54 protein-coding genes (2 of these 54 cut by a window edge) are annotated in these 57,671 nt (G+C 47.3%); 26 read left to right on the top strand and 28 right to left on the bottom strand.

The annotated features are described in order from the left end of the window. The 4 genes from ACQ4M5_RS16115 to ACQ4M5_RS16100 form a co-directional block, all read right to left on the bottom strand. Positions 1-201, bottom strand: the beginning of a protein-coding gene (locus ACQ4M5_RS16115) for a Uma2 family endonuclease (RefSeq protein WP_430676660.1). The gene continues 435 nt to the left of window position 1, outside the view; only the first 201 of its 636 coding nucleotides appear in the window; the start codon lies at positions 199-201; the stop codon falls past the left edge of the window. 2 nt (positions 202-203) lie between these two features. Then, positions 204-1,514 (bottom strand): aminopeptidase P N-terminal domain-containing protein, encoded by a 1,311-nt coding sequence (locus ACQ4M5_RS16110; RefSeq protein ID WP_430676659.1) that lies wholly within the window; start codon positions 1,512-1,514, stop codon positions 204-206. Positions 1,515-2,166: 652 nt separating this feature from the next. Next, a complete protein-coding gene (locus ACQ4M5_RS16105; protein ID WP_430676658.1) occupies positions 2,167-2,328 on the bottom strand; it encodes an HNH endonuclease in 162 nt (53 codons plus the stop codon). Further along, entirely contained in the window at positions 2,315-2,452 is a 138-nt protein-coding gene (locus ACQ4M5_RS16100; RefSeq protein WP_430676657.1) for a hypothetical protein, read from the bottom strand. The genes ACQ4M5_RS16105 and ACQ4M5_RS16100 overlap by 14 nt, the downstream gene beginning before the upstream one ends. Positions 2,453-2,681: 229 nt before the next feature. Between ACQ4M5_RS16100 and ACQ4M5_RS16095 the strand changes: the two genes are divergently transcribed. Continuing rightward, a complete protein-coding gene (locus tag ACQ4M5_RS16095) occupies positions 2,682-4,379 on the top strand; it encodes a helicase HerA domain-containing protein (protein ID WP_430676656.1) in 1,698 nt (565 codons plus the stop codon). Positions 4,380-4,579: 200 nt separating this feature from the next. Here the strand turns inward: ACQ4M5_RS16095 and ACQ4M5_RS16090 are convergent, their stop codons facing one another. The 6 genes from ACQ4M5_RS16090 to ACQ4M5_RS16065 all read right to left on the bottom strand — a co-directional run bounded on the left by ACQ4M5_RS16090 (position 4,580) and on the right by ACQ4M5_RS16065 (position 9,128). Next, positions 4,580-4,948, bottom strand: coding sequence for a hypothetical protein (locus ACQ4M5_RS16090; protein WP_430676655.1), 369 nt, complete (start codon positions 4,946-4,948; stop codon positions 4,580-4,582). Beyond that, positions 4,949-6,052 (bottom strand): aldo/keto reductase, encoded by a 1,104-nt coding sequence (locus ACQ4M5_RS16085; RefSeq protein WP_430676654.1) that lies wholly within the window; start codon positions 6,050-6,052, stop codon positions 4,949-4,951. It lies immediately after the preceding gene. A gap of 100 nt (positions 6,053-6,152) precedes the next feature. Continuing rightward, positions 6,153-7,727 carry an ATP-binding protein gene (locus tag ACQ4M5_RS16080; protein ID WP_430676653.1) on the bottom strand — a complete coding sequence of 525 codons (1,575 nt, stop codon included), beginning with the start codon at positions 7,725-7,727 and terminating at the stop codon, positions 6,153-6,155. Between the two features lie 20 nt (positions 7,728-7,747). Continuing rightward, entirely contained in the window at positions 7,748-8,368 is a 621-nt protein-coding gene (locus ACQ4M5_RS16075; RefSeq protein ID WP_430676652.1) for a chemotaxis protein CheC, read from the bottom strand. Beyond that, the gene (locus tag ACQ4M5_RS16070) at positions 8,368-8,757 is read right to left on the bottom strand and encodes a response regulator (protein ID WP_430676651.1); all 390 of its coding nucleotides are present in this window, start codon (positions 8,755-8,757) and stop codon (positions 8,368-8,370) included. The genes ACQ4M5_RS16075 and ACQ4M5_RS16070 overlap by 1 nt, the downstream gene beginning before the upstream one ends. A gap of 8 nt (positions 8,758-8,765) precedes the next feature. Next, entirely contained in the window at positions 8,766-9,128 is a 363-nt protein-coding gene (locus tag ACQ4M5_RS16065; RefSeq protein ID WP_430676650.1) for an IS1/IS1595 family N-terminal zinc-binding domain-containing protein, read from the bottom strand. Between the two features lie 244 nt (positions 9,129-9,372). Here ACQ4M5_RS16065 and ACQ4M5_RS16060 point away from each other — a divergent pair, with 244 nt between their 5' ends. The 5 genes from ACQ4M5_RS16060 to ACQ4M5_RS16040 all read left to right on the top strand — a co-directional run bounded on the left by ACQ4M5_RS16060 (position 9,373) and on the right by ACQ4M5_RS16040 (position 15,469). Further along, on the top strand, positions 9,373-11,478 hold the full coding sequence (locus ACQ4M5_RS16060; RefSeq protein ID WP_430676649.1) for a chemotaxis protein CheA: 2,106 nt from the start codon (positions 9,373-9,375) through the stop codon (positions 11,476-11,478). Positions 11,479-11,482: 4 nt separating this feature from the next. Then, the gene (locus tag ACQ4M5_RS16055) at positions 11,483-11,944 is read left to right on the top strand and encodes a chemotaxis protein CheW (protein ID WP_430676648.1); all 462 of its coding nucleotides are present in this window, start codon (positions 11,483-11,485) and stop codon (positions 11,942-11,944) included. Beyond that, on the top strand, positions 11,934-13,319 hold the full coding sequence (locus tag ACQ4M5_RS16050; RefSeq protein ID WP_430676647.1) for a methyl-accepting chemotaxis protein: 1,386 nt from the start codon (positions 11,934-11,936) through the stop codon (positions 13,317-13,319). The genes ACQ4M5_RS16055 and ACQ4M5_RS16050 overlap by 11 nt, the downstream gene beginning before the upstream one ends. 264 nt (positions 13,320-13,583) lie before the next feature. Continuing rightward, complete coding sequence (locus ACQ4M5_RS16045) at positions 13,584-14,648, top strand: protein-glutamate methylesterase/protein-glutamine glutaminase (RefSeq protein WP_430676646.1); 1,065 nt, start codon at positions 13,584-13,586, stop codon at positions 14,646-14,648. Beyond that, positions 14,645-15,469: a CheR family methyltransferase gene (locus ACQ4M5_RS16040; RefSeq protein ID WP_430676645.1), complete on the top strand. Its 825-nt coding sequence runs from the start codon at positions 14,645-14,647 to the stop codon at positions 15,467-15,469. The genes ACQ4M5_RS16045 and ACQ4M5_RS16040 overlap by 4 nt, the downstream gene beginning before the upstream one ends. Positions 15,470-15,905: 436 nt before the next feature. On the opposite strand, the gene ACQ4M5_RS16035 is transcribed toward ACQ4M5_RS16040, so the two are convergent. Together ACQ4M5_RS16035 and ACQ4M5_RS16030 are read right to left on the bottom strand one after the other, a co-directional pair. Beyond that, positions 15,906-16,730, bottom strand: coding sequence for a Ycf66 family protein (locus ACQ4M5_RS16035; protein WP_430676644.1), 825 nt, complete (start codon positions 16,728-16,730; stop codon positions 15,906-15,908). A gap of 268 nt (positions 16,731-16,998) precedes the next feature. Then, entirely contained in the window at positions 16,999-17,916 is a 918-nt protein-coding gene (locus ACQ4M5_RS16030) for an NAD-dependent epimerase/dehydratase family protein (protein ID WP_430676643.1), read from the bottom strand. 134 nt (positions 17,917-18,050) lie between these two features. Between ACQ4M5_RS16030 and ACQ4M5_RS16025 the strand changes: the two genes are divergently transcribed. After that, complete coding sequence (locus tag ACQ4M5_RS16025) at positions 18,051-18,419, top strand: nuclear transport factor 2 family protein (protein WP_430676642.1); 369 nt, start codon at positions 18,051-18,053, stop codon at positions 18,417-18,419. Positions 18,420-18,506: 87 nt separating this feature from the next. Here the strand turns inward: ACQ4M5_RS16025 and ACQ4M5_RS16020 are convergent, their stop codons facing one another. From ACQ4M5_RS16020 to acpP, 6 genes are all read right to left on the bottom strand, one after another. Further along, positions 18,507-18,740 (bottom strand): hypothetical protein, encoded by a 234-nt coding sequence (locus ACQ4M5_RS16020; protein WP_068380776.1) that lies wholly within the window; start codon positions 18,738-18,740, stop codon positions 18,507-18,509. Positions 18,741-18,768: 28 nt separating this feature from the next. Then, positions 18,769-19,896, bottom strand: coding sequence for an EamA family transporter (locus ACQ4M5_RS16015; RefSeq protein WP_430676641.1), 1,128 nt, complete (start codon positions 19,894-19,896; stop codon positions 18,769-18,771). A gap of 122 nt (positions 19,897-20,018) precedes the next feature. Next, positions 20,019-20,225 (bottom strand): type II toxin-antitoxin system HicB family antitoxin, encoded by a 207-nt coding sequence (locus ACQ4M5_RS16010; RefSeq protein ID WP_430676640.1) that lies wholly within the window; start codon positions 20,223-20,225, stop codon positions 20,019-20,021. Positions 20,226-20,519: 294 nt separating this feature from the next. Beyond that, entirely contained in the window at positions 20,520-22,529 is a 2,010-nt protein-coding gene (gene tkt / locus ACQ4M5_RS16005; RefSeq protein WP_430676639.1) for a transketolase, read from the bottom strand. Between the two features lie 168 nt (positions 22,530-22,697). Then, positions 22,698-23,951, bottom strand: a complete 1,254-nt coding sequence (gene fabF / locus ACQ4M5_RS16000) for a beta-ketoacyl-ACP synthase II (RefSeq protein WP_430676638.1) — start codon at positions 23,949-23,951, stop codon at positions 22,698-22,700. Between the two features lie 89 nt (positions 23,952-24,040). After that, positions 24,041-24,292, bottom strand: a complete 252-nt coding sequence (gene acpP, locus ACQ4M5_RS15995; protein ID WP_430676637.1) for an acyl carrier protein — start codon at positions 24,290-24,292, stop codon at positions 24,041-24,043. A gap of 282 nt (positions 24,293-24,574) precedes the next feature. On the opposite strand from acpP, the gene ACQ4M5_RS15990 reads away from it, so the two are divergent. From ACQ4M5_RS15990 to ACQ4M5_RS15930, 13 genes are all read left to right on the top strand, one after another. After that, the gene (locus ACQ4M5_RS15990; RefSeq protein WP_430676636.1) at positions 24,575-25,459 is read left to right on the top strand and encodes a CoB--CoM heterodisulfide reductase iron-sulfur subunit B family protein; all 885 of its coding nucleotides are present in this window, start codon (positions 24,575-24,577) and stop codon (positions 25,457-25,459) included. Positions 25,460-25,535: 76 nt separating this feature from the next. Continuing rightward, a complete protein-coding gene (locus ACQ4M5_RS15985; RefSeq protein ID WP_430676635.1) occupies positions 25,536-26,921 on the top strand; it encodes a protein kinase domain-containing protein in 1,386 nt (461 codons plus the stop codon). Then, on the top strand, positions 26,918-27,928 hold the full coding sequence (locus ACQ4M5_RS15980; RefSeq protein WP_430676634.1) for a PstS family phosphate ABC transporter substrate-binding protein: 1,011 nt from the start codon (positions 26,918-26,920) through the stop codon (positions 27,926-27,928). The genes ACQ4M5_RS15985 and ACQ4M5_RS15980 overlap by 4 nt, the downstream gene beginning before the upstream one ends. A 179-nt stretch (positions 27,929-28,107) precedes the next feature. Continuing rightward, complete coding sequence (locus ACQ4M5_RS15975; protein ID WP_430676633.1) at positions 28,108-29,532, top strand: glycosyltransferase; 1,425 nt, start codon at positions 28,108-28,110, stop codon at positions 29,530-29,532. Between the two features lie 57 nt (positions 29,533-29,589). Then, complete coding sequence (gene mltA / locus ACQ4M5_RS15970) at positions 29,590-30,750, top strand: murein transglycosylase A (RefSeq protein ID WP_430676632.1); 1,161 nt, start codon at positions 29,590-29,592, stop codon at positions 30,748-30,750. A gap of 187 nt (positions 30,751-30,937) precedes the next feature. After that, positions 30,938-31,318: a hypothetical protein gene (locus ACQ4M5_RS15965; RefSeq protein WP_430676631.1), complete on the top strand. Its 381-nt coding sequence runs from the start codon at positions 30,938-30,940 to the stop codon at positions 31,316-31,318. Positions 31,319-31,880: 562 nt separating this feature from the next. Then, positions 31,881-32,825 (top strand): response regulator, encoded by a 945-nt coding sequence (locus ACQ4M5_RS15960; RefSeq protein WP_430676630.1) that lies wholly within the window; start codon positions 31,881-31,883, stop codon positions 32,823-32,825. Between the two features lie 35 nt (positions 32,826-32,860). Continuing rightward, complete coding sequence (locus ACQ4M5_RS15955; RefSeq protein WP_430676629.1) at positions 32,861-33,229, top strand: response regulator transcription factor; 369 nt, start codon at positions 32,861-32,863, stop codon at positions 33,227-33,229. A 4-nt stretch (positions 33,230-33,233) separates the two neighbouring features. After that, the gene (locus tag ACQ4M5_RS15950; RefSeq protein WP_430676628.1) at positions 33,234-33,734 is read left to right on the top strand and encodes a chemotaxis protein CheW; all 501 of its coding nucleotides are present in this window, start codon (positions 33,234-33,236) and stop codon (positions 33,732-33,734) included. Positions 33,735-33,768: 34 nt separating this feature from the next. Beyond that, a complete protein-coding gene (locus tag ACQ4M5_RS15945; protein ID WP_430676627.1) occupies positions 33,769-36,531 on the top strand; it encodes a methyl-accepting chemotaxis protein in 2,763 nt (920 codons plus the stop codon). A 44-nt stretch (positions 36,532-36,575) separates the two neighbouring features. Then, complete coding sequence (locus ACQ4M5_RS15940; RefSeq protein WP_430676626.1) at positions 36,576-39,278, top strand: hybrid sensor histidine kinase/response regulator; 2,703 nt, start codon at positions 36,576-36,578, stop codon at positions 39,276-39,278. Between the two features lie 403 nt (positions 39,279-39,681). Next, complete coding sequence (locus ACQ4M5_RS15935; protein ID WP_430676625.1) at positions 39,682-40,587, top strand: MbnP family copper-binding protein; 906 nt, start codon at positions 39,682-39,684, stop codon at positions 40,585-40,587. Between the two features lie 2 nt (positions 40,588-40,589). Then, positions 40,590-41,795, top strand: a complete 1,206-nt coding sequence (locus ACQ4M5_RS15930; protein ID WP_430676624.1) for an MbnH family di-heme enzyme — start codon at positions 40,590-40,592, stop codon at positions 41,793-41,795. Here the strand turns inward: ACQ4M5_RS15930 and ACQ4M5_RS15925 are convergent. The 7 genes from ACQ4M5_RS15925 to ACQ4M5_RS15895 all read right to left on the bottom strand — a co-directional run bounded on the left by ACQ4M5_RS15925 (position 41,726) and on the right by ACQ4M5_RS15895 (position 45,282). Beyond that, positions 41,726-41,980 carry a DUF2442 domain-containing protein gene (locus tag ACQ4M5_RS15925; RefSeq protein ID WP_430676623.1) on the bottom strand — a complete coding sequence of 85 codons (255 nt, stop codon included), beginning with the start codon at positions 41,978-41,980 and terminating at the stop codon, positions 41,726-41,728. The two genes, ACQ4M5_RS15930 and ACQ4M5_RS15925, sit on opposite strands and share 70 nt — an antisense overlap. Further along, positions 41,952-42,197 carry a DUF4160 domain-containing protein gene (locus ACQ4M5_RS15920; protein ID WP_430676622.1) on the bottom strand — a complete coding sequence of 82 codons (246 nt, stop codon included), beginning with the start codon at positions 42,195-42,197 and terminating at the stop codon, positions 41,952-41,954. Before ACQ4M5_RS15920 ends, ACQ4M5_RS15925 begins: the two co-directional genes overlap by 29 nt. A 5-nt stretch (positions 42,198-42,202) precedes the next feature. Continuing rightward, positions 42,203-42,448, bottom strand: coding sequence for a hypothetical protein (locus ACQ4M5_RS15915; RefSeq protein WP_430676621.1), 246 nt, complete (start codon positions 42,446-42,448; stop codon positions 42,203-42,205). A 104-nt stretch (positions 42,449-42,552) separates the two neighbouring features. Then, a complete protein-coding gene (locus tag ACQ4M5_RS15910) occupies positions 42,553-42,759 on the bottom strand; it encodes a hypothetical protein (RefSeq protein ID WP_017289476.1) in 207 nt (68 codons plus the stop codon). 614 nt (positions 42,760-43,373) lie between these two features. Next, positions 43,374-43,796, bottom strand: a complete 423-nt coding sequence (locus ACQ4M5_RS15905) for a tetratricopeptide repeat protein (protein ID WP_430676620.1) — start codon at positions 43,794-43,796, stop codon at positions 43,374-43,376. A gap of 28 nt (positions 43,797-43,824) precedes the next feature. Beyond that, complete coding sequence (locus tag ACQ4M5_RS15900; protein WP_430676619.1) at positions 43,825-44,202, bottom strand: hypothetical protein; 378 nt, start codon at positions 44,200-44,202, stop codon at positions 43,825-43,827. 3 nt (positions 44,203-44,205) lie between these two features. Continuing rightward, complete coding sequence (locus tag ACQ4M5_RS15895) at positions 44,206-45,282, bottom strand: protein kinase domain-containing protein (RefSeq protein ID WP_430676618.1); 1,077 nt, start codon at positions 45,280-45,282, stop codon at positions 44,206-44,208. Positions 45,283-45,434: 152 nt separating this feature from the next. Between ACQ4M5_RS15895 and ACQ4M5_RS15890 the strand changes: the two genes are divergently transcribed. From ACQ4M5_RS15890 to ACQ4M5_RS15865, 6 genes are all read left to right on the top strand, one after another. Then, a complete protein-coding gene (locus tag ACQ4M5_RS15890) occupies positions 45,435-47,912 on the top strand; it encodes a phosphoketolase family protein (RefSeq protein ID WP_430676617.1) in 2,478 nt (825 codons plus the stop codon). 518 nt (positions 47,913-48,430) lie between these two features. Further along, a complete protein-coding gene (locus tag ACQ4M5_RS15885; protein WP_430676616.1) occupies positions 48,431-49,960 on the top strand; it encodes an ATP-binding protein in 1,530 nt (509 codons plus the stop codon). A gap of 60 nt (positions 49,961-50,020) precedes the next feature. Then, positions 50,021-50,194: a Sec-independent protein translocase subunit TatA/TatB gene (locus ACQ4M5_RS15880; RefSeq protein ID WP_430676615.1), complete on the top strand. Its 174-nt coding sequence runs from the start codon at positions 50,021-50,023 to the stop codon at positions 50,192-50,194. Between the two features lie 274 nt (positions 50,195-50,468). Continuing rightward, positions 50,469-52,910, top strand: a complete 2,442-nt coding sequence (locus ACQ4M5_RS15875) for an ATP-dependent Clp protease ATP-binding subunit (RefSeq protein WP_430676614.1) — start codon at positions 50,469-50,471, stop codon at positions 52,908-52,910. Positions 52,911-53,076: 166 nt separating this feature from the next. Continuing rightward, complete coding sequence (locus tag ACQ4M5_RS15870; RefSeq protein ID WP_430676613.1) at positions 53,077-54,117, top strand: glycosyltransferase family 2 protein; 1,041 nt, start codon at positions 53,077-53,079, stop codon at positions 54,115-54,117. 168 nt (positions 54,118-54,285) lie between these two features. Next, entirely contained in the window at positions 54,286-54,429 is a 144-nt protein-coding gene (locus ACQ4M5_RS15865) for a hypothetical protein (RefSeq protein WP_430676612.1), read from the top strand. Between the two features lie 53 nt (positions 54,430-54,482). Here ACQ4M5_RS15865 and ACQ4M5_RS15860 read toward each other — a convergent pair whose 3' ends face one another. The 3 genes from ACQ4M5_RS15860 to ldpA form a co-directional block, all read right to left on the bottom strand. Continuing rightward, entirely contained in the window at positions 54,483-55,571 is a 1,089-nt protein-coding gene (locus tag ACQ4M5_RS15860; RefSeq protein ID WP_430676611.1) for a histidinol-phosphate transaminase, read from the bottom strand. 111 nt (positions 55,572-55,682) lie between these two features. Next, the gene (locus tag ACQ4M5_RS15855; protein WP_430676752.1) at positions 55,683-57,419 is read right to left on the bottom strand and encodes a R3H domain-containing nucleic acid-binding protein; all 1,737 of its coding nucleotides are present in this window, start codon (positions 57,417-57,419) and stop codon (positions 55,683-55,685) included. A gap of 168 nt (positions 57,420-57,587) precedes the next feature. Further along, a protein-coding gene (ldpA, locus tag ACQ4M5_RS15850) for a circadian clock protein LdpA (RefSeq protein ID WP_430676610.1) crosses the window boundary here: on the bottom strand, positions 57,588-57,671 show its 3' end. It continues 1,011 nt past the right edge of the window; only the last 84 of its 1,095 coding nucleotides appear in the window; the start codon falls outside the window, past its right edge — the gene reads right to left on this strand; it ends in the stop codon at positions 57,588-57,590.

Below are 57,671 nucleotides of genomic sequence, written 5' to 3'. Positions count from 1 at the left end.
GTCGCCTAGTAGATTTGCGCCATAGCCATGAACGGGTAAGGGTGACATTAGTAGAATCTCTCCGTCTCGATATTTCATTCGAGGGATCGATCCGTCTCCTCGTTGTTCACTCAAAGTGATGTAGTCTTGCCAAGTTCCTGGAAGTTTTAGAAATGAGCCGGGTGGTAGCTCGATACGATCGCGTGATACTAATGCAAACATCTTTATCGCTCCATTGCTTCAACTGATTTTGGAACTGCTGCGGTCAGAACTTCATTCCCGGTATCAGTGACTAGCACATCATCTTCGATCCGAATGCCAATTCCGCGCCAGCGTTCAGGCACTTCAGGCTGTCCTTCTAAGGGTTCAAAGTCCGATCGAATATAAATTCCTGGTTCTACTGTGATCACCTGTCCCGCTTGGAAGTTCAGCCAGTTTTCACCAATTTTCCGCGCTCCTGCATCATGCACATCTAAGCCCAACCAATGCCCGGTTCCGTGCATAAAGAAGGCTTTGTACTTCTCTTCTTTGATGATTTCTTCGATGTCTCCTTGCAATAAACCAAGCTCCATTAAACCCTCAGTAATCACTCTCACCGCTGTATCGTGAAATTGATTCCAGGGATTTCCGGGTTTGATTTGCTCGATCGCTGAAAGTTGTGCTTTCAACACCAATTCATACAAAATTCGCTGTTCCTCAGTAAACTTATCGCCTACTGGATAAGTCCGAGTGATGTCTGAGTTGTAATAGTTGTAAGAACAGCCCGCATCAATCAGCAATAGTTCACCATCTTGCATTTGTCGATCGTTTTCGGTGTAGTGCAGAATGCAAGAATTATTTCCCGAAGCGACGATCGACGGATAAGCAATTCCTTGCCCGCCTCGAAGCCTGAATAGATGCTCCATCTGCGCCTGAATTTCGTACTCATACAGTCCAGGCTTCCGAATGTCGATCGCTAAATTGTGAGCTTCTGCGGCAATTTCGACTGCTCGTCGCATCTCAGAGAGTTCGTAGTCACTCTTTACAACCCGCATTGGATGAAGCGTGAAAGCAGGATCTTCGATCGCGGTTGGACTAATTCCATTGCGATCGTACAAAGCAATACAACGCTGCCATAGTCTGAGAACTCGCTGATTAAATGTTTGATCGCGTCCGAAATGATAGTAAATCCGTTCTGCCTTGGTGACATACTGCGCTAACTTCTCATCCAATTCGGTGATCGGATAAGCTTCATCAGCTCCATACTTTTCTTTCGCCGCCTCGACTCCAATCCGGTAGCCTGTCCAAGTTTCCTTCAACCGATCTTTGGGCTGTACGAACAGAATAAATTTATGCTCTTCATGCCAAGGAGCAAAGACCGCAACCGCATCCGCCTCGTTAAATCCTGTAAGGTAGAAAAAATCGCTGTCTTGGCGATAGTTGTATTCCACATCGTTGTGCATCACAGCCATCGGCGCACTGCGGAAAATTGCGGTTCCGTTGCCGATTTTGGACATAAAGAGATCGCGGCGTTGCTTGAATTCGGAATGGAGCATGAATCTAAACTTTGGAAGGACTTCAGCCTTCATTTTAGAGAGAAGAACGACGATCGCACAAACCGAAGTCAAGCGTAAGTAGCTGCTGACCGATTCCTCGACCTAATCAAGCATCGTGTTGTCGCATTTGCTACGATTTCTCTTAGAGGGTGTTTGAGAAGGATAAAAAGCGGCTTTACTTCGTTGCCAGTCCGCCCGGAAATGAATCTCCGGGCTAATGGAGGAAACCCCGCTGAAGCGGGCTAAGAGAGTAATTCGGGGTTCTTAGCCCAGTTTAGTGGGCTTCCCGCGATTAGCCCGGAGATTCATTTCCGGGCGGGTGAATGCGATAAACGATTACTTCCCAAACGCCCTCTTAGTTCTTAGCTTCAGCTAAGGTCATCTGATGGAGGATGTAAACCAATTTGAATCCAGAAGCGTCGTGTTGCCCGAATTGAATCATCCTCCGGATAGCGCAAATCATTGAGATCTAGACGGATACAAGTAGCCCTGCCCGTTGGTGTTTTTCCCTGGATGAGAACCCCGTCTTCTACCCAAGTGAAATGCACCTTCCAAGGTTGTTGACGAGGATTGAAGATAGAAACAATTTCTTGCGTTTCTGGGTCGATTCCTGCAACAAAGTTATATCGCCGTTCATTGCATCGCCGACAAGCTAATGCAGATTATCGAGTTCATCTGAGCCACCAAGTGACTTTGGAATGATATGGTCAACTGTAAACCGAGTAGCGCTTAAACGCTCTGGAGAATGACAGTACTCACAAAGATAGCTGGCTCGTTCTCGAATGGTTTGTCGATCGAGATTATTGATTGACATCTTGAGCAGCAATCATCGCGTTAACATGAGTAAAGATTCGATCGAGTTCTGAAATGGCTTCTAGCTCTGCTATTTCCTCTAATGTCAATTGGTCTGCTTTCTTCTTTTCCAGAAGACTTTCCATCCGAATTTGTAGAGTCTCGCTAAACCTGAACAAATTCCACCCTTCAACTTTTTCGATGCAGATTTCGTGTATTAGCGAGGATGGTTTTCCAAGGGTTGTGATCATAATACGTGAGATTGGGCAAGCCCTAAATTAAAGGATGAAACGCAACTCGATTATATAACTTTGACAACTTTAGTACGCTTGCTCCAAGCTGCACTAAGATAGAACAATTGCTTTGGGCTGGGTTATGGATCTAGAGAAGCCATTAGGGTCAGTGATTCAAGGATCTCTGAGCCAAGGATTAGAAGTTCGACTGCACCCGGATGTATCAGTCGAGGAGATGCGAGTCGGAAAGTTCTTGGTCGTGCAGGGAACGCGATCGCGGTTTTTCTGTATGCTGACCGATGTTTCTCTCGGAACTTCAAGCCAGCGCATTATCGCCAATCCTCCAGAGCCGACGAATTTGTTTCTTCAAGAAGTCATTGCAGGGAGCGGGACTTACGGCACAATCGAGCTTTCCCCGATGCTGATGTTCACGCCAACTGAACAGCCTGCGAAGAAGAAAACATCTTCAAAATTGGCATCGTTTGAGGCGAATTCGAGTGAAGCGATCGAGCTTTTACCTGTGAAGACGATTCCGAGCCACTTTAGTCAGGTGTATGACGCGAGTGAGCGAGATTTTCGGGCGGTCTTTGGCTGGGAAGATGACCCGCATCGACGCAATTTTGCGATCGGGCAGCCGATCGATATGGATGTGGCGATTTGTTTGGATCTCGATCGCTTTGTTGAACGCAGTAACGGTGTATTCGGCAAATCTGGAACTGGGAAATCTTTTCTCACTCGATTGTTGCTGGCTGGTATTGTTCGTAAACAAGCTGCGGTCAATCTCATCTTTGATATGCACTCAGAATATGGATGGGAAGCAACTAGAGAAGGCAAGCAGTTTAGTACTGTAAAAGGCTTGCGACAGTTGTTTCCGGGACAAGTGCAGATTTTTACGCTTGATCCCGATTCTACTAAACGTCGAGGTGTGCGTGATGCTCAAGAACTTTATGTGAGCTATGACCAAATCGACGTTGAAGATCTGATGCTCGTTCGGGGCGAGTTGAATCTTTCTGAAGCTGCATTAGAAAACGCGATCATTCTACGCAATGAATTTGGTAAGGCTTGGATCAATCGCTTACTGACAATGAGCAATGGTGAAATCCAAGAGTTCTGCGAAACTAAGATGGGCAGTAAGTCCTCGATCATGGCACTCCAGCGGAAATTGAATCGCTTAGATGAACTGAAGTACATTCGGAATAGTTGCCCGCATAACTATGTGAGTCAGATTTTGGAATGTATTGAAAGTGGAAAGCACGTTGTGATCGAGTTTGGATCACAGTCGAATCTACTGTCTTATATGCTGGCGACGAACATTATTGCGCGACGAATTCACCAAGCTTATGTGCGGAAAGCTGAGAAGTTCTTGCAGACGAAAGACGTGAGCGATCGACCCACACAATTGGTAATTACGATCGAAGAAGCTCACCGATTTCTCGATCCGTCTACTGTGGGACAAACGATTTTTGGTACGATCGCCCGTGAAATGCGGAAATATTTTGTCACGTTGCTAGTTGTGGATCAGCGTCCATCGGGAATCGATAACGAAGTCATGTCACAGATCGGAACCCGAATCACAGCACTGTTAAACGATGAAAAGGACATTGATGCGATTTTTACCGGGGTTTCGGGTGGTCAAAGTTTACGATCGGTACTTGCCAAACTCGATTCCAAACAACAAGCATTGATTCTGGGTCATGCCGTTCCGATGCCTGTCGTCGTGCGGACTCGTCCTTATGATGAAACGTTCTACAGCGAGATTGGTGATACGGCTTGGGAAGAGTTACCGGATGTGGAAGTGTTTCGAGCGGCTGAGGCAGCGAAAGCAGATTTAGGATTTTAGGAGAGTGTTTGAAAAGTCATCTCTCATCGCCTCAATCGCCCCTCGAATAAATTCGGGGCTATCGGAACAAAGTCTGTTGAAACAGACTGAAGAGACTGCCACGATTGACTTTCAGTCCCCTTTAGTGGACTTTTTCCGATAGACCGTGATTTCCAATCACGGGCGAACTGCAATCGCAGCGAAGAACCCTCCTATACTTCTCAAACATCCTCTAACTGCCATTGCTGTAGTAGATGAGTTACCAGAACAAGCACGATCGATGAAACAAACATCTGACTCATTGGTTTCGGAGCTTGCATTTCGATTTGCAATAGTTCCACAAGATGCAGAATCGACGCATCTTTCACCTCGCAATAATAGTTCAGCGGAACAGGAATAGACTGAATTTGCTGAGCAAGATTTGGATCAAGTAAGGTCGGTTTCAACAGTAGATGTAGATGACTAGGAATGATTGGGGATTGTTTGGTTTCTGCGATCGCTAAACTGACAAACAATCCCGCAGAACAATCAAATCGCGAGTATTCCAACACAATCCCATCCCAAGCAACCTTTCGTTTTCGAGTCGCCATCTAAGCGACTCCCGCACCAGCCGATCGAATCAATACATCCGGTTGATATCCCGCAGGCTTAAGACCCACAGAAGCACCCCCATGAATCATGCCTTGAATTTCATTATCAAAGAAGCTGTAGGGAAACTGAGATTCAGGGCGGCTGACTTGTTCTAATCGATCGCTCAATTCTTTAGGAATCTCGAAATCTAAAGCTTCTAAATTGTCCTTTAATTGTGATAGCTTCGTCGCACCTACAATCACAGAAGCAATTCCTGGACGATTCACTGTCCAATTGACTGCAACTTGCGCCATAGGTCGATCGAGTTCTTTCGCCACTTTTTCTAGTTCAGCAACAATCTTCCAATTCCGATCGCTAAACTTCTGAAACGCTGGATTCGAGATACCTTTCACGGTTTCCAGTCGCCCTTCTCCGACTGTTCCACCTTCACTCGGCTTGTACTTTCCACTCAGCAATCCACTTGCTAATGGACTCCAAACCATGACACCCATTCCCAGTTCTTGCCCCAGTGGAACAAACTCTCGCTCAATGTTGCGCTCGACCAAAGAATACTCTAGTTGCAAAGTAGAGAGAGGCTCATACCCGCGCCATTCTGCTAAAGTTTGCGATCGCGCTGCATACCAAGCAGGCACATCACTCAGTCCAACATGGCGAACTTTCCCAGAGCGCACCAAATCATCCAAGGTTCGCATCACTTCTTCGGCGGGTGTCATCTTGTCCCAGGTGTGCAGAATGTACAAATCAATGTAATCAGTTCCTAAGCGCTTCAGCGACCCTTCCACGGCTCTGAGAATGTTCTTGCGCCCGTTGCCGCCAGCGTTAGGATTTCCGGGTTCAGCATTGTACGAGAACTTGGTGGCAATGATTGTTCGATCGCGCAAATTGCGTTCTTGAATGAACTTGCCTAACCAAGTTTCGCTCGTTCCACCTGTGTACAAGTCAGCCGTATCAATGAAGTTGCCACCTGCGTCTATGTAAGTATTGAATAATTGCCGCGCTGTTTCTTCATCTGCACCCCAGCCCCATTCCGTTCCAAAGGTCATGGTTCCAAGGGCTAACCGACTCACACGCAATCCAGATTTTCCTAATGTGTAGTAATTCATTGTTCTAATCCTTCTAAACCACTGCGATGTTCATACTTTAAGAAATGAACCAGGGTCAGTGATATCGGATTCTTGCGCCGAATTGTTGAATTCTTGCTGTCTATGATGCGATCGCTAATTGGCAAACGGCTCGAATCAGCGCATCTGGATCGATCGGTTTGACTAGATGCCGCTGAAATCCTGCCGAAATTGTCTGCTGCTGTGTCACTTCAGACGCAAATGCAGTTAACGCGATCGCAGGAATTTTCTCCAAACCGCAAGATTGCGATCGTACCCACTGGATTAATTCAAATCCATCTGCATCAGGCATTCCTAAATCGCTGACTAATAGATCGGGCATCGTTTGATTTAGATGCGCGATCGCAGTTGCAACAGATTCAGCGACGGTTACGATCGCGCCACTATCTTCTAGGACAAACTGAATCAAATCGCGTGTGTCAGGTTGATCATCAACAATTAAAACTCGTAGTCCTAGTAAGCTCCCAGTGGGTCTTGAATCTGTTGGGTGAGTAACTCTCTGATTCTGAGATTGAGCGATCGGTAATCGAATCGTAAAGATTGAACCTTGATCAATCCCTGTGCTCTGAACCTCGACCGAGCCGCCGTGAAGTTCGACTAAGTTGCGAGTAATCGCTAACCCCAATCCTAAACCGCCGACTTTACGAGTGGTTGAAGCATCTGCTTGCCGAAATGCCTCGAACACATAAGGCAGAAACTCTGGCTCAATTCCTACACCCGTATCTTGAACAGATAAAACAATTTGGTTGGCTTCACGTTGTAAGTTGATTGTGATTTTCCCCGCTTCTGGTGTGAACTTGATCGCATTGGTTAGCAGATTCCAGATTACCTGTTGCAGTCGGGTTGCATCTCCTAATACAGGCGAAGTTGAAACGGCTTGTATCTCGATCGAGACTGCTTTGTTCTCTGCCATCAAGCGAACGGTATCGAGAGCCGCATGAACCACAAGCAATAGATCAACGACCTGACGATTTAATGTCAAAGTTCCACGCAAGATTCGAGAGACATCGAGCAAATCATCAATCAATTGAGCTTGTAAGGTTGCATTTCTAGCGATCGTTTCTAAAGCCCGTTGAGCCGCCGCGCCCGATAGTTTGCCGTCACAGAGTAGTCTTGACCAGCCCAGAATTGGATTGAGTGGTGTCCGTAGTTCATGAGAGACGATCGCAAGAAATTCATCTTTAACCCGATTTGCCGTTTCCGCTCGTTCTTGAAGTTGTTTGCGCTCTTGAGCTTCAGCAACCGCTTGATCGCGCATTTGGCGGTATTCCTGCACTCGGAAGGTAAGATCCGTAACATCCTGAATCGAGAGCATGGCATAGTAGCCTTCATCCTCCGAGGCAATTGCAGTCACGGTTGTATGTTGAATCCGATAACTCTGATCGGTTAGTGGAACAGGAACCACATAGCGATGAAGCTGTGAGGAAAAGATCGTAGGAGGACCCCCTGCAAAAATTAGATCGAGACGATTCGTGTATCGAGTTTCAGTAAATCGAGGAAAAAAATCACCGATCGAGTGTCCCAAAATGCGATCGCGGGGAATCTTCGTCCAGTCTTCGAGAAGACGATTCCAGAATACGACTGAATAATCTGACTTTAGAACGCAGATACCAAGCGGGATTTGATCCAAGACACTGAATTGATCGGAGTTGTTCATCGGTTTAAGGCTCCCACGACTTACGAAGAAATAACATTGATCTCTTGGTCAATGCAACTCAATAGCTCATCGAAAGAAGCTAGTTCAAAAATCAGAATAATATCCCCGACAATTTCAAGCTGTGCTATCTCAAATCTGGCTTGTGCGAGTAAAAAAACAGTCTCGTAAGCAAAAGATTGATTCGCGGCTAAAAGCTGATAAACCGTATCTTCAGAGTAAGTCGGTAACGTATAAGTCATCTGCCGCTTGAGCAAATTACTAATCGATCCCAACACTCCATTAATCACAATATTCCCAACTTCAGTCAAGGTTCCGATTTTCACGGCATCCAGGTCAGGAGAATTAGAATCTTCACCTGTGAGCAATGCGACAAGTGCCGAAGCGCTTTCAGTTGGAAAGACTAATTCAGCACTGCCACTAAAGCTACCTGAAAAGTTTAATCTCACCGCTGCTAACCGATGACCGTTAAACTGTCCGATTAGTTCTCGCTGCAAAGCTTCGCCTTTAAAGACTTGTAACGTAGGAACCGAAAGCGCGATCGGAGATTCGACCATTTCGTTCAACATCGCTGCCGATCGACCGATTCCAATGTTAATAAATTCTTGCAGCGCATCTAACTGTTCATCGGTGATGAGAGACATTAAGGATTCGCTCCTTCTCGCTGCAACAGTTGTCGAATTGTTTGGCGAACTTGATCTTCTTTAGCAGGTTTATTGATAAAGCTCGTCGCTCCAAGTTCGATTCCCCGTTGATGAGAAGTGTCTTGAATGTCTGCACTAATAATGGCGATCGGGATCATTTGGTCTTGCTCTCGTAAGGCTTGCAAGAGTTGAAATCCGTCGATATCGGGCATCAGTAGATCAGTCAGAATGCAATCGGGTTGATGCTGCTGCACCATTTCTAAAGCTTGCTGTCCGTTTGCGGCTTCGATGACTTGACATCCTTCTGCCTCAACATATTTCCGCAACATTCGCCGGGAGAATGCTGCATCATCCACAACCAGTACCAGCGTTTTACCTGCATCGTTCACGTTGTTTTCTAACCTTTTTTTAAGTCGCGATTTTCATTGTGATTGATCGTCTCAAATTCTTCCATGTCGAACCAGTCGGAACTGTTGAGATCCACCGTTTGAATCCACGAGAGGATCGTGGTGTGGTGAATCTTTGTGAGTTTCTCGATCGTTCGAGCACTCATGCCACTAAAATACATCCGGAGACACCGCTGTTTGGTGTGTTCAGGGTATCGCAACTGCTTGTAAGAAGCCAAAAATTGCCGCCCACAGTGTTTGCATTTGTAGCATTGAACTTGATTGCGATGTCCATTCCGCTGAAGTTCCGTCGAACCACATTCTGGACATTCCATCTCAATTTCCACTTTCAAATGATCATTAGTGTTCAGCATCTCCCTCTGTCCACACGTCTACCTTGAGATAGATTCTGAATAAGACGCGCCCTTCGTAGGATAGCAATAGCAAACTTACTATAGCAATCCAATTTGAGTTGTAAGATTCGGGAAAGCCCCCAAACCCCCAATTCTGGGGGCTAAGACTCTTGTCCCCCCAAACTTGGGGGCTAGGGGGCGAGATCAACCGTGCAACTTACAACTAATTTAGGATTGCCATAAATCTAGTATTTGGAGAGAATGTTTGAGCGCGATCGATGCTGAAGATTTACAAGTCTTTCTGCTGGAGAGCTATGAAATTCTCGCTGAATTCGAGCAGACTGTACTGAACTTAGAGAAAAGTACGCTGGATGCTGAACGGCTAAATCAACTGTACCGCGCCTTACATACGATTAAAGGAAATTCTGGGTTTATTCCGTTTCCGAAGCTTGAAGCGATCGCTCATGCAGGAGAAACTTTATTAGAGAAAATTCGCTCGACTCATGCTCAAATTTCACCGGATATTTCATCGGTTTTACTACAACTGATCGACGCAATTCGCCAGATTCTAGATTCGATTCAAGCCACGCAAGCGGAAGGCGATCGAGATTATTCGAGATTGATTGCAAGTCTAACTTCACTGTGTCCTGAAGATGCACCGAATCGATCGGAGCGCGTTGAAGAGATTGAATCGACTGCGACTGCGCTTGATCCAACGATTCGAGTCCAGGTGAATGTGCTGGATCATCTAATGAATCTAGTCGGAGAACTGGTGCTTGTTCGGAATCGTGTATTGCAACTGACCACCCAGAATCAACATTCCGAACTACTCTCTGCTTGCCAACAAATTAATCTCATCACGAGTGAGCTACAAGAAAGTGTGATGCGAACTCGAATGCAGCCCATTAGTACACTTTGGCGCACTTTACCTCGATTTGTGCGAAATGTTGCTGTGACATCGGGTAAAGAAGTAGAGCTTACTTTTGAAGGCGGAGAGACAGAACTCGATCGAGCAATTATCGCAGCAATCAAAGATCCGCTCACGCATCTGATTCGGAACTGTATTGATCATGGAATTGAGCCACCGAATGTCAGGCAACGAGCGGGAAAAGCTCCTCAAGGTCATTTAGTTCTGAAGGCTTCACAACAAAACGGAACCGTGATCATCGAAGTTCGAGACGATGGTGCTGGAATTGATATCGAGCAACTTAAATCGCGATCGCAGCAACTCGGATCAATCACTGCGACTCAATCTGCCTCAATGAGCGATCGAGAAGCAATGCGATTAATCTTTCAGCCCGGATTTTCCACTGCAACCGAAGTTACTTCTCTATCCGGTCGAGGCTTCGGGATGGATGTAGTGCGCCAAAATCTTGAAACGATTAGTGGAACAGTCGAAGTTGATAGTCAGCTTAGACAAGGAACACTCTTTCGGCTGAGATTTCCGCTGACTCTAGCAATTATTCCTACTTTACTGATTACTAGCGGCGGTGAACAGTTTGCGATTCCTCAATCGAGTGTTCAAGAACTGATCCGAATCGAGGGCGAACTCGATCGATTGCTTGATGTCTCGGTCTATCGACTGCGCGGCGAAATTTTACCGATCGTGAATCTGGCTTCGGTACTGCAATTGTCGATCGTTCAATTTGAAGTACTTTACTGTGTGGTCATCGAGATCGATCACTATCGATTTGGATTGATTGTGGATGCAATTGAAGATACTCAAGACATTGTGGTAAAACCACTCAGCAAGCAACTGAGAGCGCTTGAAATGTTCGCAGGTGCAACGATTTTAGGAGATGGAAAAGTTGCTTTAATCTTAGATGCGGCTGGACTCGCTCGATTGGCGAACATTCAACCTCAACCGCCGCAACTAGCAGCAACAACGAACACAGAAGCAAGCGATCGACCTTTGATTCTGATCATTCGCGGTGTTCAAAATGCTCGAATGGGAATTGTGCTGAATCACGCAACTCGATTAGAAACGGTGCAAAGTTCTACGATCGAGCAAGTCGGAGAACAATATCTCATGCAATACCGCGTGTCTTTTGGAGAAGCAGAAAGCAACGATCGTGTGATTGTTCTAGTCGATTTACAAGCGGTGTTTACTGGAGTGCGCCGTACATTAGATCAGTTTGATGAAACTATCTCGATCGTTGTGGTTGAACTGAGCCGCGATCGCACAATCGGAATCATTGTGGATGAAATTCTCGACATTGTTGAGGAACCACTCACAGCAACCGGAGCCGCCATTCGTCCGGGTTCTCAATGTTACGCCACAGTACAAGGACAGATCACAGAGATTTTAGATGTGAATGCGATCGTGGATCTGGCGAATCCCTATCGCGCTCCAGAACTTTCAAGGAGGTAACTTTGTGAAACAGTTCTGCACTTTTTACCTCAATCAATTTTATTTCGGAATTGCGATCGAAGATGTGCAAGAGATCATTCGACAACCGCCCCTTACCCGCATTCCATTCGCGCCCCCGGATGTGTGTGGCTTGATTAACCTACGCGGACAAGTGTTACCCGTGGTCGATTTGCCCGGTCGAATTGGACTACGATCGACCCTCTGTAGCTTAGAAACAACCTACAACATCATTGTGAATACGATCGATGATACCGTTAGCTTCACTGTAGATGAGCTTGGAGATGTGCTGGAATGTTCCAGTGAAACATTTAATCCACCTCCAGCGAATTTAGATGCTCATCTACGATCGTTCCTAAAGGGTGCATACCAACTTGAGCAAGATTTTCTCCTCGTTTTGAACACCCCCAAAATTCTAGAATCCCCGCTCACCCATTCTTTGGAAAAAGGACAGTCCGATGGTTTCTAACTCCACCTCAAAATCAGCCCAACAGTCTGATTCAGCCCTTAAAGCCCAGATGCAGCTTCTTCTTGAAGCAATCAAAGCTGCTAATTCTGGCGATCTCACCGTTCGACTCGATGAAGACAGTGAAATCGCACAAGAATTTAATCAATTGATGACTCGCAATCAAACGATCGCAGAAGGCATCGACGAAACCAAACAAGTCTTAGGCGCGATCGCTCAAGGAACTTTGTCACAACGAATGACGAATGAGCAATTTGCTCTGAGTTCGACTGTGAACGACTTGATCGATCAACTTCGCGCCTACATTCGTGAACTCAAGCGAGTGATCGGTGAAATCGGCACACATGGAAACTTAGGCGCGATCGCAACCATTGAGGGCGCATCTGGAGTTTGGGAAGAGCTGATCGCAGACATTAACGATATGTCTGGCGAAATCACGCAGCAAATTCGCAGCATTGCCGATATTGCTCGTGCGATCGCAGACGGCAATTTATCAACTCAAATCGAAGCGGAAAACGTGGGTGAATTTCAAACCCTCACCAGCAGTGTGAATCAAATGATTCAGAACTTGCAAAACTCAATGGCACAAGTCACAGAGATTGCCACCACAGTCGCGACCGCCTCTGAAGAACTCACCGCAGTCAGCCGCGAAATGACCGGAAACGCAAGTCAAACCGCAGAACAGGCTACAACTGCCTCAGCCTCAGCGGAACAAGTCAGTCAAAACGCGCTCACCGTTGCAACCGCGATCGAACAAATGAACGCCAGCATCCGAGAAATCGCCAAGAGTGCGGCTTCCGCTGCGATCGTTGCGACTGATGCAGTGAAAACCTCCGATCAAACCAATGCCACGATTACCAAACTCGGTCAAAGCAGCATCGAAATCGGCAAAGTAATCAAAGTGATTACCTCGATCGCACAGCAAACGAATCTTCTCGCGCTCAATGCCACGATCGAAGCGGCTCGTGCGGGAGATGCTGGACGTGGATTTGCGGTGGTTGCCAGTGAGGTCAAAGCACTTGCCAAAGAAACCGCTGCTGCAACCGAAGACATTAGCCAACGAATTGAAGCGATTCAAACCGATACCACTCAAGCCGTTGATGCGATCGCTCAAATCTCAACCGTGATCAATCAAATCAACGATATTCAAACCACGATCGCATCCGCCGTAGAAGAACAAACCGCGACTGCGAACGAAATTGCTCGAAATGTGGCAGAAGCCGCGAAAGGAACTTCAGAGATTGCCAAGAGCATCGGAATTGTGGCGCAGAATGCTCAAACTACAACCACAGGCGCGAATAATACGGCTCAAGCTGCTACAGAACTCGCACAAATGGCAGTTAATTTACAAATGATCGTCGGTCAATTCCGAGTTTAGATGCGCCTTACGGTGTACGTCTATCATAGGTTCACTATGCTACAGTACACTCTAAATTTCTTCGATCGAGGTGATGTGCTACTCGCCAATAGACTTGCTTTGAAAATAGAGTTTCATGCCTGAGTGTGACCGTAATCTCGGTCAAGTCGTCTCTTGCGTGAATCCGAAATGCCCACCGAATTCTATTCGCCCAAGCATTCACTTCGAGCGACATCAATCACGGGAATCTCACTTAATAAGTAGCAATTATTCAGCTTTAAAATCATGAAACCGATTCGCGTTTTGATTGTGGATGATGCCGTGATGGTACGCAGTCGGTTGAGTAAAATTCTTAGCATGGATGCCGATATCGAAGTAGCAGGAGTCGCTTCATCTGGACGAATTGCCCTCGCAAGATTACCTCAACTGATGCCCGATGTGGTGATTCTGGATGTCGAAATGCCAGACATGGACGGGCTGCAAACTCTAGCCCGAATTCGTCAGAGCGCTCCACATCTCCCAGTGATTATGTTCAGCGTCATGACCACACGAGGCGCGATCGCAACTTTGGATGCTCTCTCTCTAGGTGCTTCAGACTATGTGCCAAAACCGAATCGGTTAAATGATATCGAGGAAGTCACTGAATATCTCCAAGAGACACTCATTCCTAAAATCAAAGCGTTCAGCCAAAAAGTTCCACGCCCTTCAAAGCTCATTTCTGCAATTCCTGTTCATCAGCCTCGATCGCTGGCTGAAATTGTCGCGATCGGCGTTTCGACTGGGGGACCCAATGCGCTCTCAGCTTTATTATCAGAACTACCGATTGATTTCCCAGTCCCGATCGTGATTGTGCAGCATTTACCTTCTACGTTTACAAAACTGCTGGCTGAACGACTTACCACAAAATCGCCTTTGCCTGTTCATGAAGCGATCACAGGTGCAGCCCTTTCACCGGGTACGATCTGGATTGCTCCAGGCGACTTCCATCTGCGAATAGAACAAACTCCATTTAGTGAAAAACTGGTTCTAGACCAGTCACCGCCGCAAAATTCTTGCCGTCCTTCAGTCGATGTATTATTTGAATCAGTCGCAGAAGTGTATGGCGATCGCACTTTAGGAATTATTCTGACCGGAATGGGACAAGATGGGCTACGAGGATGTCAACTGATTCGCGATCGTAACGGTCAGATTCTTGCACAGGATGAAGCGAGTAGTGTGGTTTGGGGAATGCCGGGATATGTTGCGAATGCAGGGTTAGCAGATGCAGTTTTGCCCCTGGATCAAATCATGTCTGAGATGCTTCAGCGAGTGAGCTATCCCGCAGATTCGATTCGGAGGACAAACCAATGAGCATTCCTCCGTTTGATTTTGAATATTTGCGTCGATTAGTGCAGGAACAGTCTGGAGTCGTTCTAGAACCACACAAGGATTATCTGGCTGTGCTTCACCTAGAGCGCGTTTCTGAGAGGGCAGGCTATGACTCTATGAACAGTTTTATTGAACACTTAAAGAGGAGTTCTTTTAGTGATTTGCACCTTCAAGCGATCGAGGCGTTAGTGATTAATGAAACTTCTTTTTTCCGCGATCGCGATCCGTTTGAAATTCTAAGATCCTCAGTTTTTCCCACTTTAATTCAATCGCGCTCTAGCAGTCGTGCGATTCATATTTGGTGTGCAGCCTGTTCGACCGGACAAGAACCGTACAGTATTGCAATGCTGATTCGAGAAGCGTTTCCAGAACTTGCAACCTGGACGATTCGATTAATTGCGACTGATTTTTCTAAACAAGCTCTCGATCGTGCTCAACAAGGAATTTATACAAATCTGGAAATCAGCCGAGGATTGCCGTCGAATTTTCGCGATCGTTATTTTCGGCAAGTTGGTCGATCGTGGCAAATCAGTTCTGAGATTCGCAAAATGGTGGAGTTTCAAGAACTCAACTTGATTCAGCCTTGGAATTCGCTGCCTCCGATGGATATTATTTTTCTTAGAAATGTTCTGATTTACTTTGATTTAGAAACAAAGCGCTCCGTCTTCGATCGAGTTCAGCAAACCCTACAGCCGGATGGTTATCTGTTTCTCGGTGGCGGTGAAACAACGCTGTATTTGAATTCGCGATTTGAGACCATTCAAACCACGATGGGACTGTATCACCGTTTACGGAGCGCTTAAGGGAGTGTTTAAGAAGTAATCGTTTATCACATTCACCCGCCCGGAAATGAATCTCCGGGCTAATCGGGGGAAGCCCACTAAACTGGGCTAAGAACTCCGTATTACTCTCTTAAAAGATGTTTGAAAAGGAATCGTTCATCGCCTCAATCGCCCCTCGAATGGAATTCGGGGCTATCGGAACAAAGTCTGTTGAAACAGACTGAAGAGGATCTGACGACTGGCTTTCAGTCCCCTTTAGTGGACTTTCTCCGATAGACCGTGATTTCCAATCACGGGCGGAACGCGATCGCAGTGAAGCATCTTTCTATACTTTTCAAACATCCTCTTAGCCCGCTTCAGCGGGGTTTCCTCCATTAGCCCGGAGATTCATTTCCGGGCGGACTGGCAACGCAGCAAAGCCGCTTTTTATACCTTTTCAAACGTGCTCTAAAGTCAGCTACGCAGGTTCAGGCGGATCAGAAGGCAAATTTTTCTCTTCCGCATCTGCGATCGCAGTTTCTACTTCTTCAACAGTCGGTGGATGTGGCGGAACCGCCTGCGGTTGACTCGCTTCAAATTCGACTTCTTCCAAGACAATCTCATCCGCTGTACAAGTCGATTCCGAAGCGCCATCTTGATCGATCGCAACCGTATTCGACTCGATCGCTTCCTCAGCCGCTACAATGTCCTCTTCAAAGTTAAAGGCATCGTCGGTTTCTTCACGAAACTCTTTCCGAACATAAACTTCAGTGTTCTTTTCAGGCTTTTTGAACATACTGCCGATCGCAGTTCCAACCGCGCCAATTTTGCCCATCACATCCGGTTTTGCAGCCTCCGGAGTCGGATTGCCAAAGTCTTCCCGCTTTAAAGGCTGATACGGTTCAGCAGGCGGAGTTGCAGGCTGTTTATTCAACAGAGCTTGAGCACGATCTTTCACCGTGGCAAATGTTTTCTTCCCTTGCTCCACTACTTTCGCCGTATTTTCCGAGGTCACAACCTCATCAAACTTCGATCGCAGTTCGGCTGTCGATGGGGTGTAACCGAGTCGAGAAGTCAGCGATTGATAGCCAAACCAACCGATCAGTGAAACACTGGCAATCTGTCCTAATAACACTGCGCCTGTAATGCGATCGGCACAAATCCACAGCACTAACGCATAGAACAATCCCACACCGGAAAGTACGAGATCGCCTTTACGATAGATTTCTGGGTAAAAAAAGGCGGACATATACAGCCCAAAGCTGCCTAATGCGATCGCCAATGCTAAAAGATATGTCAGCATCTTCGCTGCTCCCAACTCGGAAAAACTACTCTAAATGTACTCTGAACCGCTAACCCGCGAAGGTAGGGTTAACAGAACACAATCAAGCCGAGATTATGATTTCGCTGCGGTTGAATCGGCTAATGCCCCCTAAATCCCCCAAATTTGGGGGACTTTGAAGGTTGAAAGTGCCTTGGAATTCGATAAATTTTTCTTGCTCAAAGTCCCCCAGAATGGGGGATTTAGGGGGCACAACTCCCCATCAACGAAGCGAAAAATTCCCAAAATATCAAGCCAAGATCTGATCATCCAATGTGAAATCGATCGCAGCTTGATCCCGTCCACTCTTCAAGTAGTCGTTCTGGTAAGAATCTTTCAGCCCCGGAACCAGATCAAATTCTGGCTCCCAATTGAGTTCGGTTTTCGCCTTGTGAACATCCGCAAAGAAATGTTGAGTCCGCATCGGGAACGCTTTCTTTTTCCCAAAGTCAAATTGTTTCGGATCGTAATGCACGATCTTCACTTCTTTGCCAACCGCTTCCCCACAAGCACGAGCAAGCCCATCAAAGGTGACTTCCCGATCGCCCGAAACGTTATAAATTTGCCCGATCGCGCTTTGATTTCCCAACACGCTCGCCATCGCTGCCGCTAGATCTTGAACGTGTCCAAATTGTGTAAAATGCTGTCCATGTCCAGGAATCGGAACAGGTCGATCGCGCACAACTCGATCGAAGAACCACGCCTCTAAATCGTTATAGTTCTGCGGTCCATAAATATAAGTCGGACGAATCGACGTAAACGGAATTCCCGTCTCAGCTAAATAAGATTCCGTGTCATGCTTACCTTTGTGCCGACTTTTCGGATCAACTGCATCGCCTTCGACGTGCGGCATTTGATCGGATTTAAGATACACACCCGCCGAACTCATATACACAAAGTGTTGAATCCGATTGTTGAACAATTCCGCTAACGGTTGCGTATCACTCAATTCGCGTCCATTGTTATCAAAAATCGCATCGAACTCGATCGACTTCAACTGCTCTAAATCGGTTGCACTGGTACGATCGCCTTTAATTTGCTTTACGCCTTCCGTGGGAGCAGGTTTATTACCTCGATTGAACAGTGTCACCTCATGCCCTTGAGCCACCAAAAGCCGAGTGAGATAGACCCCAATGAATCGAGTCCCGCCCATAATCAGAATTCGCATACGGAAAGCGCTCTTTACGCAACAATTTCTAATCTTAGAGTGAACCCGTCCCCGCACGAGAAGATATATCTTGAGGTCACTAGCAGTCTGGGTATTAGGTTTAGTACCGTAAATTCAGATTTGCTAGAAGCACTATGATCTCGATCGACGGAATTTCACACCCCACGATTCTGCAATACTTTGAAACGCTGAATGCTGGTGATTTTGATGCAACTAGCGAACTCTTCGCGATCGACGGTGCAATGCAACCTCCATTTGAGCAACCGATCACAGGACGAGATGCGATCGTGACCTATCTCCAAAAAGAAGCACCTGGTTTAACTGCAATCCCGCAATCTGGAATCTTTACTGAGCAGGATTACCAAATCACAGGCAAAGTACAAATGCCAATGTTCGGAGTGAATGTGACTTGGTATTTCGTACTTGATCAGAACCATGAAATTACTTTTACGCGAATCAAGCTGAATGCTTCACCGCAGGAACTCGTGAAGTTACGCCAATAGATTTAGGGACAAGCAAATCTTGATTGATTCCCCAACTTTTGATCGATCAGAACGTGGGTTGATCGCCACGTTCTTTCCTTTTGGAATTTATGCGATCGAGGTCATGGTAATTCCCATTACGCCCCAAGCCCGGAAGAATTCCCGATACAGTTCTTTTGCAGCTTCACTCAAATCTCCATCAGGAGCAATTTCGCCACCTGTGATAAAAGTTCCGCGATCGCTTTCAAAACACAATCGCTGCACTCCCGATTCATCCGTTTGAATCACTAATCTGCCGTTTGCTAACACTTGCCCCGATCCACTCGACACCGAAAATCGCATCGTTTACGCCCGATTAACACCTTTATTATTATGCCGACTTTGCTTTCCTCATTCGTTCCAAACTCAGAGCAGTAACGCCGATCGTCACGAGTAAAATTCCTGCAATCTGAATCCAATCGAGTTTTGTCCGAATGATCAATGCAGCTAAAACGGCAGTCAGAACGGGTCCACTCGAAGCCACGATCGAAGCCTGCGCTGCTCCCATGTATCGCACTCCGAAGTTATTCGCCAAATAGCCCACTAAAGTGAATGCCCCCAAAACCAATCCACCGCCAAAGAATCCAATTCGCGCTTCAGGCAAAATCGAAACACCCAGCGAAATCGGTAAACACAAACTAAAACTCGACAGCACCAGAACTGTAAGAAATTGCACCACACTCACGGGAACCGGATGTACTTTCCGAAATCCAATTTGCATCAAGATCAGATACAACGCAAACGCAATTCCTGAGAAAACTGCTGTAACCACGCCTCCACCAATTTTCGCGGCTCCCAAACTCGGAAGGGCAGTCAGCACAACACCAATCAGAATCAAAGACATGACTGCGATTCTTAACCGAGTGGGTCGATCGTGAAACAGCCACCAAGCCAGTGGAACCGTGATCAGCGGATACATAAAGAGAATCGTAACCGCCGCACCGGGACCAATTTGGGCGATCGCAATATAAATCAAAACCTGCGACAAAAACAGAAATGCTCCACTGCCCATAATGCTGAATAATGGACGACGATCGCGCAAGATCAATCGCTGCAAGTCTCGCCACGCTGGAGGATAGAGAAATCCCGCAATCCCAATCATCAGCGGGACAACGACGAGCATTCGTAACCAGAGAATTAGCAAAGAATTACCGATCGTGGGTTGAATCAATCCGCCGATCGAGAAGAGTCCGAAGAGATTGACCCGTTGCCCGATCGTAATCCGCACAATCACGTTATGAATCGACAGTGCCAGGGTCGAAATCAAAATTAGCCACAATCCTAATTTGGCTTTTGAGAGTTTTGGTTCTCGTGATTTGAGGATCGTGTATTGCGATCGCAGTTCCTCCACCTCTTTTTGGAGTTGTGCCTTCGTCGCTTGCAGGTCTTGAATTTCCTGCAATTCGGCATTTTGGTCAGATTGGCTTGGTAGAGGGTCACACGAGTGCGATCGATCCATGAGAGTTCACCCTTTGTTCAGCGGTCACAAACTTCATAAAGTAGTGTTCCCTATAAAGAAGTGATGAACCCATTTTTTAGAACTTAAAACGAAAAAGCCTCAAAACCTTTTCAGAGATCAATTTATGCTTCCACGTATTTGCACAGTGTCGTTAGTTCAGGAATAGGCAATCCTTCTTCTCGCATTCCTTCGAGATGAAACTCGATCGCTTCTTGGATTTGCTGTTCGACTTCTTCAAGTGTCAATCCTGTTGCTACACAACCAGGAAGATCCGGCACGTATGCTGAGTAATTTCCAGGTGCTTTTTCAATGACGACTGCGTAGCGCATTGTTCTTCCTCTTCAGAGTCTTCCGTGAATTGAGCTTGCCTCAGAATATAGCAGTAGAAGTTTAGATGAGGACAGGCTCGGAATTGCCCCCAAACCCCCAATTCTGGGGGCTTAAGACTCTTGCTCCCCCAAACTTGGGGGTCGGGGGGCTTGCTCGAAGTGTTCTGACTGAAATAAGTACGGTTATATCAGTTTAATCACTTCACGAACTTTCATGGCTTACCACATCCCACAAAAAAGCCCCCAGAATTTTCTGAGGGCTTGCAATTTATCACTCAAAGCAAAATTTGCGAACTATTTGCCCATCACAGCTTTCGCACGATCGACAACATTTTCAACGGTGTAGCCGAATTTCTTCATCGCTTCACCACCCGGAGCCGAAATACCAAAGCGCTCGATGCTGATCATGTCGCCTTCGCTGCCCATGTATTTCTGCCAACCAAAGCTCGAAGCCGCTTCAACCACGAGGCGTTTTTGGTCTGCTTTCGGGAAAATCGTATTCTTGTAAGCTTCGTCTTGCTCCTCGAACAGTTCCCAGCAAGGCATCGATACGACGCGGACTTTGTGACCTTCTGCACGAAGTTTTTCAGCAGCGGTGACACAAAGACTGACTTCGCTTCCGGTTCCAACCAGGATGATATCGGGCAGATCATCGCTACCAGAAAGGATGTAAGCACCACGCGAAACAGCATCGATCGAGCTTCCATCCAAGTTCGGTAATGCTTGACGAGTCATTGCCAACAGTGAGGGCTGATGACGACGCTCCATTGCGATCTTGTACGCGCCAGAGGTTTCGTTACCATCAGCGGGACGGAAGACTAAGAGATTCGGAATAGCTCTTAATGATGCGATCGTTTCAACAGGCTGGTGGGTTGGTCCATCTTCACCCAATGCAACCGAATCATGAGTCATCACATAGATAACTCCAGCTTGCGACAGTGCCGAGAGGCGAATCGCTGCTCTCATGTAGTCAGCAAACACCAAGAAGGTCGCACAGTAAGGAATCAAACCGGAATTGTGTAAAGCAATCCCGTTACAGATTGCACCCATCCCGTGTTCCCGCACACCAAAGCGGAGGTTACGGTTTTGGTACGAACCTTTCTGGAAATCACCGAAACCTTTGAGCAAGGTCAAGTTCGAGTGAGTCAAGTCAGCCGAACCGCCGATCAGTTCGGGAACAACTTGCGCGATCGCATTCAAAGTCTTCTCAGAAGTTTGACGAGTCGCCAACGCTTTGTCTTCCGGCGTGTAAGTCGGTAAAGCCTTCTCCCAACCTTTGGGAAGTTTGCCGCTCAACATCCGCTCGAATACCGCTGCATCTTCGGCATACTTCGATTTGTATTCCGCGAAAGTTGCGTTCCATTCTTCTTCGAGTTTTGCACCGCGCTCGATCGCTTTACGCCAGTGGTTCAGCGCATCTTCGGGAACTTCAAACGGTTCGTAATCCCATCCGAGGTTTTTCCGAGTTGCCGCAACTTCATCGCCGCCCAGTGCAGCCCCGTGAACACCTGCGGTATTCGCTTTATTTGGTGAGCCAAACCCGATCGTGGTTCTCACTTTGATCAAGGTTGGTTTGCTGGTTTCTTTTTTCGCAGTTTCGATCGCTTCTTGAATCGCTTGGAGGTTCGTATCGCCATCAGGCACGACTAAGACTTGCCAGCCATACGCTTCGTAGCGTTTGCCGACATCTTCGGTAAAGGAAACTTCGGTGTCGCCATCGATCGAGATGTGATTATCGTCGTACAGCGCGATTAGTTTGCCGAGTCCTAAGTGTCCAGCCAGCGAACACGCTTCACCAGAAACGCCTTCCATGTTGCAGCCATCGCCCATGATCACATAAGTGTAGTGATCGACGATCGTAGAGTCAGGCTTGTTGAATTTTGCCGCAAGGTGCGCTTCCGCCATTGCCAAACCGACACCGTTACAAATCCCTTGACCCAAAGGACCTGTCGTGACTTCAATTCCAGCGGTTTCAAAGTTTTCCGGGTGTCCGGGAGTGCGCGATCCGAGTTGGCGAAACTGTTTGAGGTCTTCGAGCGTGACGCTATCAAATCCAGCGAGATACATCAATGCGTATTGCAGCATCGAACCGTGACCAGCGGACAGAACAAAGCGATCGCGATTGAACCATTTCGGGTTCTTCGGATTGACCCGCATGAACTTGTCCCACAGAACAAAGGACATCGGAGCCGCACCCATTGGCAAGCCTGGGTGTCCGGATTTTGCTTTTTCAACACCGTCGATCGCTAAAAAACGAATCGAATTAATGCAAAGTTCTTCGAGTGACTGGGCTGCAACGACCATGATTTCTGTAAAGAATGAACGACGATTGGACAATAACGGAACGAACGTGAATACCTGGTTCCATTATGAAGACAAATAGGTAAAGATACCTAATCAGAAAAAACTATCGAGGATCGGGAATTCGATAACGGCTTCCTAATAATCCTCGATAACGGTAGACAGTTCAAGCTAGGGAACAAACTTTTTGAATGCTAAAGTCACGTTATGTCCACCAAACCCGAACGAGTTCGAGAGCGCCACATTGACAATACGATCGCGGGCTTCATTCGCCACGTAATCTAAGTCACACTCTGGATCGGCTTCGACGAGATTGATTGTCGGAGGAACGCGATCGTGTTTCATCGCCATCACGGTCGCGACCGCTTCAATTCCACCCGAACCGCCAAGCAAGTGTCCTGTCATGGATTTCGTGGAACTAACGAGAATTTGATGAGCGCGATCGCCCAGTGCAGTCTTAATTGCCATCGTCTCATTCGGATCGTTCACAGGCGTACTCGTACCGTGAGCGTTCACATAGTCCACCTGATCCGGGGTCAAATCGGCATCTTTCAAGCAGAACTGCATTGCTCTGGCTGCATCCTTTCCGCCCGGAGTCTGACTTGTAATGTGGTAGGCATCGCAAGTGACACCATAGCCGACAATTTCTGCGTAAATCTTCGCGCCACGAGCGAGAGCGTGTTCCATTTCTTCGAGCAGCAGAATGCCTGAACCTTCACCCAGAACGAAACCATCGCGATCTTTGTCAAATGGGCGACTCGCATGAGTTGGATCGTCATTTCTGAGCGAAAGCGCTTTACATGCAGCAAATCCAGCGACTGCCAGCGGAGTGACAGCGGCTTCCGTTCCACCGCAGATCATCGCTTGAGCATATCCACGTCGAACCCATTGGAAGGCATCACCGATCGCATTTGATCCTGCCGCGCAAGCCGTCACAGAACAAGAATTTGGACCTTTCGCACCAATATGAATCGCGGTTAAACCTGCCGCCATGTTCGCGATCATCATCGGAATCATAAACGGACTACAGCGATCGGGTCCTTTGGTCAGATTCACTTCTTGCTGATCTTCGAGGACTTTCAAGCCACCGATGCCCGTTCCGATCAAGACTCCAACCTGTTCTGCGTTTAGATCCGTGATTTTGAAATTCGCATCTTCGAGCGCTTGTTTGGTCGCCGCGATCGCGAATTGACAAAAGCGATCCATCCGTTTCGCTTCCTTGCGATCCATATACTGATGCGGATCAAAACCTTTCACTTCCGCTGCAAAACGGCAATCATGCCGAGACGCATCAAACAGCGTAATCGGACCAATTCCGTTCCGTCCCGACATTAAGCCGTCCCAATATTCAGACAGCGTATTGCCGATCGGTGTAACGGCACCCAGACCTGTAACAACGACGCGCTTATTTACCGAATTTGTCATGATGTCCAAAAAAGAAAGGGAGTAGGGAGTAGGGAATTAGGGAGTAGGGGAGGGTTTCGCGCTGGCTCCTGACTCCCAACTCCCGCTCATTATGCGGATGCTGCAACTTTTCCGCTGATGTAGTCCACTGCCGATTGTACGGTGGCAATTTCTTCTGCCGCTTCGTCGGGGATTTCGATGTCGAATTCTTCTTCAAGTGCCATGACTAACTCGACGGTATCGAGTGAATCTGCACCTAAATCATTGGCAAAACTCGCAGCAGGGACGACTTTCTCGGTATCTACGCCGAGTTGTTCTGCGACGATTTTCTGGACTTTATCAAAAATTTCAGTCTCGCTCATATTTCCTCTTGGGTTGCAGCAGCAACAAATCTCACTAAACGAAAGAACTCAGCCGATATCTTGGTGTTTGTCACGATACGGTTTTGAGCATTTTTTCATCTTAATCCGAATTGTGAATACACTCATCAGATTGAAGGATGCGGAAAATATTTTGCCACGATTCTGTAATGAATCTCGATTTTGAAATTTTTGGTATCTGAATAATTAAAGTCAACGACAAAACTCGCCAGGGGTAATGATTCGGCAGTACCATCAAAGGCGAACGCTTCTCTACAGAATGTTATGGCACTGAAGTACGCTTATTTTCCCGGTTGTGTGGCGCAAGGAGCCTGCCGCGAGTTGGATCAATCGACCAAAGCGGTAACGCGATCGCTGGGGATCGAGTTGATTGAACTGAAAAAAGCTTCTTGTTGCGGATCGGGAACGTTCAAAGAAGATTCGCAACTGCTCGAAGATACGGTCAATGCTAGAAATATCGCGCTGGCTGAGGAATTGAACTTGCCACTTTTAACGCATTGCAGCACTTGTCAGGGCGTGATCGGGCATGTGGATGAACGTTTAAAGTCAGCGGATTCTGATTATTTGAATCAGGTGAATGGATTTTTGAAAAAAGAAGGCTGTTCTCCCTACAAAGGAACGAGCGAAGTTAAACATTTACTTTGGGCATTAGTCGCAGATTACGGATTAGAAGCGATCGCCGAAAAAGTCACAAACAAACTCTCTGGTTTGAAGTGCGCTGCATTCTACGGTTGTTATCTATTGCGCGGTCAAGATCGCCCCTACGATGATCCGTTCAATCCGAAATCGATGGAGAATTTGTTTGAAGCGATCGGAGCAACTCCGATTTATTATCGCGGTCGAACTCAGTGCTGCGGATGGCCTCTTTCCAGTTACGCGACTGAGCAATCCTTTAAAATGGCGGGAACGCATATCGAAGAAGCGATCGCGGCTGGAGCGGATTGTATTGTTACACCTTGTCCGCTGTGTCACTTGAATTTAGATTCTCGTCAGCCCGAAGTCGAGCAAGTCATTGGAAAATCGCTCGGTTTACCTGTGCTGCATTTGTCGCAACTCGTAGCACTCGCGATCGGCGTTTCTCCGAAAGAATTGGGACTCGATCGACATATTGTTTCGACTCAACCTGTTCTCGCAAAACTGGCACGATAGAGAATTCTTGATACATAATGCCACTGCTCGACAGACTGAGTTAATTTAGACCTAAACGCCCCGAAATCAGGAATTTATGCAGCTACACTGCACTCGTCCGAGTTGTGCCCGTCCGCTAAATCATCAACCGGATCTAGATGATCCGAGTGTGTTGAAATCGGTTTCACAAAAATTCTGTACGTGCTGTGGAATGCCGCTGATTTTGGCAGGGCGATATTTGCCGATGAGACTGTTAGGAAAAGGCGGATTCGGGGCGGCATTTCTGGGACGCGATCGCTATACTCCAGGATTCAGACAGTGCGTCGTAAAACAGTTTCAGCCTTCGGGCAATCTGAGTCCAACTCAACTCAAAATCGCACAGGATTTATTTGAACGAGAAGCCGAAGTTTTAGAACAACTAGGACGTGAACATCCACAAATCCCGGATTTATTTGCATTTTTCGAGTTAACAGTTCCAAACTCTCAAAGTGGAAAAGACGAAAAATTTTTCTACCTGGTTCAAGAATATATCGACGGACAAACGCTCGAAGAAGAACTCGCACAAACCGGAAGATTTCCAGAAACAGAAATCCTAAAAGTGCTGGAACAAGTTCTAAGAATCCTAGATTTTGTTCACGAAAACGGTTCAATTCATCGGGATATCAAACCCTCGAATATTATTCGTCACAAAAACGGACGATTCTATCTACTCGACTTTGGTGCGGTGAAATTTGTCACAAAAGCCGTTGGACAGGCACAAAGTTCGACCGGAATCTATTCTGCCGGGTTTGCCCCTCCAGAACAAATGTCAGGTGGTCAAGTTCTGCCCTGTAGCGATCTGTATGCGCTGGCAGTCACTTGCTTAATGTTATTCACGAACAAAGCCCCACAAGAATTGTTCGATAGCTACAACAACGTTTGGAAATGGCGCAACTACGCTCAAGTCAGTTCACATTTGGCAGATGTGCTCGATCGAATGTTGCTTCATGCTCCCGCAGATCGCTATCAATCCGCCACTGAAGTTCTAGAAGCGCTTTCCCCCAAACCCGTTGCGCCGCCGATCGCTCCACCTCCGCAAAAAGTCGCACCTCGTCGCCAAATCACGCTCCCCCAATTTTCAACGATCGAGCTTTTGAGCAGTGCCTTATTTACCGGATTCGAGAGCGGAATTATCGCGATCGCGCTTGTAAGTTTACTTGGGACGACGTTGATTAGTGCTGGATTCTGGGTCGTGTTAGTTGCAATTCTGATTGCTGCACAACTGGCGCGATTCATCGAAAAAGTTGATTTCTTAATTCTGGCAATCATTTCTCTTGTCATCGTGGGAGTTGTCAGACAACTCAACTGGGCAGGGGCATTTATCATTCAGGCGGGACATCCGTTTTTGAATATCTTGGTGATTGCTGGATTTACAGGATTAATCACACTCTCGATCGCGATTCTCTTTCGTCTGATTTATAAACTCGTCTCTCGATTCTTATGACACAAAAAAATGAAACGCCCGCTTTACTCATTTCGTTGTTAGTGACAGGCAGTTTAATCGGTGCGGGAGCTTGGTGGCTGACTCAGAGATCAGGCGTGAATTTGTCGATCGCTCCATCTCCTCAAGCTTCAGTGACCGCAGATAGTCCAACCGTGGATTGGTCAAACGTGCAAAACGTTCCATCTGGAATTTTTAACTACGGTGGCAGTACCAGTTGGGCACCTTTGCGATTGAGTGTCGATTCGGCTCTACAAGCTGCCCGTCCTGAATTTCGGTTGCGCTATGTTGATCCCGCAAGCGGTGCACCCAGTTCAGCCTCTGGCATTCGGATGTTGCTCGATGGTCAGATTCAACTTGCTCAATCCTCACGTCCGGTCACACCCCAAGAACAGCAAGAAGCCCAGCAAAAAGGATTCAGCCTGAGAGAAATTCCGATCGCCATTGATGGACTTGCGATCGCGGTTCATCCTTCTCAAACCGTTTCGGGTCTGACGATCGATCAGCTTCGCCAGATTTACACAGGTCAAATCAAAAATTGGGACCAAGTCGGCGGCGCAAACTTACCGATCACAGCGTTTGCACGTGATAACATTTCCAGCGGGACATTTGCAGAACAAGTTCTGGAAGGACAAGCATTAGCTTCAACGACTCAGATCGTGGCAAATACAACCGAAGGACTCCGCAAGTTAAGCGCCACCCCAGGCGGAATCTATTTTGCTTCGGCTCCCGAAGTGGTTCCCCAATGTACAGTGAAAGCGATTCCGATCGCCAGAACGACTCAATTCGTTGCTCCCTATTTGGAACCGATCGCCACTTGTCCGACGCGCAATCAACTCAACACCAAAGCCTTTCAGAATGGAACTTACCCGCTAACTCGAAATCTCTCAGTGATTGTCAAACAGAACAATGGCACTGAGCAAAAAGCGGGTGAAGCCTACGCGAATTTGATGTTGAGTACACCCGCTCAAGAAGCGATCGCAAAAGCAGGCTTTGTCCGAATTCGCTGAAGTAAGAAACGGCACGTCTCAAACACCTTCTTAAGCTGAACTCGTACTCAGCCCAAAGAATTCGGCGAAAAACCGCGATCGCAAGGTAAGCTGTCAGAGTGTGAAAACTTTACGATTCGAGCTGAATCTTTAGCGACACACCATACAAGAAAACTTTTGGGTGTTAGACCTTGCAACCTATGTCCGAAAATTCCTGGCAAGAAAATGATTCGTTCCCTGAGCTTGAAGCGTTGGCAGCATTGGTAACAGAATTACCCGACCCGGAAGATCCAAAGGTGTTTCGGGGATTTGAAGGACGCAGGAAAAAGGCAGCGATCGTCTTTGCTTTGATTTGGACTTGTACGATCGTGTTGCATCTAGTCACCTGGGGTTATTGGTTGATTCTAGGTCTAACGACACTGATGAGTTTTCATGCGGCGCGGTTAGTTTTGGCGCGTCCGTGTGAGTTGCCGAAATCGATCGACGATGATGCGATCTTTCCGATGGTGTCGCTGATGGTGGCAGCCAAGAACGAAGAGGCTGTGATCGGGCGATTGGTCAAAATGCTGTGTAGCTTGGATTACCCTAGCGATCGCTACGAAGTTTGGGTGATTAACGATAACAGCAGCGATCTCACGGCTGAAATTTTGGATCAGCTTGCAGAACAGTATTCGCAATTAAATGTGTTTCATCGTCCCGCGAATGCAGGTGGCGGAAAATCTGGAGCGCTTAATCAAGTATTGCCGCTGACCCGTGGCGAATTTCTAGCAGTGTTCGATGCGGATGCTCAGGTGGAAAGAGATTTCTTGCGGCGCGTTTTGCCTGTGTTCGATCGAGGGGATGTTGGCGCAATTCAAGTGAGAAAGGCAATCATTCAATCTGAACCCGAAGTTGGCTCAAAAGATGCGAAGAACTTCTGGATTCAGGGACAAAGAGCAGAAATGGCGCTAGATGCGTTTATTCATCAACAAAGAGCCGCGATCGGGGGATTGGGTGAACTGCGCGGAAATGGTCAATTTGTTCGCCGTGAAGCTTTGATCGATTGTGGAGGCTGGAATGAAGAAACGATTACCGATGATTTGGATCTAACGTTCCGCCTGCATTTGCATCGTTGGGACATTGAAGTTGTGACTGAGCCTGCGGTTTACGAAGAAGGAGTGACGAGTGCGATCGCGCTTTGGCATCAAAGAAATCGCTGGGCAGAAGGCGGTTATCAACGCTATCTCGACTATTGGCGCTTGATTGTTCGCAATCGGATGGGAACTCGCAAAACGCTCGATCTAGCGATGTTCTGGATGCTTCAGTATGTAATGCCGACTGCTGCAATTCCTGATTTTCTGATGGCTGTGTTGAGACATCGAATGATGATCACCAGTCCGATTTCTGCGATGACACTGTTTCTGTTTTTGTTTAGTGCGATCGGCGGATTGCGACGAGTTCAACGACTCAAGAGTGCCGATCATCTGACCGTTCTAGAATGGGCGACGCTGATGGTACAAGGATTGCGTGGCGCGGTTTATATGCTGCACTGGTTCGCGATCGTTTCAACCGCAACGCTGAGAATGTCGATTCGTCCTAAACGATTGAAGTGGGTCAAAACGGTTCATCGCGGCGTAGACGATTAGCGGAACTTGCACCTGGTTTTTCGAGTCGATTGCGATTGCTTAGATCCGAAACAATACATGAAACGATCGATTATTCTCAGTTTGCTATTTCTCGGTGCTCCAACGGTTTCGATTGCCCAACCCAAACCGATTACGGCTCCTGCACCTTTGCCGCTCAAATCAACGACTGCTCCAAGCGTGATCGATGATCAGATTCTGCGCGATCGTCAATCGATGCTAAGCGCGATCGACCACAGCTTGAAGTATTTAGAAACTCCGAAAGCAATTCAAGCTTATGCGAAATATCCAGTTAAAACGATTACACGCGATCGGGTGATTCGCAGTCTCAGACGATTTCGGCAACTCCTCACAACTGCGCGATCGGGATCTGCTTTATCTAGGGCGATCGCACGAGAATTTGTGTTCTATCAATCGATCGGCAAAGACAATAGAGGAACGGTTGCTTTTACAGGGTACTTTGAGCCAGTTCATACTGCCAGCCGCACTCAAACGGCGGACTATCGCTATCCGCTTTACGCGCTTCCGAGTGGATTCTCTCAATGGAGCAAGCCTCATCCGACGCGATTGGAACTGGAAGGAGCCGACGGACTGCAAGCCAGCAAAGGAAAATTACGCGGCTCAGAACTGGTCTGGATGCGCGATCGCTTAGAAGCCTTTCTGATCCAAGTGCAAGGGTCAGCACGATTAAACCTCACCAATGGATCAACAATGACGATCGGAGTCGCAGGATTAACCGATCAGCCCTATACCGGAATCGGACGAGAATTAGTCAAAGACGGCAAGCTAAAGCTCGAAGATCTGAACTTACCGAATGTGTTGAAGCATTTCAAGAACAATCCTCAAGACTTAAATGTTTACCTCCCTCGCAATCGACGGTTCGTATTCTTTAGAAATACCTTCGGTGCGCCTGCTTTGGGAAGTTTAGGAGTTCCAGTCACCGCAGATCGATCGATCGCGACTGATAAATCTTTGATGCCGCCGGGTGCTCTAGCACTGATTCAAACTCAACTTCCAATCTTGAATCGTCAGAAACAATACGAACAACGATCGGTTAGCCGCTTTGTCCTAGATCAAGATACAGGCGGTGCAATTATTGGTGCAGGTCGCGTCGATATCTTTACTGGAACTGGAACGCAAGCAGGCAGCGAAGCTGGATTAATCAACGCAACCGGACAGCTTTATTATCCGCTTTTAAAGAAATATAGCGATCCTATTTGAGTCGTAAACATTGGAAAGAGTGGGGGGTAGGGAGTAGGGAGTCAGGAATCAAAACGGGAGCAACACCCCACTCCCCACTCCCCACTTCTTCACAACTCTCCCTACTTCACAACTCACTTATGATTGCTATAGATCTGGTTCGGTCGCCTGTGCCAAAATTTCGGAATCCCTCTCTCAAGTCTTCATCATGCAGCCCAACACAGAATTTCTCACTCCAGAAGAATGTATCGAAGTCGATAAAGCGCTCCTGACTTCAAAAGATAAGTTCTCAGCACGGGTCGCAATCTATGCACTCCGATCGCTCAAACAAATTGCTCAAAGTTCAGGACAAGCGATCGACGAATTGCAGCCTACTCAAATCGAGAATTGGATTTATGAGGATGAAAGCTTACAAGGCGGCATCGATCGTGAGTTCAAAAAGTTCTTTTCTCAGCTTGTTCTCGCTTCGATCAATCCACTCACCCAGATTGCACAAGCGAATGGAACGAATATCGAATCGCTCACGGTTCCACAAGTCGTCGCTTGGTTTGAGACAAGAGCAAAAGAAGCTCTGCGATCGCAACAATAATGAGTGATTAATTAGTGCTTGTTCTAGCTCAGTTAGCGACACGATTGATTAAAAACGCCGATTTTGGAGCGATCGAGAAAAGTCGATCGCTCCAAAATCAGCGTTTTATGAAGTTACAGTGATTTAATAACCGTGATTATACGGATACTACACTCTGAGTAAATACTGAGGGTAATATCCAGTATTCTGGTATCAAAAGTAATTTCGCAATCTCTAAAAACGCTTAAAAACACGCAAAATACTGATGATATCTCAGTTGTAGAAGATACAAAATTAGGAAAAATGATTTTATTACTGCTAAGTAGGATTTTCAAGATTCTCTTAAGAAGCTTGTCTTTCTCCGTAAATACCAGTAAGCTACTGAATATCACAGACCGTATGAATCAGCATCTATCGACTGTCTTATCGTTCAGAATCAGCACGATCAATAGTGGCTGGTAACATTTCAGGGGATTTTAGCGGGCTGCACTACCACTAGCCCAGCGATAAATTGAGCGCAGTTCCCAAACTTGGGCGTTTTGTCGTATCAGGGCGAAATCGATCCACCTTCCCACGGAGCGCTATGGTGAAATCTTATCCGAGCCTGCATCCGCATCGGTTACTGCTGCGATTGGTGCACCAACGGTTCACGGGATGCCTACAGGTTGAAACCAACCTAGCAGACTGGTCGATCTACTTCAGCGAGGGAGAGCTAACCTTTGCCACCAGTTCGCTATCTCCCTTCGAGCGACTCGATCGACATTTGGGACGATTAAGCCAACGGGTTCCTTTACTGGGAGGTGCAGTGCGATCGCAGATCCGCTCGTTGTTCGATCGTAAACTGCCTCAAAGTCGAATCAGCCCCGACTATCAAGCGATTCTGCGATTAGTCGAACAGCAGTATCTTACAGTAAGTCAAGCTCAGCAATTGATCAAAGAAGTCGCTCAAGAAGTGCTCGCCGGCTTTTTAATGCTGTATGAAGGTCAGTCCGAAGTGATTGAACGCGCTAAGTTTGATCCTTATCCCGAACTGTGCCGGATGGAACTGTTGCCCTTGTTAGCAAAGGACTATCAACCTGCTCGATCGACAACAAAAGAAATGCACATCGGTGCATCCACAACAGTGATCGATCGACCGATTCAAACCTGGATTGAGGTTGAGCCGCAGACTTACAAAATTGTTTGTATTGATGATAGCCCCTCGATTCTACAAGCAATTCAAACTCATTTAGATGAACAATTTCAAGTGGTGATCATTGCTGATCCACTCAAAGCTTTAATGCAAATTATGAGACACAAGCCCGATGTGATTTTGCTCGATGTGGGGATGCCCAGTTTAGATGGATATGAGCTTTGTGCCATGCTACGACGGCATCCAAGATTCCGAGAAACGCCTGTGATTATGGTGACAGGGCACGCCGGATTTATCGATAGAGCAAGAGCCAAGTTAGTTGGGGCATCGGGCTATTTGACCAAACCGTTTACGCGATCTGAACTGCTCGACACAATCTCGAAACATGTTCTATGACTGCGATTTGAACGCTCTGAACTAGGTCTAATCTGATGCTGATAAACACAGTTTTGATTGTCGAAGATACCCCTTCGGAACGGGAACTTCTGAGCTATTACCTGCAAGAAGGGGGCTATGTCGTGATTGAGGCAATGAGTGCAAAAGAAGCACTCGACAAAGTAGCTGAACATAAGCCTGATGTGGTGGTTACAGATGTGGTCATGCCTGGAATGAGCGGATTTGCGCTGTGTCGAGCATTGAGGCGGCATCCGATTACAGAAGATGTTCCGATCATCATCTGCACATCTAAGAACCAGGATATCGATCGGATTTGGGGGATGAAACAGGGAGCCGATTTGTACATTACCAAACCGTTTACTCGTGATCAACTAATCCGAGCGGTTCAATCTGTAGGAGGTTAGTACCATGAAAAGTTCCGCGATCGCGCTCCGATCGATTCCCGAACAGTTAGGGCAGGTTTATCTCAAATTCGATTTAGGTGCAAAAATTCCGGTCATTGTGCCGATGAACTCTGTACGAGAAGCAATTTCTCGATCGCTGCAACATCTCACCCCAATGCCAGACATGCCACCGTATGTATTGGGATTGATGCACCGACAAGCTCAGGTCATGTGGGCGATCGACCTTGCCCAGTTGTTAGAGGTGGGAAGCATCAATGCTCATTTAGCTGAACAAGACTTTATCATTCTGCAAGTCGGTTCGACTGCTTTCGCGATCGCAGTGCATCAAATCCACGGTTCGACCTGGCTATCCGCAGAAGAAATCCAACCTTCGCTCAGTCATGCCAACGGGCGATTTTCACACTATCTCAGAGGCTGTGTGCTGAAAAAACAAGAAGTGATGTTTGTGCTCGATGCAGAAGCGATCGTGCAGTCTCCAAACGTTCAGCCCACCGAATCTTTCTAATTTTGTTCACGTTCCCCAAGATACTTTCTGACTCATGGTTGATCAACTATCTTCACCGAATTCCAAGCGACTTATCACCCCGCCTGCCTACCGTGCCACTGATCCAATTCGTCCTCCTGCTCCTCGCTCTGTTAAAAACTGGCTCGATCGCATGAGCTTACGCCAAAAGACTGCTGTTGCTGCTGTCATTCTCAGTACGCTCCCGATCGCAGGAATGGGGGTTGCCAGCTACTTCTTCGCGAATCAAGCGATTACTCAGCAAGTCACCAGTTCGCAACAGTTAGCCGCCACACGTTTGAGTGATTTGATCAGTCGCTACATGGCACAACGCTACGCAGATATTCAAGTGTTAGCGAACTTTCCGATGGTCACTGAGACAACGATTCGCAATCCTGCTGTGCTGGCTGAAAGAAATGCTGCTCTCGCTCGAATTGCTCAATCGTATGGGCAATACAGTGAGATTGCGCTGTTTGATTTAGAAGGCAATTCGATCATCCAAACCGGCGATCGCACAAATCCGAATCAGTCGAATCAGGACTACTTTAGAGAAGCGGTTCGAGCCAATCGAGCCGCATTCAGTAAACCGACTGTTACCGCAGATGGAAAAAGTTCTCAGGTCTATCTCACGGCTCCGGTTCGGGACAGTCAAACGGGAGGAACGATCGCGATTATTCGGGCGACCTTACCGCTGGAAAAACTTGCTAATCAGCTTGTAACGTACACTCTGATTGGACGCGAATATAGCATCGTTGATTCCAATACCAATCGAGTCATTCTCAGTTCTCGACCAGAGCGATTAAACCAGGAAGCGACAGTCCTGTTCCCTGAATTTTCCCAGATGGAGTCCAACGCCCAAGCGAATACACGATCGATCACTCAGGGACGCGATCAGTTCATTTTCACGTATAGTCCTTGGACGAAGTTAGATAATTTGCCAGATCTCAACTGGCAATTAATGTTGGGCAACAATGTCGAAAATGCATTTCGAGCAAGACGAACTTTGCTGCTGGTATTGGGAGCCAGTACTATCATTGCAGCCGCATTAGTGGCTTGGATTGCAATGCTGTTATCCAATCGATTGACCCGGAGAATTGTATCCGTCGCGAAAGCTGTTCAGCGCATCGGACAGGGACAGCTTGATACTCGACTGCGAGTCGTTGGAGATGATGAAATTACCCTGTTAGGGAGCAACATCAACTACATGGCAGGACAGCTACAAAAGCTGATCTTTGAGCAAACTCAAACTTCGCAGAACTTACAGCGATTGAATGATGCAACGTTCAACATTCGGAAAACCCTGGATGCGAACTTGATCATGCAGTCCGGTGTGAATGAGGTTCGCAGGCTGATTGATGTCGATCGAGCGATCGTCTATCTGTTTGATGAAACCTGGCAGGGTCGAATTGTTGCTGAGTCAGTTGGTTTAGAGTTTCCAGCAGCACTTGGAACTCACATCAATGATCCATGCTTTCCAGAGCGCTTTATTGAAAAGTATCGCAATGGTCATGTGCAAACGATTCCAAACGTTGAAGATGCGGATCTTGATCCTTGCTATCGTGGACAGCTTGAAGCCTTTCAAGTCAAAGCGAACATCATTGCACCTATGGTCGTTGAAGGAAACCTAATTGGATTGCTGGTAGGACACCATTGCACAGGTTCTCACTACTGGGAATCTTGGGAAGTGAACTTATTTACTCAGATTGCAGTGCATTTAGGCAATGCGTTAGAGCAAGTAAAACTGACTGAGCAACGTCAACAAGTCAATAGCATCCAAGCTTTGGCAGAAGAGCGTCAACGGAGTCAAGAAACATTGCAATCTCAACTGCTACAACTGTTACGTCATGTTGAACGCGCAGCAATGGGAGATTTAACGGTTCGAGCGGATGTGACCACGGGAGAGATCGGAACCGTTGCTGACTTTTTTAACTCGATCGTGGAAAATCTCCAGCATTTAGTCGGTCAAGTCAAGCAGGCTTCGCTACAAGTGAATTCTTCACTCGGACAACATGAACACGCCGTGCGAGATCTCGCTCAAGATGCGTTGAAACAAGCGGAAGAGACTTCTGCCACGCTGGATTCGGTTCAACACATGATGCAATCGATCGAGAAAGTTGCCGAAAGTGCTCAGAAAGCCGCAGAAGTGAGCCGGAGTGCGTCAATGACTGCTGAGAGTGGCGGCGCTGCGATGGATCTTACCGTTCAGCAAATTTTGGGATTGAGAAATACGATCGGAGATACCGCCAAGAAGGTTAAACGCTTGGGAGAATCTTCGCAGCAAATCTCTAAAGCCGTGTCGTTGATCAATCAAATCACAGTTCAGACGAATCTGCTGGCGATCAATGCGGGAATTGAAGCAGCACGAGCGGGAGATGAAAGTCAGGGATTTGCAGCGATCGCGGAAGAGGTGGCAGCATTAGCGGCTCGTGCGGCGGATGCGACTCATGAGATTGAACAGTTAGTAGCGGATATTCAGCGCGAAACCAGTGACGTGGTGGAAGCGATGGAAGAAGGCACAACGCAAGTTGTTGAAGGTACGAAATTCGTCGAGAACGCGAAACAGAGCTTAGAGCAAATCGTGGCAGTGTCTCACCAGATTGATCAATTGGTGCAATCGATTTCGGTTGCGACCGTCTCTCAGGTAGAAACCTCCCATACGATTACCAACTTGATGCAGGACATTGCTGAGATTGCGGAACGGACTTCAGATTCCTCGGTCGAGGTTTCCAATTCGCTGCGTCAAACGGTAGATATTGCTCAAGAGCTTCAGCAATCGGTCGGAACCTTCAAAGTGAATTAACTCACGCTGCCCAGTTCAGTCCTCTACTCCCTCCTCACATTCCTATGTCACATGAAAAAGAGCAGGAAATCCGGCGACAGTTTCTAGACGAAGCGCAAGAGTACATTACCAGCTTAGAGACTTCGATTTTAGAACTCTTTCAAGGACTTCACGCGCCGACAATCAATGCTGCCCTCAGAGTCACACACTCGCTCAAAGGGGGAGCCGCCATGATGGGATTCAAACTGTTGAGTGATCTGGCGCATCAGCTAGAAGATGCTCTGAAAGTGCTCAAAGTCAGTAGCCCGATCGTGATTGATGATGAAACCAATGATTTATTGCTGCTGACTGTGAGTTGTTTGTATCAAATTGTTGGATTTGAGCGCTATGGAGAGCCGATTAATCCAACTTGGATCAGCAAAGAAGTCGAACCAATTTTTACAGAACTACGATCGCGTCTGGGTGAACCTCAAGGAGAAACCGCTGCTTCTGTATTGTCGATCGACAATCATCAAGATCTCGTTCCTCTGCTGTTTGAAACCGAAGTCGAAGAAGCCCTTCAACGCCTAGAAGAACTCTTAGCAACTCCGGATCAATCCAGTTTGAAAGACGAAGCTACCTTGCTCGCTCAAGAACTGGGCGGACTCGGTGAAATGCTACAACTGCAAGACTTCACCCGACTTTGTGATTCGATCGAACAATCGCTCTTCACTGCTTCACATCATCTAATTCCAGATGTGACGCGAACTGCCTTGCAAACTTGGCGACGTACTCAAGCTTTGATTCTGACTGGACAGCTTGATCAAATTCCGACTGAGATTGATCCAATCGAAACCCCGCAAACGGTTTCTACTCAATTGGTACAAACCATGACAGCGCCTAATGCGATCGAGGAAGATTCAAACACTACCGTTCGCGTCTCAGTGCGCCAACTCAATCGCATTCAAGATCTGTTTGGCGAACTCACGATCGATCGTAATGGTTTGGATCTCAATCTCAAGCGTTTGCGGAATCTAACTCGCCATCTGTCTCAGCGGCTCCAAACCTTGCAGCAGGTGAACTATAAACTGAGAACGGTTTACGATCGAGTAGCAACGCCTCAGCCGATGATGAGTAGCCGATCGCTGGCAACTGTTCTGTCACCCTCCAGCGAATTTGATGTGTTAGAGATGGATCGCTACACCGAAATTCATTCTCTCTCGCAGCAAGTGATCGAAACGATTGTTCAGTTGCAAGAAGTAACAGACGACTTGGGCATTAGCTTGGACGATACCGATCAAAGTGCCAGAAACTTGAACAAAACTTCTAAACAACTGCAATCTGGCTTTACTCGCCTGAGAATGCGACCGTTTGCAGAATTAGTCGATCGCTTTCCACGTGCTTTGCAAGAGTGGTGTAGCGAATACGGAAAGGCAGCGCGATTGAACATTGAAGGAGAAGCAGTTTTACTCGATCGTAATATCCTCGAAACGCTTCAAGATCCATTGCTCCATCTCTTGCGAAATGCGTTTGATCATGGCATTGAAGCTCCCCAAACGCGGTTAGAATGTGGCAAGTCTGTTGAAGGATTGATTGAAATTCGAGCCGCACAGCAAGGAAATCGAACCGTGATCACCGTTCAAGATGATGGAGAAGGAATCGCGATCGACAAAATCCGCGATCGAGCAGCAGAAATCGGACTCGATCCTGCTTTGTTAGCTTCTGCGAGTGAAACTGAATTGTTATCGCTCATCTTTGAGTCTGGATTTAGTACTAGCAAACAAGTGACAGAACTATCCGGGCGTGGAGTCGGGATGGATGTTGTTCGGACTCATCTCCAGCAAATTCGAGGTGAGATTACAATCAATACTCAAGTCGGAGTTGGAACAACGTTTACACTCTCTGTTCCTGCAACGCTTCTAAGTGTCCGAGTTGTGTTAGCAGAAAGTAATGGTGTGTTACTGGCTCTGCCGAGTGAATCGATCGCAGAAGTGATCATGTTTGAGCCTGAAGCCGTCATTCCAACGGGAATCGGAGAAGCGATCGAGTATCAAGGTCAGCCCGTTTCCCTGATTCGCTTGCAACATAAACTGCATTTCAACTGCATTCGGACAAGACACAACTATGAAACACCGCCACTGCTGGAATCAGACAGTGTAGTGATTATCAGACAAGGCTTGCAACTGACCGCCCTACAAGTCGATCGGTGTTGGACAGATCAAGAAGTCACAATACGATCGATGTCGAGTTTTCTACCGTTGCCTCCTGGTTACAATGGCTGTGCGATCTTGGGAGATGGGCGAGTCGTTCCTTTAGTAAACGTGCCAGAATTCCTGCACGAAATCATGGCTTCATCCAGAGTTCAGACTTCTTTACCTGCATTGCTCAGTGCGGCAACAAGCGTTTCACTGCCGACGATTCCGAGTATTCTAGTCGTCGATGATTCGATCAATGTGCGGCGATTTTTAGCTCTAACCTTGTCGAAATCGGGCTATCAAGTTGAACAAGCCAAAGATGGACAAGACGCGATCGAGCAACTTGAAGCAGGATTGGCAGTTCAAGCGATTATCTGTGACATTGAAATGCCGCGATTAGATGGTTTCGGATTGTTGACCAAGCTAAGAGCAAATCACAAGCTGAATCACATTCCAGTCACGATGTTAACGTCTCGCAGTGGGGATAAACATCGACAGCTTGCAACCCAATTAGGAGCTAATGCTTATTTTCCCAAGCCTTACAATGAACAGGCTTTGCTTCAAACCTTAGAGCGATTGATCCGGCAGAGCTAAAACCTGATTGATGCTTCTCGAAAGATTGTTCACTTCGTTGTTATCTCGCCCGGAGGTTTAGCTCCGGGCTGATCGGGGGAAGCCCACTGAACTGGGCTAAGGAGATTTCTACGAAAGAGCTTACTGCTTGAAAGACTGCCCTTCGGCTTCGCTCAGGGCGCGATCTCTAGCTGACTGAGCGAAGCCGAAGACAGCGGGTAATTTGTTTTCGATAAATCTCCTAAGAGCTGCCTTGAGCCTGCTTTAGCAGGGTTGCCTCCATTAGACCGGAGGTTTAGCTCCGGGCGGGTCGTGCAGGGACGAACACATTGAATCAATGCGAGAAAAGTTTTACAGCCTGTCGTTTGAATCCAAACAGAGCTTGTCCTAGAGTTGAAAGGACTTTGACTTGACAAGCTGTTTTATGAAGTTGCGACTCCCTTTCCTGTGTAGTACACTCGCTACCCTCCTCTCGGCTCCTCATGCGATCGCACAATCCACTCAGCCCGTATCAATCCAATTCCGGGGCGTAGTCGGCGATCAACCTTTTCAATGTACTTCCACTTATTCACTCGGTACAGCCGCAACTCCAGTCGCTCCCTCTGATTTTCGCTTCTACATTTCAGAAGTCGCGTTAATTGATGCTCAAGGAAAAGCTGTTCCAGTCACCTTAACTCAGGACAATCGCTGGCAGCATCAGAATGTTGCTTTAGTTGATTTTGAAAATAAAACGGGAATGTGTACGAATGGAACCGTCGAAACCAACGATCGCATTGTTGGCACTGTTCCGACAGGCAACTACAAAGGAATTCGCTTCACTTTGGGTGTTCCGTTCAACTTGAATCATGAAGATGCTACGATCGCGCCTTCTCCGCTAAATTTGACCTCACTTTGGTGGAACTGGCGAGGCGGCTATAAATTTGCTCGCATCGATTTCGTTCCGCCGATGTCTGCGATGAAACATGATGCACCGAGTCAACCTGCTCACGGCGGAACACATTCACCGGGTAAGCAAGCCCGTGAAAGTTTCATCATTCATTTAGGCAGTACCGGGTGTAATGCGAATAACAATCGGCAAAAACCGCAAAGTTGTGCGAATCCAAACACTGCAACGATTACGTTTGACAACTTCAACCCGCAGAAAAATGTGATTGTCGCAGATCTTAAATCGTTGTTGGCAAACACTAATTTGTCACAAAATCAGCCGAATACTGCGATCGGATGTATGTCTGAACCGCAAGACAATGACTGTGCTGGAATCATGACGAGTTTCGGTCTACCCTGGAATGGTCAGCCTGCTCGTCAATCCTTTTTCCGCGTCGCACAATAGATATGAAACGCTGGTTGAACCTTGCAATCATCACGGTTCTCTCATTCTGTCTTGCTCTCGGTTTGAGTGCTGCATTTTCTAAGAGCGATGCAGCCTCAACCTACAATTGGCAGTTACCCGCTTGGACACCTCCGCCGATCGTGCCTGCTGACAATCCGATGAGCGCTGCCAAAGTCGAACTCGGACGGCATCTCTTCTATGAGAAGCGGCTTTCCGTCACAGGTGAATTCTCTTGTGCAACCTGTCATGATCAGTCCCGCGCCTTTACCGAGAAGAAATCAGTGTCGATCGGGGCAACCGGAGAAGCGCATCCCCGCAATTCGATGAGTCTGGCGAATGTTGCTTACAATTCGGTGCTAACTTGGGCGAATCCATTGATGAGCGATTTGGAAACTCAGTTGCTTGTCCCCTTGTTTGGAGAGCATCCGATCGAGATGGGCATGGCAGGCAAAGAGACGGAAATCATTGCGATGTTAAAGAACGATCCGAAGTACCAAAAGCAATTCACAGAAGCATTCGGAAACGAGGAAATTAGCATTAATACAATGGCGAAAGCGATCGCATCTTTTGAACGATCGCTAGTTTCGTTTAATTCCCCTTACGACCAATACCGATATGGTGGCAACGATCGAGCCATTTCCGAAGCTGCAAAACGCGGTGAAGCGCTCTTTGAAAGTGAACGACTCGAATGCTTCCATTGTCACGGCGGCATCAATTTCTCGGATTCGATCAAGCATTCCCGTCTAGCTTTCCAAGAGATTGCTTTCCACAATACCGGACTCTACAACATTGATGAAAAAGGTGCTTATCCACCCAACAATACTGGCATCAAAGAAATCACGCTCAAACCCTCAGATATGGGACGCTTCAAAGCTCCCACGTTGAGAAACATCGCGTTAACGGCTCCTTATATGCACGATGGCAGCATTCCTACACTGGAGAAAGCGATCGAGCATTATGAAGCAGGAGGACGCACGATTCACGCTGGGCAATGGGCGGGAGTCGGCAGCAAAAATCCGCTGAAAAGTTCGTTTGTGAAAGGGTTCAAATTGAGCGATCGAGAAAGACAAGACCTGCTCGAATTCCTTCGCAGTCTGACTGACGAATCATTTGTGCAAAACCCTGCCTTTAGCGATCCTCATCGTGGAGCAGGCGCACCTCGCAACATCCCTTCCGTACTTAGATCTTCATCAATTTCTTCCCAGTAAATTCCATAGCCACCCCCCGCCACCTGCCAGTTTGCTCGTTGTTCAGAGGTAGCATTGAATAGCCTGGGATACCAGATTAATGGAACGGTAATGGTTCGTCCATCTATTAAATCGACCGAAATCGTATCTTCTGTGAAATAAACGTTTTTCACGCGCTCATCCGTCCGAATTCCCGAAATACTCATTCCAAGCCTCCAATAGTGTGTCCTGATGCTGTTCAACTAAAGATTTTAGCTTTCGCAATTCTTTTGCACTAAAGCCAATATTTTTCGCTAACTCCACAGGATTAAGCCAGAATTTAGCAGACCATTCATCTCGATCGATATGAATGTGAGCAGGTTCATTGGGTTCATGACTATAGAAGTAAAAGCGGTAAGCATTCACTCTTAAAACAGTGGGCATCTCGCTTACTCAGTAGGACTCAGACGTTTCATAATCCAACTACTTGCGCCGCTAATCAGTGCCCCTGCCATTAAAATCCCCAACGCAGGCTGCATTACAGGTGTCCACAGAGAAAGCCAGAGATCCAAGCCGAGGGGGAATTTAGCAGCGCGACCGACAAGCGCGATCGCAAACCAGCCAAAACACAACAGCACAAAAAACAGATTCCACATCAACGCCGTATTGAGCCACTTAAAAAACGTGTCTTTCATAGGAGCAATTAAACGATTCACTGTATTAACTTAACAAAAATTGGGCTGCAACTGATATCAGTGCAACCCGATTCTAAGTTATGAAGATCTAAGCTGAAATGGTCTTAAAGTTCATGCACCGATGGGAAATCTTTTTCGCGTGAAATTTGCAGATTCTCAGGATCGACATAGTGGCAGACGGCATCATTTAAACAGATGACCGCCCAACCCGATTGGTGCATCTCAACGAGTTGATAGCCTGATGCGTGTTGCACGAAATAACCTTTGTGGTTGCGAGTTCCAGGTTTGACTCCGACACGATCGATAGACATAGTAATCTGCTCCTTAAGCTACAAAAATCGTCGATCGACACTGATTTCAAGCAAGCCAAAGTGACCCAAAAAATTCAGGGTTTAGCTCGTTGAATGCTGCGAACTAAGCTGTACAAAAGCTCGTTCTTGCGGTTATAAGTGACGAAAAGACTGTTAGAAATCGAGGAAATTATCCTAGTTTTCAAATAGTATCATCCCCTTTCTAAAACGATGATTAAATTATTTAAGTTTGTATTGCAGGATATAAATAATATCAATCGCTTTGTGCGGCGGATTGCAACAATTTTGTAGTGTAGATGGCAATTTGGATTACGCAAACTTCATACGCCGGACTTTTCAAACAAAAAAGAGCCAGAAAAACGCTCTAGCTCTTAGGAATGTAAAGAAAGATGAAGCAACTTTCTAAGAGGGTGTTTGAAAAGCAATCGTTGATCGCATTCACCCGCCCGGAAATGAATCTCCGGGCTAATCGTAGAAGCCCACTAAACTGGGCTAAGAACTTTGTATTGTGTTCTGAGTCCGCTTCAGCGGGGTTTCCTCCATTAGCCCGGAGATTCATTTCCGGGCGAACTCGCAACGCAGCAAAACCGCTTTTTATCCTTCTAAAACGTTTTCTAAGACTCAAAGAGCCACGCTTTCACTTTTTGTAAGCTTTTCCAATCTGGTTTTCTTGCCAAACCATCTTCGATATTTTGCTGTACTTCTTCGCGCAATTCTTCGACCGCAAACGTTAATTGTTGCGCCATCTCAATATGTGTTCTGACTCCAGGTTTCGACAGATCCAACATCGCGAGAACAAGATTAATTCGAGCTTGGGCATCTTGGGGAACTAGTTTCACCGCTTTTTGTGCTGCGGGAAGGGCTAGAGCAGGCTTATCCGCCAATAAATAGAGCCACGCCAAGCAAGTCCAAGCTGCTCCCGTTTTGCGCGATCGATCACAGATTTCTTTGAACACTGGAATCAAAGTTTCTGGAGCTTCTCCAGCTTTATAGCGCTCCAGTCCCTCTTCAAAAAGGGTTTCAACGGTTTGAGTCATGACACCGAATTTCAATGCGAACAGTGTTTCATTTTAACTTGTTGTAGCGAGTTACTTGATTGACTTGCGATCGCGATAATCCCAAAACTTGAGCAATCGATCGTTCTATCTTGTCTGAATCCGTATAGGGAAAGCGAAATTCTAATTTACTCAACGGTTGGTTACGAGTGAGAACCGTGACGATCGCACCTTGCTCTTGAATGGTCACATCAATCGATCGCACCACGACCACAGCAGAATCCGCCGACGATTCGAGCACGAATGCTTTATCGGAAAGGCTCGATCGCGTTAACATCCAATCGGTTGCCCAACCGCTGACAATCCAAGCGAATCCACCCAAGACGGGCAGCAAGAGCCAAAATCTGAGACCGAGCGATCGAATGAATTTTAGCGATCTGTGTTGCATGATTTAGAAGTTCGATTGGTCTTTCGCTTGTCGTGCCGCCAGTCTAGCTTGCCACGCTCGAATCGCCATCGCTGTTCTGACTAAAGGCGAAATAAATTCATCGCTGCCTGCAATCGGTTCAACTTGAGATAACGGATGATTGCTTAAACAAGGACGCAAGGTTTCCAAATGCGCTTCGAGTTCCAATGTCCGGAACACATCATCGGCAGATTTAAATCGATCGTGCGTATTTGCCTTCAACATCTTGTCCAGAATTCGCCCAAAATAGTCACTGACATTCACCAAATTTTGCCACAACAGTTCGCCCGTATAAGGATCGTAGTCTTGCTCTTTGGGAACGCGACTCGATAAAAGATACAAGCAAGTCACACCGAGCGCATAGATATCACTCGCATAGGTTGGACGCATAGCAACCTGTTCGATCGGGGCAAATCCGATCGTGCCAACAAAATGTGTCGCCATCGATCGAGAATGTGGATCAGAAAATGCAACTCGTTCTTTCACCGCTCCAAAATCAATCAGCACCCAACGCCCATCATCTCGACAGCGCACAATATTCGAGGGTTTGATATCGCGATGAATCACTCGCTGCTTGTGGACATATTGCAGCAGCGGCAAAAATTCCTTGAGAAACTGTTTCACTGCCGATTCTGTCCAGACTCCGAATTTATGCACATCTTGAGCCAGCGTCCGACCGCGAATGAATTCTTGTGCCAGATAGAACTCGCCATCGATCTCAAAATAGTCGAGCAGTTGAGGAACTTGAGAATGGCTACCGAGTTTCGCCAAGGCTCTCGCTTCTTGTTCAAACCGCTGACGGGCTTTTTTCAGCGCAGCCGGATCTTGAACTTTCGGGCACAGTTGCTTAATCACACAGCGTGGACTTCCAGGGAGGCGAACATCTCGTGCCAAATACGTCACACCAAAGCCACCCCGACCGAGCAGACGACTAATCTGATATCGATCGCGCAACAATTCGCGAAATTGCGTCAAATCGGCTTGAGGTGGAAATGGATAGGCAGATAAGCTCATGTCGCACCAACGCAATTGAAAACAGCGATCGGAGTGTCTTTTTAACATCTTCACCCGGTATTTCTCCAGTTTAGGAGCGTTCTTCTGAACGGCGGCAAATCTTTAAATTTCCCGACTGACTCGATTTCCATCCTCTGATAGAGATGAAGCTGCTCAAAATCTTCCAAACTTAGTCGCGCACCCGTTATCTAATCATTCTTATGACAGTTGCAAATTCTGCTCCCGCCAAGACTCCTCTGAGCCAGGACGAATTGCGTAAGATGCACGCCTATTGGTGTGCTGCAAACTATCTGTCAGTTGGACAAATTTATTTAAGAGACAATCCTTTACTCAAAGAACCTTTAAAGATCGAACACGTTAAACCCCGTTTGCTCGGACATTGGGGCACGACTCCGGGTTTGAATTTCATTTATGTTCATTTCAATCGCTTAATTCAGCGGTATGACTTGAATGCGATTTATATTGCAGGACCGGGACATGGTGGACCCGGAATGGTTGCAAATACCTATTTAGAAGGCACTTACACCGAGTTTTATCCGCACATCACCCAAGACGAAGAAGGACTCGATCGACTATTTACACAGTTTTCATATCCGGGCGGAATTCCGAGTCATGCTGCACCAGAAACGCCTGGATCAATTCATGAAGGGGGCGAATTGGGTTACTCGATCGCTCACGCCTATGGAGCCGCATTCGATAATCCGGATCTATTCGTTTGCTGTGTCGTTGGAGATGGAGAAGCCGAAACGGGCGCTCTAGCAACCAGTTGGCACTCGAATAAATTCATTAATCCGGCTCGTGATGGGGCAGTGTTGCCGATTCTGCATTTGAACGGGTATAAGATTGCGAATCCGACCGTTTTGGCAAGGTTAAGCGATCGAGAATTAGAGCATCTTTTCATCGGTTACGGTTACAAGCCGTATTTCGTGGAAGGTGATGATCCGGAAACGATGCACCAATTAATGGCATCGACGCTCGATGAAATTGTGCAAGAAATCCACGGCATTCAACGAGAAGCGAGAACACACGGATTTAAGGAACGTCCGCAGTTGCCGATGATGATTCTCAGAACACCGAAAGGCTGGACGGGACCTAAAGTTGTTGACGGAATTCAAATCGAGAATACTTACCGATCGCACCAAGTTCCTCTGTCTGAGATGGCAAGCAAGCCCGATCACTTGAGAATGCTCGAAGAATGGATGAAGAGCTATAAGCCAGAGGAACTATTCGATGAGAAAGGCAAGCTGATTCCAGAATTAGCAGAACTCGCTCCGAAAGGCGATCGCAGAATGGGAGCGAATCCTCATGCAAACGGTGGTGTGTTGCTCAAAGCGCTGAAAATGCCAGAGTTCGAGGAGTTTGCTGTTCCGGTTGACTCTCCAGGACAAGTTGAAACCGAATCAACACGAGTCCTCGGTCAGTTTTTGCGTGATGTCATGCGGCTCAATGCAGAGCATCATAATTTCCGAGTGATGTCGCCGGATGAGAACAATTCCAACCGATTGAATGCCGTTTTAGAAGCAACCGATCGCATTTTCACAGGCGAAATTCTGCCGAATGATGATCATATTTCGCTCGATGGTCGCGTGATGGAAATCTTGAGCGAACATCTTTGCCAAGGTTGGCTCGAAGGCTATTTGCTCACCGGACGACATGGATTTTTCTCGTGCTATGAAGCCTTTATCCACATTGTGGATTCGATGTTTAACCAACACGCGAAATGGCTAGAAGCTTGTCGTCACATTCCCTGGAGAAGATCGATCGCATCGTTGAACTATCTTTTGACTTCGCACGTTTGGCGACAAGATCACAATGGCTTTACTCACCAAGATCCAGGCTTTATTGATGTGGTGCTGAACAAGAAACCCAGCGTGATTCGGGTGTATCTGCCACCGGATGCGAATACATTGTTATCGGTTGCGGATCATTGTTTGCGGAGTCGCCACTATGTGAATGTGATCATTGCAGGCAAACAGCCTCAGTTGCAATGGTTAGATATGGATAGCGCGATCGCACATTGCACCGCTGGGATTGGAATTTGGGAATGGGCAAGTAACGATCGAGATTCTGATCCAGATGTGGTGATGGCTTGTGCGGGCGATGTTCCAACGCTCGAAACCATAGCAGCAGTCGATTTCCTGCGACATCACTTCCCAGATTTGAAAGTTCGAGTGGTCAACGTTGTAGATTTAATGACTCTGCAACCGCCAAAAGAACATCCACATGGATTATCCGATCGAGATTTTGATTCGATTTTTACGACCGATAAACCGATCATTTTCGCGTTTCATGGTTATCCGTGGTTAGTTCACCGTCTCACTTATCGCCGCGCGAATCACAACAATCTACATGTGCGCGGCTACAAAGAGGAAGGAACGACGACGACACCGTTTGATATGGTCGTGCTGAATGATTTGGATCGGTTCCATTTAGCGATGGATGTGATCGATCGAGTTCCGAAGCTGTTAACGAAAGGGGCTTACGTCAAACAAATCGCACGAGACAAATTAACGGAACACAAACGCTATATTGTGGAACACGGAAAAGATATGGCAGAAGTCGAAGATTGGAAATGGGGATATTACAGTCAGGGTAATACTGGAAAGACTGTGATTCCTCAAACTGAAAGCGGTTCACCAACCCAAGGCGACGACGATACTGCAAAAGCTGGACATTAGAGGATGTTTGAAGAGTATAAAAAGCGGCTTTGCTGCGTTGCGAGTCCGCCCGGAGATCAATCTCCGGGCTAATGGAGGAAACCCCGCTGAAGCGGGCTAAGAGAGTTATTCGGAGTTCTTAGCCCAGTTTAGTGGGCTTTCCCCGATTAGCCCGGAGATTCATTTCCGGGCGGGTGAATGCGATGAACGATCGCTTTTCAAACACCCTCTTAGATTAATTTAGGGAAACCGAAGATCTCCGATTCTTGTAGCGATCGGAGATTTTTTTGTTAAAAATCGCACCTCAATTTGGATAAAGCTCAGTAGTGTTAATGATAAAAATTAGGTTGAGAGCGATCGCATTCACGATCGTGAAATGTTATTGCAAAATCTTATATTGGTTGACATAACTTCTCGAAATGAAGCAGAGTGTTATGTCTTAGGGCGTAATAGCTTCTAATCTCAAAGTTCGTGTCCTTAGCAATCATGAAAACTATTTCTGCGTCTTCCTCGTAGGTTTTATCCCCCGACAGAGCGATATGAAGCAGCAACGTACAATTTTGATTGTCGATCGCTCCCCGGTTGATCGACAAACCTATCAGCAGTGCTTATCTCAGTCGAATGAGATCCAGTACGAAGTCCTCCATGCTGAATCAGGCGAATCTGCGTTGAGAATCTGCGAGAATTCCAGTCCCCAAGCTGTTTTACTCAGCCCAGATCTGCCTGATATTCTCGGAACCGAACTCCTTTCCAAGCTCGAACCTTTTTTGCCGATCGTCGTGATCGTACCCTCATTATCGATCGCAGATCAATTCATTCAACTCGGTGCGAAAGATTACATCCTCAAAGATCAGATCACACCCGAAATTCTAGATCACACTTTACAGAGTTCAATTTTGCGACACGCTACACCGGATTATCATCTCGCTCAACAATTACACCAGAGCCAAATTGCCCTCAAACAAAGCGAAGATCGATTGCGGTTAGCGCTTGAAGCGGCTCACATGGGAGCTTGGGAATGGGATTTAGTCACGGGCGCTTTATCCTGGTCGCCGAACTATGCAGAACTGGTCGGACTCGATCCAAATAATTGTCCAACCACATTAGAAGGATGGGAATCAACGATTCACCCGTTCGATCGCGATCGTGCCCAAACTCGATTAAACGAAGCGTTACAGTCTGGTTCAGAGTTAACCAATGAATATCGCATCGTTAAACCCAGTGGAGAAATTCGCTGGCTCAGTTGCAAAGGAAATATCGAGCGCAATCCGCAAGGCACACCGATCCGAATGCGAGGAGTCACACAAGATATTACAGAAACGAAGCAACAGGAATTTCGTCGATCGAAGTTGCTCAAACAAGAACAAGCTGCACGAGTCGAAGCCGAAACTGCCAATCACAACAAAGATGAATTTCTCGCGGTCGTGACTCACGAATTAAGAACGCCGTTGAATGCAATCTTAGGCTGGGCGAAACTGCTCCGAACTCGCAATCTCGATTCAGAATCCGTCGATCGAGCTTTAGAAACGATCGAGCGAAATGCCGAATCGCAATCGCAACTAATCGAGGATCTGCTCGATGTCTCTCGAATTATTCGGGGACGATTGGCGCTGAAACTCATGTCAGTCAACTTATATGCCGTGATTTCAGCCGCGATCGAAGGGGTGAAACTTTCTGCCGAATCGAAACAGCTTCAACTCGATTTCAACGCGATGGATCTGGATGCGACAATTTCCGCCGATCCGAAACGGTTACAGCAAATCTTCCTCAATTTATTGACGAATGCAATCAAGTTTACGCCCGCAGGTGGAAAAATCACGGTGCAACTTACCAGCAATGATTCCACAGCGCAAATTAAAGTCAGTGATACCGGGATTGGGATTCGACCAGATTTTCTGCCGCATGTCTTCGATCGCTTTCGTCAAGTTCATTCCGCCCCAGAGGAAGGTTTGGGATTAGGACTCGCGATCGTGCGTCAATTAGTCGAATTACACAAAGGCTCGATCGGCGTTGAAAGCGCAGGCGAAAATCAAGGCACAACGTTTACCGTATCCTTTCCATTGATTTAAGACTGTGAAACTCGTCCCCGAAACCGCTACATTAGGAACATCGCATGAGAGAGACACGCTATGTTTAATTTGGGATGGGTCGAAATTGGAGTCGTTTGTCTAGTCGCTCTTTTAGTGTTTGGACCCAAAAAAATTCCTGAACTCGGTGGAGCCTTCGGAAAAACCCTTCGCAACTTCAAAGAAGGCATGAATGAAGTGGATGAGCCGGATCAAACGGAAGACGATCGGGCTTGAGTAGGGAGTAGGGAGTGGGGAGTAGGGAGTAGAAGAGATTGGATTATTTTCTCCCCACTCCCCACTCCCCACTCTCCCGATCGCTCACCCTCAAACCAGTACGGTTGACCCGATTTTTTGACGGTTATCCTCCCTCGTTGCGAGTTAGACTCCCCCGCTAGAGTGGGGTGAAGAACGATAGAAAAGTTTACAACTGACTATAGTTCGTTGCTCTCTGTCGCTGACACTCCGTTACAGAGACTCAGCGCAGACCTCGCATAGTGGAGAAAGCCCGATGTTTGAATACTTCACCGATCAGGCGATCGAGACCATCATGTTTGCCCAGGAAGAAGCTCGTAAGCTTCGGCAAAACTCCGTGGGCACAGAAGCAATTTTGCTGGGCTTACTCAGACAAGATGATACGATCGCATCCTCGGTTTTAAATGAGCTAGGTGCGAATTTAGAGAATGCACGATTAGAAGTTGAAAAAATCGTCGGTCGTGGATCTGGCTCGTCGTTTGGAGAACTTCCCTTTACGCCCAAAACCCGCCAAATTCTTGAACGTGCGCTACAACAAGCCCAATTGATGGGAATGCGCTATGTGCGATCGGAGCATATTCTTTTGTCCTTGGTGGACGATAACCAAGGCGTAGCAATCAAGGTTCTCAGCCAGTTGGGTCTGAATCCAGATGTTGTTCGCGCTCAAGTGGCTCGCTCTCAAGAAGAACCCGTTGCTGCTGGAAAACCTGCTCCACGCAAAGTTGTCAACAATAAGAAGACTCCCGCACTGAATGAGTTTGGGACGAATTTGACCCAAATGGCTGCCGAAGGAAAGCTCGATCCGATGATCGGACGGCAAAAAGAACTCGATCGAGTGATTCAAATTCTCGGTCGTCGCACCAAGAATAATCCCGTTTTGGTGGGCGAACCTGGAGTCGGTAAGACTGCGATCGCGGAAGGATTGGCGCAGCGCATTTACGATCAAGCGGTTCCCGATTTGCTGCAAGATAAGCAAGTGTTCATGCTTGATATGGGTAGCTTGCTGGCTGGAACACGCTTCCGGGGCGAGTTTGAAGAACGGATGAAACAAATCCTGGATGAAGTCCAAGAATCCGGCAATATCATTCTCGTCATCGACGAAATTCATACGCTTGTGGGCGCTGGCTCGACGGGTGGCGGCATGGATGCGGCAAATATTATGAAGCCTGCTCTGGCGCGTGGTTTGCTGCAATGCTTAGGTGCAACGACGTTGGATGAATACCGTCAGCATATTGAGCGAGATGCCGCTTTAGAACGGCGATTTCAGCCTGTCATGGTGGGCGAACCGACTGTTGAAGAAACGATCGACATTCTGCGTGGATTGCGCGATCGCTATGAGCAGCACCATCAATTGCGGATCGATGATTCAGCCGTAGAAGCAGCAGCGCATCTTGCCGATCGCTACATCATGGATCGATTCCTGCCGGATAAAGCGATCGACTTAATCGACGAAGCAGGTTCACTCGTGCGCTTACGGAATACGAATCCAGCCGTGAAAGCGCTGAAAAAAGAACTGCGTCAAGTTCAGAAAGAAAAGCAAGCGACCGTGGCGGCTCAGGATTTTGACAAAGCTGGACAATTGCGCGATCGAGAAATTGAACTCGAAAAACAGATTGCAGTGGATGTTCCCGATGGAGCAATGCCCGTCGTCACCGAAGAAGATATCGCTCAAGTGATTTCTTCCTGGACGAGCATTCCGGTGAGCAAGCTGACTGAATCCGAATCGGCGATGTTGTTGCACTTAGACGAAGTGTTGCATCAGCGTGTGATCGGACAAGAAGAAGCCGTGACCGCAGTAGCTCGATCGATTAAGCGTTCTCGTGTGGGATTACAAGATCCGAATCGCCCGATCGCATCCTTTATCTTCTCTGGTCCGACTGGAGTGGGTAAGACCGAACTCGCGAAAGCTCTAGCAGCAGCAGTCTTCGGATCAGAAGATGCGATGATTCGTCTCGATATGTCCGAGTACATGGAATCGCACACCGTTTCTAAACTGATCGGTTCGCCTCCTGGATACATCGGATACGACGAAGGTGGACAACTGACCGAAGCCGTTCGCCGCAATCCGTACACGGTGATTCTGTTCGATGAAGTCGAGAAGGCTCACCCCGATGTCTTCAATATGATGCTGCAACTTTTAGATGATGGTCGTTTGACCGATGCTAAGGGTCGCACCGTCAGCTTCAAGAACACAGTCTTGATCATGACCTCGAACTTAGGCTCGAAAGTGATCGAGAAAGGGGGCGCAGGATTAGGATTCGCGACTGAGACTGGCTCTGATGAGTCGATTCAGTACAACCGCATCCGTACTCTAGTGAACGACGAATTGAAGCAATATTTCCGACCGGAATTTCTCAACCGCATCGATGAAATCATTGTCTTCCGTCAATTGTCTCGTCCTGAAGTGGTTCAGATTGCCGACTTGATGATTCGAGATGCGGCAGCCCGGATTGCAGAACAAGGCATCTTGCTCGAAGTCAGCGATCGCTTCAAAGAGCGCGTCGTGGTCGATGGTTACAATCCGAGTTACGGTGCGCGTCCATTGCGTCGTGCGATCGCTCGATTGCTTGAAGATAGTTTGGCGGAAGCATTCTTAGCTGGACAAATTCAAGCGGGAGATACTGCGATCGTCGATGTCGATGAGGATCAGCAAGTCGTGATTCGCCCAGTAAAATCACCCGTATCCATCAGCGTGTAATCCATCTCAGTAACCGTAAATATACGTTTTAAGCCTTCGTCACTTTGCGGAGGCTTTTTATTTGGTTCATGGTTTGTAATCCCGCCATAAAGTTATTGACGCTACCGTTGGAGATTGCCTCTTACTACTCGGAAAATTACGGACATGTGTTTTTCGATAGCTTCTCATGATCACTAAAATTACGGTTGTCATTCCGGTTTACAACGTCGAAGCCTATATAGAAAAAACAGTTCAATCCGTTCTAAACCAGACCTACCCGCACTTTGAGGTGCTTTTGGTAAATGACGGCTCACCCGATCGCAGTATCGAAATTTGCCAACAGTTTACCGATCCGCGAATCAAGATTTTACATCAAGAGAATCAAGGACCCGCAGCGGCTCGTAATCTCGGCATTCGGCAGGCTCAAGGGGAATACGTCGCCTTTCTAGACGGCGATGACTTGTGGGACGAAAATAAACTGGTGAAACATATCGAGCATCTCGATCGTAATCCTGAAGTCGGTGTGAGTTTCTGCCCGTCTCGCTTTATTGATGACAAAGGCAACGATATGGGCTTGCTGCAACTGACGAAAATGAGTGATATTACGCCGATCGATTTGCTTTGTCGAACCCCGATCGGGAATGGTTCAGTTCCGGTAATTCGTCGATCGATTCTGGAACAAATTGAGTTTGTGAATGCTGCGGGAGAGGTGTGTTATTTCAACCCCGATCGACGCTTGCACCCCTCCGAAGATGTCGAGTGCTGGATCAGGATTGCTCTGAAAACCAAGTGTAAGTTCGAGGGCATTCCAGAGGCTCTAACGCTGTATCGGATTAGTTCTCAGAGCTATTCGGCGCAGTTAATGAAGAAACTCCACTCTTGGGAAGCGATGCTGCAAGATTTGGAAAGTTGGACACCGCGTAAAGCCGCAGAATGGAACGCGCCCGCGATGGCATATCAATATCGCCATTTGGCAAGACGAGCCGTTTCGTTACGCGATGGAGCAATGGCGATCGATTTAATTCATCAGTCGCTTTCAACTTACAGCACAATTTTGATCGAAGAACCTCATCGAACCCTGCAAACGCTCTTTGCGGCTTACTTGCTGAGAGCATTGCCGAAACAGTTGTATCAAGGATTTGAGTCGATCGCAGTTCAAATCACAGGAGCGCTCCAACGGTATCGGATGAGTTCCGCTTTGCAAGTGAAAAGTACAGGATTGGGATAGCGAATTGCGCCAACTCAAGACGGAGAATTTTGTCCGGTTTCTCTGTCTTTTTGATTACCTGGACTTATGAGACCTAAAAGATAAAATAATGCTTGAGAAAGAAGGGCAAACAGAAAATCGTGATTAGCCTAGAAGTAATCACCGAGTTGTTATGTTGGAGTGCGAACGATGGCATCAGATCTGAATCGCGGAATTATGAAATTTGATGGTGCGGATAGTCCGATCGCAATTGCGACTTCTGCCACCTTGATTTTAGGAAGCATTGCAGTCTTGATTTTCTGGGCACTGAAATCTGCATATCTGCTGGGTTAGGTTTAATTGGTTTACTCAAAATCTCAGAGAGCTTACAACCCGTAAGCTCTTTTTTAGTGTTTGAGCAAAGCAGAGAGTCGATCGAACATTCGCTGATTTTCGTCAGGTGTTCCGATCGTGATTCGCAATCCGCCCCCAGTATGCCGAATGATCGTGCCTTGCTGTCTTAGTCGATCGCAAAGTTCAGCTAAATCTTTTGTCGATCGAGCATAGATAAAATTGGCATCACTCCGCCAAGTCTGCAAATTCGGAAGCTGTTCTAATTGGGCTTGAATCTGCGATCTCTGTTCCAACAATTCAGCTACGACTGCCAAAAGAGAATGCCGTTCCGATAAAGCGAGACGAGCAGCGGAAATCGAGAAACTTGGTAAGTTAAACGGTAAGCGCATTTTTTCCAAGGCTTCGATTAATTCGGGATGAGCGATCGCATATCCAACTCGATGCGCTGCCAACCGAAACGCCTTGGAAAACGTTCTCAAAATCACCCAGTTCGGATGCGCTGATAGTTCTCCTGCTAAAGTCGTCTGACTAAACTCGAAATACGCTTCATCAATGACGACAAGAATATTCTGCGGCAAGCTTCGCAACCATTGGATTTCTGCTTCTCTCAGCGCATTTCCAGTCGGAGAATTCGGATGTACGACGAAAACGACTCGAATCGGATTTGTTTCGATCTCAGTTTGCGCCTGCGTTAAATCAATCTCAAAATTGCTCTCAGAGCGATCGACACTAATCACCGGAATTCCTAAAGTCTTCGCCAAAATCCCGTACATTGAAAAGGTCGGATTTGCGACTAGAATCGAACCTTCGCCATTCAAGCAAGTAGACATTAACAACGATCGAATCAATTCATCCGATCCGTTGCCGACTGAAATATTCGGATTGGTAAATTCTGTGTTTGCTGTTTCGTTGACGTATTCTGCGATCGCATCTTTCAGCGCTAAGTATCCGCCATCTGGATACCGATTCGATTCGATCTGAGTTTGCCAAGTCCAAGCGAGTTTTTGCTTGAGTTCTTCAGGCAGATCATACGGATTTTCGTTTACATCTAATCGATCGGGGTGATCGAGATGAGCGTTATCCGTGTGCTGCGTGTTGTATGCCGCAAATTGAGCCAGATCGGAGCGAATGAACTCAAGCATGATCGAAATGACGAAAATGAGTAGAGATTCGAGTTTATCAGGTAGGGAGTAGGGAGTGGGGGGTAGGGGAACTTTAATTTGGTTCTCCCCACTCCCCACTCCCCACTCTTCTTACGCTGGATAAATCCGCAATCGTCGATTCGGTTCCTCACCAAAACTACGCGACTTCAGACGATAATGCTCCACTAATTCGTGCTGCATCTTTCGCACCGTTGCCGATCGAGGTAATAACTCCACAGGTTGCCCTTTCGGAATCACAATCTGTTCGACTGCCAGTCTTGCTTCTTCGAGTGCTTCAATCTCGTCCTCATTGTCTCCTCGAACAATCAGACTCAACTCAGCTTCACCGGGCACACCGGGTTCATCCATGTTTAAAACCCGTCGAAGCGCGATCGCAATTTGAGGAACGCTATTTGATTTCACAGTATGAATCGGAATCTGACGAGTTTTTGCCAGATGACGCAGTTTGGCATGGTTTTTGACGTGCGATCGTAAAGCCAACACCGCATCGGCTCCTTCCATATCTTTGGTCAACAACACAGGCAAATTCAGCGTTTGAATCACCTGATCAAGTTGCTGCCGACTGACTCCATACGGATAAACGTGCAGCGGCAATTCCTCGCCGTTTGGACCCGGAAACGATTCGGCTTCAACCGTATCGAAACTGCGTCCCAAAGACTCATCTAGCATCCTTTCAAACGATTGCTGTTCAGGAGTCAGAGTGCGAACATTACTCTGACTTGAAACCGCTTTCATTCGACCCGACGATCGCCATCCTCGCGGCTGATTCGAGAAATAGTTGCCAATCTCAGGAACGGCTTGCGGACGGCTCCGGGGTTCGGGTGCTTGTGGCGTTTCGTGCGTAATCGTCACATTGCCTTCGTCGTCGGTGGTGCGAGTTTGTGGATTCGGCTGTCTACCGCGCAAAAGAATGTCGATCGTGTCCGAAACCTCTTCATGCACGACCCATTTCTGCCGCTCCATCATTTCGACAGCAATATCAAAGGTCGGTGGCGCTTTCCGTTCAAGCACACTCTTCTGTGTTCCTCGTCTGCGAGCCTCTTCGTCTCCCAACGTGACCGACTGGATACCGCCAACCAAATCTGAAAGTGTTGGGTTTTTGATCAGATTCTCCAACTTGTTCCCGTGAGCGGTTCCAACCAGTTGCACACCGCGTTCTGCGATCGTTCTCGCCGCGAGTGCTTCCAACTCAGTTCCAATCTCATCGATCACAATCACTTCTGGCATGTGGTTTTCGACCGCTTCAATCATCACTTGGTGTTGAAGTTCAGGACGAGCCACCTGCATTCGACGAGCACGACCGATCGCGGGATGCGGCACATCTCCATCGCCTGCAATTTCATTAGAAGTATCGATAATCACGACTCGCTTATCGAGTTCATCCGCCAACACCCGCGCAATTTCCCGCAGGGCAGTCGTTTTACCCACACCCGGACGACCCAGCATGAGAATCGATCGACCACTTTCGACCAAATCGCGAATCATCCCGATCGTGCCAAAAATCGCCCGTCCCACACGACAGGTTAGACCAATCACCTCGCCGCGACGGTTCCGAATTGCGCTAATCCGGTGCAAGGTCTTCTCAATCCCTGCACGATTATCGCCCCCAAAGTCGCCAACTTTTCTCGTACTTTCTGCCAGATCCTCTTTCGTAATCGGCGTATCCGACAGATATTCAGCTTTGCCAGGGAAACGAGCTTCAGGGAATCGTCCTAAGTCCATCACGACTTCGACTAAGCGATCGAGTTGGGGATGTTGCAGTAAGCGATCGCGTAAATGAGTCGGAAGGATCTCTAAAAGTTTCGTTAAATCGTCAGTAGTTTGCATCCGGTTTTCATCTGTAGCGGTCAATTCGGTGTCAGGTGACTGACTAAAATCGGACTGAGCGAAAGGAACGGGACTATATTCTGCCATGTGTTCTATGTCTGGGAGAAAGAGACAGGGAAAACTGTCTTGTGATTAGGGTAGGGGATCTTGTTTTCTCTCTGGTGTATGTTAAATCACTTGTAGGATACGATTGGGTGATTTAATTTGACTCACGAGCGGGGCTGCAAGTTCAACAGCTTGCCAGAGCAGATC

It is taken from the genome of Leptolyngbya sp. AN10 (assembly GCF_050565645.1).
Lineage (GTDB): Bacteria > Cyanobacteriota > Cyanobacteriia > Leptolyngbyales > Leptolyngbyaceae > Leptolyngbya.
Note: the sequence above shows the minus strand (reverse complement) of the source record. Positions and strands in the feature narration are given on the sequence as shown.

Excerpts from the sequence above, each read along its gene's own strand:
- mltA (WP_430676632.1), top strand. The coding sequence starts at position 29,590 with ATGAAACGATCGATTATTCTCAGTTTGCTATTTCTCGGTGCTCCAACG.
- ACQ4M5_RS15925 (WP_430676623.1), bottom strand. The coding sequence starts at position 41,980 with ATGAGTATTTCGGGAATTCGGACGGATGAGCGCGTGAAAAACGTTTAT.
- ACQ4M5_RS15965 (WP_430676631.1), top strand. The coding sequence starts at position 30,938 with ATGCAGCCCAACACAGAATTTCTCACTCCAGAAGAATGTATCGAAGTC.
- ACQ4M5_RS15960 (WP_430676630.1), top strand. The coding sequence starts at position 31,881 with ATGGTGAAATCTTATCCGAGCCTGCATCCGCATCGGTTACTGCTGCGA.
- ACQ4M5_RS15865 (WP_430676612.1), top strand. The coding sequence starts at position 54,286 with ATGGCATCAGATCTGAATCGCGGAATTATGAAATTTGATGGTGCGGAT.
- ACQ4M5_RS15895 (WP_430676618.1), bottom strand. The coding sequence starts at position 45,282 with ATGTTAAAAAGACACTCCGATCGCTGTTTTCAATTGCGTTGGTGCGAC.
- ACQ4M5_RS16085 (WP_430676654.1), bottom strand. The coding sequence starts at position 6,052 with ATGAATTACTACACATTAGGAAAATCTGGATTGCGTGTGAGTCGGTTA.
- ACQ4M5_RS15910 (WP_017289476.1), bottom strand. The coding sequence starts at position 42,759 with ATGTCTATCGATCGTGTCGGAGTCAAACCTGGAACTCGCAACCACAAA.
- ACQ4M5_RS15920 (WP_430676622.1), bottom strand. The coding sequence starts at position 42,197 with ATGCCCACTGTTTTAAGAGTGAATGCTTACCGCTTTTACTTCTATAGT.
- ACQ4M5_RS16105 (WP_430676658.1), bottom strand. The coding sequence starts at position 2,328 with ATGTCAATCAATAATCTCGATCGACAAACCATTCGAGAACGAGCCAGC.
- ACQ4M5_RS15990 (WP_430676636.1), top strand. The coding sequence starts at position 24,575 with ATGGCACTGAAGTACGCTTATTTTCCCGGTTGTGTGGCGCAAGGAGCC.
- ACQ4M5_RS16050 (WP_430676647.1), top strand. The coding sequence starts at position 11,934 with ATGGTTTCTAACTCCACCTCAAAATCAGCCCAACAGTCTGATTCAGCC.
- ACQ4M5_RS15860 (WP_430676611.1), bottom strand. The coding sequence starts at position 55,571 with ATGCTTGAGTTCATTCGCTCCGATCTGGCTCAATTTGCGGCATACAAC.
- ACQ4M5_RS16080 (WP_430676653.1), bottom strand. The coding sequence starts at position 7,727 with ATGAACAACTCCGATCAATTCAGTGTCTTGGATCAAATCCCGCTTGGT.
- ACQ4M5_RS16035 (WP_430676644.1), bottom strand. The coding sequence starts at position 16,730 with ATGCTGACATATCTTTTAGCATTGGCGATCGCATTAGGCAGCTTTGGG.
- ACQ4M5_RS15940 (WP_430676626.1), top strand. The coding sequence starts at position 36,576 with ATGTCACATGAAAAAGAGCAGGAAATCCGGCGACAGTTTCTAGACGAA.
- ACQ4M5_RS15980 (WP_430676634.1), top strand. The coding sequence starts at position 26,918 with ATGACACAAAAAAATGAAACGCCCGCTTTACTCATTTCGTTGTTAGTG.
- ACQ4M5_RS16100 (WP_430676657.1), bottom strand. The coding sequence starts at position 2,452 with ATGGAAAGTCTTCTGGAAAAGAAGAAAGCAGACCAATTGACATTAGAG.
- ACQ4M5_RS15935 (WP_430676625.1), top strand. The coding sequence starts at position 39,682 with ATGAAGTTGCGACTCCCTTTCCTGTGTAGTACACTCGCTACCCTCCTC.
- ACQ4M5_RS15855 (WP_430676752.1), bottom strand. The coding sequence starts at position 57,419 with ATGCAAACTACTGACGATTTAACGAAACTTTTAGAGATCCTTCCGACT.
- ACQ4M5_RS15955 (WP_430676629.1), top strand. The coding sequence starts at position 32,861 with ATGCTGATAAACACAGTTTTGATTGTCGAAGATACCCCTTCGGAACGG.
- ACQ4M5_RS16030 (WP_430676643.1), bottom strand. The coding sequence starts at position 17,916 with ATGCGAATTCTGATTATGGGCGGGACTCGATTCATTGGGGTCTATCTC.
- ACQ4M5_RS16045 (WP_430676646.1), top strand. The coding sequence starts at position 13,584 with ATGAAACCGATTCGCGTTTTGATTGTGGATGATGCCGTGATGGTACGC.
- tkt (WP_430676639.1), bottom strand. The coding sequence starts at position 22,529 with ATGGTCGTTGCAGCCCAGTCACTCGAAGAACTTTGCATTAATTCGATT.
- ACQ4M5_RS15890 (WP_430676617.1), top strand. The coding sequence starts at position 45,435 with ATGACAGTTGCAAATTCTGCTCCCGCCAAGACTCCTCTGAGCCAGGAC.
- acpP (WP_430676637.1), bottom strand. The coding sequence starts at position 24,292 with ATGAGCGAGACTGAAATTTTTGATAAAGTCCAGAAAATCGTCGCAGAA.
- ACQ4M5_RS16020 (WP_068380776.1), bottom strand. The coding sequence starts at position 18,740 with ATGCGATTTTCGGTGTCGAGTGGATCGGGGCAAGTGTTAGCAAACGGC.
- ACQ4M5_RS16095 (WP_430676656.1), top strand. The coding sequence starts at position 2,682 with ATGGATCTAGAGAAGCCATTAGGGTCAGTGATTCAAGGATCTCTGAGC.
- ACQ4M5_RS16075 (WP_430676652.1), bottom strand. The coding sequence starts at position 8,368 with ATGTCTCTCATCACCGATGAACAGTTAGATGCGCTGCAAGAATTTATT.
- ACQ4M5_RS15875 (WP_430676614.1), top strand. The coding sequence starts at position 50,469 with ATGTTTGAATACTTCACCGATCAGGCGATCGAGACCATCATGTTTGCC.
- ACQ4M5_RS15950 (WP_430676628.1), top strand. The coding sequence starts at position 33,234 with ATGAAAAGTTCCGCGATCGCGCTCCGATCGATTCCCGAACAGTTAGGG.
- ACQ4M5_RS15885 (WP_430676616.1), top strand. The coding sequence starts at position 48,431 with ATGAAGCAGCAACGTACAATTTTGATTGTCGATCGCTCCCCGGTTGAT.
- ACQ4M5_RS15915 (WP_430676621.1), bottom strand. The coding sequence starts at position 42,448 with ATGAAAGACACGTTTTTTAAGTGGCTCAATACGGCGTTGATGTGGAAT.
- ACQ4M5_RS15880 (WP_430676615.1), top strand. The coding sequence starts at position 50,021 with ATGTTTAATTTGGGATGGGTCGAAATTGGAGTCGTTTGTCTAGTCGCT.
- fabF (WP_430676638.1), bottom strand. The coding sequence starts at position 23,951 with ATGACAAATTCGGTAAATAAGCGCGTCGTTGTTACAGGTCTGGGTGCC.
- ACQ4M5_RS16110 (WP_430676659.1), bottom strand. The coding sequence starts at position 1,514 with ATGCTCCATTCCGAATTCAAGCAACGCCGCGATCTCTTTATGTCCAAA.
- ACQ4M5_RS16090 (WP_430676655.1), bottom strand. The coding sequence starts at position 4,948 with ATGGCGACTCGAAAACGAAAGGTTGCTTGGGATGGGATTGTGTTGGAA.
- ACQ4M5_RS15905 (WP_430676620.1), bottom strand. The coding sequence starts at position 43,796 with ATGACTCAAACCGTTGAAACCCTTTTTGAAGAGGGACTGGAGCGCTAT.
- ACQ4M5_RS16025 (WP_430676642.1), top strand. The coding sequence starts at position 18,051 with ATGATCTCGATCGACGGAATTTCACACCCCACGATTCTGCAATACTTT.
- ACQ4M5_RS15975 (WP_430676633.1), top strand. The coding sequence starts at position 28,108 with ATGTCCGAAAATTCCTGGCAAGAAAATGATTCGTTCCCTGAGCTTGAA.
- ACQ4M5_RS16040 (WP_430676645.1), top strand. The coding sequence starts at position 14,645 with ATGAGCATTCCTCCGTTTGATTTTGAATATTTGCGTCGATTAGTGCAG.
- ACQ4M5_RS15900 (WP_430676619.1), bottom strand. The coding sequence starts at position 44,202 with ATGCAACACAGATCGCTAAAATTCATTCGATCGCTCGGTCTCAGATTT.
- ACQ4M5_RS16015 (WP_430676641.1), bottom strand. The coding sequence starts at position 19,896 with ATGGATCGATCGCACTCGTGTGACCCTCTACCAAGCCAATCTGACCAA.
- ACQ4M5_RS15945 (WP_430676627.1), top strand. The coding sequence starts at position 33,769 with ATGGTTGATCAACTATCTTCACCGAATTCCAAGCGACTTATCACCCCG.
- ACQ4M5_RS15985 (WP_430676635.1), top strand. The coding sequence starts at position 25,536 with ATGCAGCTACACTGCACTCGTCCGAGTTGTGCCCGTCCGCTAAATCAT.
- ACQ4M5_RS16065 (WP_430676650.1), bottom strand. The coding sequence starts at position 9,128 with ATGCTGAACACTAATGATCATTTGAAAGTGGAAATTGAGATGGAATGT.
- ACQ4M5_RS15870 (WP_430676613.1), top strand. The coding sequence starts at position 53,077 with ATGATCACTAAAATTACGGTTGTCATTCCGGTTTACAACGTCGAAGCC.
- ACQ4M5_RS16010 (WP_430676640.1), bottom strand. The coding sequence starts at position 20,225 with ATGCGCTACGCAGTCGTCATTGAAAAAGCACCTGGAAATTACTCAGCA.
- ACQ4M5_RS15930 (WP_430676624.1), top strand. The coding sequence starts at position 40,590 with ATGAAACGCTGGTTGAACCTTGCAATCATCACGGTTCTCTCATTCTGT.